A 57,671-nucleotide genomic window follows, 5' to 3' on the forward strand; every position below is an offset into this window, starting at 1 on the left:
AAGATCGACTACCTGGGCGCCACGCTCATCGCCGCCGGGGTGAGCCTGCTGCTGGTCTGGATCTCGTTCGTGGACGACTCGTTCGCGTGGCTCTCGTGGCAGAGCGCGGCCATGGTCGGCGGCTCGCTGGTGATCCTCGCGGCGGCCGTGCGGGTGGAGGCGCGGGCGGCGGAACCGGTGGTGCCGTTGGAGATCGTGAAGCGGCGCACGACCGCGTTGGCGATCCTGGCCAGCCTCGCCGTGGGCATGGCGATGTTCGGCGGCGCGGTGTTCCTGGGCCAGTACTTCCAGATCGGCCGGGGCTACACGCCCACCGAGGCCGGCCTGCTGACCATCCCGATGATGGCCGGCGTGCTCGGCGCGTCCATCGTGTCCGGCCGGATGATCACGAAGTCGGGCAACGTCAAGCCCTACCTGGTCGTGGGCACGATCGCGCTGGTGCCCGGGTTCGCCGCGCTGGGCACGATCGACCACGAGACGTCGCTGGTGCTGGTCGGCGGCGCGATGCTGCTGGTGGGCGTCGGGGTCGGCATGAGCATGCAGAACCTGGTGCTGGCCGTGCAGAACACGGTGCCGCTGCGCGACATCGGCGCGGCGTCGTCGACGATCGCGTTCTTCCGCTCGCTGGGCGGCACGATCGGCGTCTCGGTGCTCGGCGCGGTGCTGGCCCGCCGGGTGGCCGACCGGATCCACCACGACCTGGCGGCGGCCGGGTTCCCGACGTCGGGTGGCGGCAGCGCGGGCAGCCTCGACCTGAGCGCGTTGCCCGAGGCCGTGCAGCACATCGTGCGGGCCGCGTACGGCGACGCCACCGGCCACATCTTCGTGATCTCGGCGGGGATCGCGGTGGTCGGCGTGCTGGCCTCGCTCGCGTTCAAGCCGATCCGGCTCCGGTCCAGTCTGGACCTCACGGCCGACCGCTCCTGAGCCGGGAACCGGGGGCGGCGACCAACCGCCCCCGAAACCCTTACCGGGACAGCAGGGCCGTCCACGCCTCCACCGTCGGGTTCTCGGCCAGGTCGACGAACGCGACCTCGGCGCCGCCCGCCCGCCAGCCCTCGACCAACGACATCACCCGCACCGAGTCGAGCCCGTGGTCGAGCAGGTTGTCGTCGTCGGCGATGTCGGACGCGGGCACGTCCAGTACCGCCGCGATGCCCGCCCGCACGTCGTCCGTGGTCATGCCGTCTCCAGTTCCGCGATCAGTCGTGAGGTCGTCGTGGTCACCGCGCACCGGCCGGCCGCGTAGTGGACCGCCATGCGGTGGTCGTCGGGCGAGAAGTCCGCGACCGCGTCGGCCACGAAGAACGCCTGGATGTCCTGCATGAACGCGTCGGCCGCGGTCATCAGGCACCCGATGTGCGCGTAGATCCCGGTCACCACCAACTGGTCGCGGCCCTGGGCGTCGAGCATCTCCCGCAGACCGGTGCGGTGGAACGCGTTGTAGCGCCACTTGGTCATCAGCACGTCCGACGCGTCGGGCTCGACGGCCGGGAAGATGCCCGCGTCGGCCGGGTCGGCGATGCCCATCCCCCACATGTCCAACTGGAGCCCGCGCTGGTCCTCGCTCTGCCCGCCCGGCTGCGCCGAGTAGACGACCGGGATGCCCAGCGCGCGGGCCGTGGCCGTCAGCGCCCGGATGTTCTCGACCAGTTCGACCACGGGCGAGGAGTCCGAGCGGAACGCGCGCAGGAAGTGGTTCTGCATGTCGTGCACGAGCAACACCGCGCGCGCCGGCACGCAGGTCCAGTCCACCCGGTTGGCCGGCAGGTCCGCCTCGGTCGGCATCGGGTACGGCTCGATGGTCGGCAACCCCATCTCAACGCGCCTTTCTGAGCGTGTCGGCCAACGCGCGCCGCAGGTCGCGACGACTCGTCTTGCCGACACCGGTGTGCGGGAACGCCTCGACCGTCTCGACCCGGTCGGGGATCTTGTAGGCGGCCAGGCCGCGGTTGCGCAGGAACGCGCGCAACGCGGGCGCGGCCACGGGTTCCGTGGTGATCACGAACGCGCACGTCCGCTCGCCCAGGAACTCGTCCGGGATCGCGACCACGGCCGCGTCGTGCACGGCCGGGTGCGCCAGCAGGTGGTTCTCGATCTCCTCGGCCGCGATCTTCTCGCCGCCCCGGTTGATCTGGTCCTTGGCCCGGCCCTCGACCACGAGGTGCCCGGACGGCAGCACGCGCACCAGGTCGCCGGTCCGGTAGAACCCGTCGGCCGTGAACGCGACCGCGTTGTGCTCGACGGCCCGGTAGTAGCCCCGGATCGTGTACGGGCCACGCGTGAGCAGTTCCCCCACCTCGCCCGGCGCCACCTCGACGTCGTCCTCGGCCACGACGCGGATCTCGTCGTGCGGCGAGATCGGCCGGCCCTGGCTGCCGATCACGACGTCCTCGGGGTCGTCGGACCGGGTGTAGTTGACCAGGCCCTCGGCCATGCCGAAGACCTGCTGCAACTCGCAGCCCAGTTCCGGTCGTACGCGCGCGGCGGCCTCGGGCACGAACTTGGCACCGCCGACCTGGAGGACCTTCAACGACGACAGGTCGTGCGCGGCACGGGCGGGCGAGGCCATCCACTGCAACGCCAACGGCGGCACGACGCCGGTGAGCGTCACGCGTTCGCGTTCGATCAACGGGAACACCACGTCCGGACTGGGCGCCGATGCCATCACGACCCGCCCGCCCGCGTGCAGCACGCCCAGGATTCCGGGCGAGGACATCGGGAAGTTGTGCGCGGCGGGCAACGCCACCAGGTACACCGTCTCCGGGGTCAGCCCGCAGATCGCCGCGCTCTCCCGGACGCTGTACAGGTAGTCGTCGTGCGTGCGCGGGATCAGCTTCGGCACGCCCGTGCTGCCGCCGGACAGTTGGAGGAACGCCACCGCGGACGCGTCGACCTCGGGTAGCGGCCCACCCGCCGGCAGCTCCGCGAGGTCCGCGGCGATCAGCACGTGCCGCACCGACGGCACGGCGGCGACCACCTCGTCCGCCAACGCCCGGGAGCTGTCGGCGATCACGTACCCGACCGCGCCGGAGATCGAGCAGAACGCGGAGATCTCGGCGAACCGGTGCGACGGCAGCGCGAACACCGGCAGCGCGCCCGCCCGGAACAGTCCGAACACGACGGCCACGAACTCGGCCACGTTCGGCAGGTGCACCACGACCCGGTCGCCCGGCGCGATCCCCAGGCCGACGAACGACGCCGCGATCCGCGTCGCCCGCTCGTCGAGTTCCCGGTAGCTCCACCGGACCTCGGAGTCGACGACCGCGACCCGCTCGCCGAACGCCGCGGCTTTCGCGGCGAGGAAGTCGCCGAACGTCTCCCCGGTCCAGTACCCGAGTTCGCGGTAGCGCGCGGCGAACTCGTCGGGGAACGGAACCCAGGGGAATGGAACCCAGGGGAATGGAAGCCGGTCGCTCACGCCGACTCCTTCAGCCCGAGCGCGCCGAGGAACGTGCGGAACTTGGCGCTGGTCTCGGCCAATTCGGCGGCCGGGGTCGAGCCGGGCACGACGCCCGCGCCCGCGTACAGCCGCAGCGTGCGGTCGGCGACCTCGCCGCAGCGGATCGCCACGACCCACTCGCCGTCCCCCCGGTCGTCGGTCCAGCCGACGACGCCGGTGTAGTAGCCCCGGTCGAACGGCTCGACCTCGCCGATCAGCGACCGCGCGGCCTCCACCGGCACGCCGCACACGGCCGGTGTGGGGTGCAGTGCCGAGGCCAGGTCCAGCGACGTGGTCTCCCCCGACCGCAGCTCGCCGGTGACGCGGGTGGACAGGTGCCACATGGTGCGCGTGGGCAGCAGTTCCGGCGTCGAGGGGACGTCGAGGCGGCGGCAGAACGGCGCCAGCCCGTCGGCGATGGCCTGCACGACCAGGGCGTGCTCGCGCTGGTCCTTGGTCGAGACGAGCAGTTCGGTGGCGTTGCGGCCGTCCTGCTCCGGATCGGTGCTGCGGGGTCGCGACCCGGCGAGCGGGTTCGACACCACGGCCGTCCCGGTGCGCCGGACCAGCAGTTCGGGGCTGGTGCCGATCAGGGTCGAGCCGCCCAGGTCGGTGGCGAACGTGTAGCCGTGCGGGTCGCGGGCGGCCAACGCGGCCAGCACCTGCCGCACGTCGATGGGTTCGGCGGCGGTCAGGTCCAGCGCACGGGCGAGCACGACCTTGTTCAGGTCGCCGTCGGCCATGTGCCGCAACGCCCGCGCGACGCCGTCGGTGTAGGCGGTGGCGTCGGTGCGCTGGTCCAGCCACCGGCCGCCGGGTGTCGGCGACGCGGGCAGGGCGACGGTGTGCAGCGCCGCACCGCGCCGGACGAGGGCCGGCACGGTCAGCCGCGCGGGGCGGTCGGGGCGGAACGGGAGCGCGCCCACGAGCACCGATCCCGGTGCGAGCCGCTCGGGCGCGGGCGTGCCGGCGTCCTCGGCGACGAGCACGCCGGTGGGCGAGGCGAAGAAGAAGCCGCCCTCCCGGTAGGTGTCGAGATCGGACAGGGCGCTGGGGGTGTCGGCGGCGAGCACCGGTCACTTCCGTTTCTGGGGGAGGCTGAAAGTCGGTTCAGGCGCGCAGGGTCGCGCCGCCGTCGACGAACAGGTTCTGCATCGTGATGTGCCTGGCCCGGTCCGAGGCCAGGAAGAGGACCGCGTCGGCGACGTCCGCCGGGTCGGCGATCCGGCGCAGCGGGATGCCGACCCGGTACGTCGACGGGTCGCCCGCGATCACGCGGCGCGGCCCCTCGTCGTCGGTCCACAAAGCACGCTGCATGTCGGTGTCGGTCGACCCCGGCGACACCACGTTGCACCGGACGCCGAACTCGGCCAGTTCCAGGCCGAGGCAGCGGGTGAACATCGTCGTGGCGGCCTTGGACGCGGCGTACGCGCCCATGTCCGTGCGGGGCACGCCCGACGCGTTCGACCCGACCGTCACGATCGCGCCCCGGCGGCGTGGTGCCATCCGCCGGGCGACCGCGCGCGACACGTGGAACACGCCGTCGGTGTTGACTGCGAACGTCGTGCGCCAGTCGTCGTCGGTCACGTCGAGGATGCGGCCGGTCCGCAGCACGCCCGCGACGTTGACCAGGATGTCGATGGGCCCGACCGAGCCCTCCACGTGCGCCACGGCGTCCTCGACCGCGTCCACGTCGGACACGTCGACCACGAGGTCTCCGTCGAGCACGTCCAGTCCGACGACCTTGACCCCTTCGTCGGCGAGCGCGTCGGCGACGGCGGCACCGATGCCGCGTCCCGCACCGGTGACCAGCGCCACCCTGCCCGCGATCCCGTGATCGGCCATGCTGTCACTCCTGGTAGATGCCCAAAACCGAGGATCACTCTCAAGGGTGATTTAGGCAAGGCTAACCTACCTGGACGGGCGGTCTCAACCCCGTCCCGAACGCCATTCCCGCAGCAGGAGCCACCCGAGGTACACGCCGCCGACGGCACCGGTGATCACGCCGACCGGCAGCTCGCCCGGCGAGGTGAGCCGCTGGGCGACGAGATCGCTGATCAGCAGCAGTGCTCCGCCGAGGAGTCCGGCGGGCAGCAGACCCGGTCCGCCCGACCCGGTGAGCCGACGCGAGACCTGGGGTGCGACCAACGCCACGAACGCGACGGGTCCCGCGCACGCCGTCGCGACGGCCGTCAACGCCACCGCGACCACGATCAAGGCCAACCGCGACCGTTCCACCCGGACACCGAGCCCCTTCGCCCCCTCGTCGCCGATGTCCAGGATGGACAGTGCACGACCGAGGATCAGCGTCACGGGAACCAGAATCAGCACGGTGAAGAACATCAGCGTGGCCTCGGGCCACCGCCGCTCGAACAGGCTGCCGACGATCCACACGGTCGCCGCGCGCGCGTCGTTCAGGTCCGCCCGCGTCACGAGGTAGTTGTTGAACGCGATCAGCATCGAACTGACCCCGATGCCGACGAGCACGAGCCGGTAGCCGTGCGCGCCCCGCTTGAGCGCCAACAGGTACACCACGGCCGCCGACACCAGACCACCGGCGAACGCGCCCAGCGCGGTCTGCGTGGTGCCACCGCTGAAAACCAGCAGCACCAACACCGCGCCGGTGGACGCGCCCTGCCCGAAACCCACGATGTCGGGGCTGCCCAGAGGATTGCGGGTCAGCGACTGGAACACCGCGCCGGACACGCCCAGCGCGATGCCGACCAGGATCGCGGTCAGCGCCCGGGGCAGGCGGCGGCGGTCCACGAACAGCTCGGCCAGGCGGCTGCCCTCGCCGAACACCGACGTGATCGCATCCGCCACGGTGATCGGGTACTCGCCCATGACCAGCGCGGCGAGCAGGGCACCGGCCGTGACGACCAGCAGGACCAGGCACACCCAGAGGGATCTGGCGTGCAGGCGGAAAGACACCCGTCCGGACGCGAGCCGGACGGTGGTCGGACGGGTCACGCTCACAGCTGCACCACCCGGCGGCGCCGCACCAGCATGATGAACACGGGCGCGCCGAGGAACGCGGTCACCAGACCGGCTTCGAGTTCGCTCGGCGGCACGACGACCCGGCCCAGCACGTCCGCGCCCAGCAGTAGGCACGGCGCCAGCAGCGCCGAGTACGGCAGCACCCACCGCTGGTCGGCGCCCACGAGCGAACGCGCGATGTGCGGCACGGTCAGGCCGATGAAGGAGAACGGTCCGGCGGCGGCCGTGGCCGCGCCGCACAGCAGGGTGATCGACGCGGCGGCGGTCAGCCGGACCCGGCCGAGGTTCGCGCCGAGCGCGCGGCCGGTCTCGTCGCCCAGCGCCACGACATTGAGCGGCCTGGCCAGCAGCAGCCCGACCACCAGGCCCACGGCCAGGAACGGCCCGACGCGCGTCAGGATGTCCAGGTCGCGCCCGGCCAGGCCGCCCACGATCCAGAACCTGAACTGGTCGAGCGCCTTGTCGTCGGCGAGCTGCACCGCGTAGGTGTAGGCGACGAGCACGGCGCTGATCGCGGTGCCCGCGAGCGCGAGCCGGACCGGTCCGGCCGCGCGGCCCGACGAGCCGAGCAGGTAGACGACCACGGCGGCGACCGCGGCACCCACGAACGCGAACCAGACGTACTCCAGCGGGCTGGTCAGACCCAGGAAGCTGATCGCGGACACGACGGCCGCCGCCGCGCCGCTGTTGACGCCGAGCAGACCGGGGTCGGCGAGCGGGTTGCGGGTCAGCGACTGCATCAGCGCGCCCGCGAGCCCGAGCGCGGCGCCGACCAGGATGCCCAGGATCGTGCGCGGAACCCGTTGGCCCACCACGACGAGCGCGTCATAGGACCCGTCCGGGTCGAACAGCACGTCGACCACTGTGGACAGTGGGACGGAGCGCGCGCCGACGGCGATGCTCAGCAACGCGAACAGGACCAGCACGCCGGTGCACAGCACCAGGCCGGTCACGCGCAGGCCGGTCAGCACGTCGACAGCTCCGCGAACTCGGTGAACAGCTCCGCGCAGACCGCGTGGTCGAACGCGTGCCAGCGGTCCGTCCACGGGTGCGAACCCGGCACGTCAACCCCCTCGTCGAACACCAGTAACAGGTCGACGTCCGGCCGCGTACCCAGCGGGACGCGCCGCGGCGGTGCGAGCCGGACGCCCAGTCGCCCCAGCGTCACCAACCACGGGTACAGCCGGGGGTCGACCACGGTCAGCCACCCGCGACGGGCGAACGCGAACCCGACCGTCCGGTCGCCGGAGGCGGTGCGCACCAGGCGTTTCGCGTCCTCGAACCGGGCGACCGCGTCCGCCGGTACCGGCGGGCAGCCCAGTGCCGACGCGAGCGCGCCGGCTTCGGCGAACACGTCCTCCAGCGACTGGCCGGGCGCTTTGAGCGTCAGGCCGACGGCCGGGAGGGCGGTGTCGCCGAGCAGCATCAGGTCCCGGCCGTGCGTGCGGTCGACCACGAGGTCGACGTCGCGCAGCAGGGCGGGGTCGGGCGTGGGGTCGTCCGGGGTGTCCAGCCGGGTCACGGTGTCGGGTCGCAACCCCACCGCGGTCAGGCACTCGTCGGACGGGTCGTCGCCGAGCGCGGCGGCGACCGGGCGGACGCCGGCGGCCCAGAGCGTGGAGGTGGCCAGGAGGTCGACCACCGCCACCCGCTCCGGCCGACGGGGCAGGGTCAGCTCGACCCCGCGCCCGTCGGTGTACCGCCACACATCCGCTCCCCGAAGTGGATCAGGCCGAGCCCAGCGCCTTGCGGATGTCGTCCAGGACGACGCCCGCGGCGATGGGGCCGCCGCGCGAGGTCCACGGCACGCCGTCCACGGTGACCACGTGCTTGGCGCCGACGGCCTTGAGCTTGGTCCACGTCGGGTTCTGCTCGGCCTGGGCCAGCGCCGCGGCGCCGTCGGAGTTGAGCGTGCCCAGGAAGATCCAGTCGGCGTCGAGGACGTCGAGCTTCTCCAGGCTGACCGCCTCGGACGGGCCGGTGCCGTCGGTCTGCTGCACCTGCGGGCGCTTGAGGCCCAGCTCGCTCACGACCGTGCTGGCGAAGTGCTGCTTCTGCAGGTACGACGGGCCCTGCGGGTTCCAGCGGACGAGGCTGACCTCGGCGGAGGCGTTGGCGCCCAACGCCTTCTTGGTCTCCTCGACCTTCTTGTCGTAGTCCTTGAGGACCTCGTCGGCCTTGGCCGACAGGTTCAGCGCGTTCGCGACGCCCTTGAGGCTGGTCTTCCAGTCGTCGGACACGATGCTCGTGACGACGGTGGGCGCGATGGCGTTGAGGTCGGCGAGCTGCGCCGGGTCCGGCTCGATGAAGTGGCCGTACAGGATGACGTCCGGCTTCGGGTCGAGCGCGGCGATGGCCTCGATGTCGGGCTCGACGATCTCGCCGACGAGCTTGACGTTCGGCACCTTCGCCGAGAGGTAGCCCGCGACGCTGTCGCCCTGGCGGGACTTGCTCGCGCCGATCGGGGTGACGCCGAGCGCGATCGCGGCGTCGAGGTCGGTCTCGGCGAGCGCGACGACGTTCTTCGGGTTGGCCGGCACGGTCACCTTGGCGCCGGTGGCGTCGGTGATGGTGCGGGGGCCGGTGTCCTGCGCGGCCGACGACGGCGCGGAGGAGGACGTGGTGGTCTCGCCGCCGGAGCCGCAGGCGGTCAGGGCGAGAGCGCCGATCAACGCGGCACCGAGCAGGCGCGCGGTTCTACTGCTGGACATCGTTCTCCCAGGGGAAAGCGGGTGGCGGAAGCGGTTGCACCCTACCTTGTGTTTAGGCGAGGCTAACCTAAATAGCCGCATAACTTTTCGGCATCGTCGGGCCGAGGTCGGCGGCGGTCGCCACGACGGTCGCTTCCGTCGGGCCGTACGTGTTGATCAGGCGCACACCTTGCGCGATGGATCGCCACTGGTCAACCCGGGTGCCGAGGGCGGCTTCCCCGCCGATCACGACAGTCCGCAACGCGCGCGGCACTTCCCCTTGCGCGGCAAGGGTGTGCACCACCTCGTGCCAGAACGCGGTCGGCAGGTCCAGCAGCGTGATGTGGGCTTTGTCGCACGCCCGCAGGAAACCGTCCACCGACGCGGTCATCTCGGCCGTCCTCAACACGAGGGTCGCGCCCGCGCACAGCGTGACGAAGACCTCCTCCACGCTGGCGTCGAAGTGCAGCGCGGCGAACTGGAGCACGCGGTCGTCCGAGGTCACGCCGTAACGCTCGGTCGCGGCGGCCACAAAGGACGCCAGCGCCTTGCGGGACACCAGGACGCCGTTGGGACGCCCGGTCGAACCGGACGTGTGGATCACGTACGCGAGGTGGTCGGGCAGCACCTGTCCCGTCCCGGCGGCGTGTCCTTCGAGGACGAGACCGGGACCGACGGTGATCGGCGCGTTGGCCAGCATCGGCCCGGTGCGCTCGACGGGCGCGTCCGGGTCGACCGGCAGGTAGGCCGCGCCCGCGAACAGGACGCCGAGCACCGCGACGATCGTGTCCGGGTCGCGGCGCAGCGGCAGTCCCACCGGCACGTCCGGGCCCGCGCCACGCGCCCGCAGCGCCTCCGCGAACCGGTCGGCCCGCGCGGCGAGTTCGGCGTAGGTGTAGCGGACCTCGCCCTGTTCCAACGCCACGGCGTCAGGGCGTTCGGCGACCCGGGCGCGGATCAGCTCGACGACGTCCGGTGCCGGCGGGTGCGGCGGGCGGACGCGGATCGCGGTGTCCGCCAGGGGCAGTCGGCCGAGCGGGCGGTCGGGCGCGGCGAGTCCTTCGGCGAGCAGGCGCAGCAACCGGTCCCGGTGCCGGTCCAGCTCGTCCTGCGCGTACAGCGCGGGGTTGCCGTCCAGTTCGACGCTCAGCCCGGCGCCGTCGGAGAAGTCCCGCACGCCGACCGCCAGGTCCTCCACCGGACCGGCCGCGATGTTGCGCATCCGGCCGGGGTTCCCGGCGAAGCGCAGGTCGTTGTCGAACGGCATCACGTTGACCACCGGGCCGAACAGCTTCCGGGTGCCGCCGACCAGGTTCAGGTCGCGGCGGATCTGCTCGTGCCGGTAGCGGTGGTGCGGCCGGGTGCGCTTGATCTGCGCGGCGACCTCGCGGGCCACCGCGGGCAGCGTGTCGCCGGACCCGACCGCGATCCGCAGCGGCACGATGTTCATCACGATGCCGGGCACGCGCAGCAGCGGCGTGCCGAGCCGGCCCATCACCGGCAGGCCCAGCACGACCTCCTCGGCGCCGGTGGCCCGGTGCAGGTACGCGGCGATGGCCGCGGTGACCAGGTCGGGCCAGGACACGCCCTCGGCCTTGGCGAGCGCCCGCAGGTCCTCGGTCGGAATCCGCGCGGTGGACCGGATCGTGTGGTCGCCGATGCCCGCGAGCCGGTCGACCAGCCCCGGCGGCTCGGGCAGGCCGTCGAGGTACTCGCGCCAGAATTCGGCGTCCTTGGCCGACTTCCCGGAGTCCACATAGGACTCTTCGACGTCGAGCACCTTGGCGAACGGACCGAACGGCGTGCCGCCGCCGTCGGTGTACAGGTCGGCCACGCGCCGGGCGAGCAGCGAGAACGCGAACCCGTCCACGGCGATGTGGTGCACGCGCTGGTGCCACACCCACCGCTCGTCGCCGATCCGCAGCAGCGCCTGCCCGAACAGCGGGCCGAGCGCCAGGTCGACCGGCGTGCGCACGTCCGCGCCCATCCACGCCAGCGCGGCGTGCTCGGGGTCGTCCTCGCCGCGCAGGTCGAGTACCGGGAAGTCCCACTCGTCCGGGGCGATCACCTGGCGCGGCACGTCGCCGTCCAGGAAGAACCGGGCGTGCAGCGACTCGGCCTCGCCGACCGCCGCGCGCACCGCCTCCTCGAACCGGACCGGGTCGACCGGTCCGTCGATCAGCACGTGGTCGGCGGTGTTGTAGACCGGGTTGTCCGGGTCCAGTTGCTGGCCGAACCAGATCGAGGTCTGCGCGGCGGACAGCGGAAGCGAGGCGGTCATGCCCGGAACTCCTGGTTCAGCAGCGGCCCGATCACCGCGAGGGCGTCGGGGTCGGTCATCTCGTCGTGCGCGACATCCACGCCGACCACCCGGACCCGGCCGGTCACGTACTCGTGCCAGCGGTCGGGCGTGGACATCTCCTCGGGTTCTTCGCCGTCTGCGGTGAACAGCAGCAGGTCGCCGTCCACCACGTCGAGCGAGGCACCCGCGACCTGGTCGGCGGAGGCGAGCAGGTTCGCCACCACGGCCTCCAAGGCTTCGCGCCCCAGGCCCAGGGAACCGTCGCGCAGCACGGCTTCCACCGCGTCGTCGGGCTCCCCGTCGATGCCCGCCATGGCCAGCAGGAACCGGTGCGCGTCGGCCACGTCGGTCCGCTCGGGACCGCCCGGCGGGTAGGCGTCGAGCATGGCCAGCAGCGCCACCTCTTCACCCTGGGCCCGCAGCAGGCTCGCGATCCGGTGCGCGACCAGGCCGCCCAGCGAGAAGCCGAGCAGGTGGTACGGCCCCTCGGGCTGGACCTCGCGGATCAGGCCCAGGTAGTCACGCGCCATCTCCTCGACGCTCGGCGGCGTCAGACCGGGCGTGGACAGCGTGCGGGCCTGGAGCGCGTACACCGGCCGGTCCGGCAGGTGCCGGGCCAGTCCCGCGAACGACCAGCCGAGCCCGGCGGCGGGCGGCAGGCAGAACAGCGGCACGCCACTCCCCCGCGCCCGCAACGCCAGCAGCGGCGCGACGGCCGCGTCCGGGTCGGGTTCGCCGTCCACGAGCGCGGCCAGCGCGGCGGGCGTCGGGGACGCGATCAGGTCCGGCAGCGCGACCGTACGGCCCAGCGCCGAGCCGAGCACGGCCTGCAGCCGCACCACCAGCAGCGAGTGGCCGCCCAGGGCGAAGAAGTCGTCGTGCGGACCGACTTCGGGCAGGCCGAGCACGTCCGCGTACGCGCCGCACAGCAGGCGCTCGGTGGGCGTGCGCGGTCGGCCGCCGCGGGCGGTGAACTCCGGCGCGGGCAGGGCCTTGCGGTCGAGCTTCGCGTTGGGTGTCAACGGGAACGCGTCGAGCACCACGACCGCGGCGGGCACCAGGTGCTCGGGCAGCACCTTCGCCACCTCGGCCCGCACCTGGTCGCCGTCGACGTCGCCGACCACGTAGCCGACGAGCCGCTTGATCCGGTCGTCGCGCGGCACCACGGCCGCCTGCCGCACGCCCGGCACCGCAGCCAGGACGTTCTCCACCTCGCCCGGTTCGACCCGGAAGCCGCGGAGCTGGACCTGGTCGTCGGTGCGGCCGTGGAAGTCGATGTCGCCGGTCTCGCGCAGGCTGACCAGGTCGCCCGTGCGGTAGAGCCGCGACCCGGGCGGCCCGAACGGGTCCGCGACGAACCGCAGCGCGGACAGCGCGAACCGGCCGTGGTAGCCCCGGGCCAGGCCCGGTCCGCCTAGGTACAACTCGCCCGGAACCCCTACCGGGACCGGTCGCAACGCCGCGTCCAGCACGTACGCGCGGGTGCCGGGGTCGGGCACGCCGATCGGCACCTTGGCGCCGTCCCACCCCTCGTAGTGCGCCCAGAGCGTGGAGTTGACCGTGGCCTCCGTCGGCCCGTAGGCGTCGTGGAACCGCACGACCGAACCCCAGCGGTGCACCAGGTCCGGCGTCACGGCCTCGGTGCCGCAGAGCAGGACCGCGCCTTGCGGCAACGTGCAGTCCTCGGCCAACGCGCCCAGCACGGCGGGCGGCAACGCCATGTGCGTCACCCCGTGCTCGGCGATGTAGTCGGTCAGCTCACGCGACGCCACGCGGCGGTGCGTGGGCACGACGACGGCCGTGCCGCCGGTCAGCACGCCCATCGCCCACTCGAAGAAGGCCAGGTCGAAGCTGATCGACGCGAACAGCAGCACCTTCGACTCGGCCGTCACGCCCAACGACCGGGTGGCCGTGGCGACCAGCGCGGGCACGCCCTCGTGCGTCACGACGACGCCCTTGGGCAGGCCGGTCGACCCGGACGTGTAGATCACGTAGGCCGGGTTGGTCGGCACGAGCCCGTGATCGGGTTCGACGGCCGACGCCGCGTCCCACCGTGCCCGGAACTCCGGGTCGTCCAACAACAACGCACCGTCGACCGGCGATGAGTCCTTTGTGGACACGAACACGACGGGTGCCGAGTCGGTCAGCAGGTGCTCGATCCGGGCCTTCGGGTAGGTCGGGTCGACCGGCACGTAGGCCGCACCGGACCGCAGCACGGCCAGCACCGCGACGACCATCTCGGCCGTGCGGGGCAGGGCGAGCGCGACCGTGGTCTCGGGCCGGGCACCGTGCTCGACCAGGACGTTGGCCAGCTTCGCCGAGCGCTCGTCGAGTTCGGCATAGGTGAGCGTGACGTCCTCGCACACCACGGCGATCGCGTCCGGCCGGGTCCGGGCGTGTTCGGCGAACATCTCCGGCACGGTCCGCACGAGGTCGTCGATGTCGGTGTCGTTGAAGTCGACGAGCACCTGGCGGCGTTCGGCGGGCGTGACCAGGTCGATCCGGCCGACCGGCAGGTCCGGTGCCGCGACGACCTGTGCCACCACGGCGTGCAGCCGGGCGGCCAGCGCCTCGACGGCGGGCGCGGTGAACACGTCCGACCGGTAGCCGAGCTGGAACACCAGGTTCTCGCCGGGCAGCACGGACAGGCTCAGCGGGTAGTGCGTGGCGTCCTGGTCGACCGCGCCGGTGACCCGGACGCCGCCGAACGTCTCGGCCGCCGCGTCCGGGTCGTACGGGTAGTTCTCGTAGACCGCGAGCGTGTCGAACAGTTCGCCGATCTCGGCCAGGCCGACGTGCTGGTGGTCCAGCAGCGCGGACTGCTCGCGCTGGACGCGCACGGCCAGGTCGGCGACGGATTCGGCGAGGTCGAGCCGCACCCGGACCGGGACGGTGTTGATGAACAGGCCGACCATGTCCTCCACGCCGGGCAACTGCGGCGGCCGACCGGAGACCGTCGTGCCGAACACGACGTCGGTGCGCCCGGTGAGACCGCCGAGCACCAGCGACCACACGACCTGCACCACGGTGTTCGACGTGACGCCGGTCGTGCGCGCCCACCTGTCCAGGCGTGCGCTCAGGTCCGTCGACAGCTCCACCGAGACCTGGTCGGGCCGCAGTGGTTCGCGGTCTCCCGGCGGGGCCACCAGCGTCGGTCCGTCCACATCGGACAGAGCGGTGCGCCACGCGGTCAACGCCGCGTCGTGGTCCTGGCCGACGAGCCACCGCAGGTAGTCCTTGAACGGCGTGCGCCGCGCGATCCCCTGCCCCGCGTACCGGGCGAACAGCTCGCGCACCACCAGCGGCGTGGACCAGCCGTCGAGCAGCAGGTGGTGGTTGGTGACCAGCAGCCGGAACCGCTCGTGGCCCAGGCGCACCAGGGTGATCCGCAGCAGCGGCGGGTCGGCCAGGTCGAACCGGGCCCTGTCCTCCTCGGCCGCGTCCGGCGAGTCGGTGACCCGCCACCAGCCGTCGACCTCGCGGTGGACCACGGAGACGACCCGGCCGCTCGGCGCGGTCCGGAACCCGGCCCGCAGGTTCGGGTGGTCGCGCAGCAGGCCGCGCGCGGCCTCGTGCAGCCGGTGTTCGTCCACGGGTCCGGCCAGGTCGAGCGCGAGCTGGACGGTGTAGACGTCCGGCCCCTCGTCCTCCAGCAGGGCGTGGAAGTACAGGCCCTCCTGGAGCGGGGTCGCGGGCCAGACGTCGTCGACGTCCTTGTCCGCCAACACGTCCACGTCGTGCTGGGTGAGCCGCACGAGCGGGAAGTCGGACGGCGTGTGCCCGCCCCGCGTGTCGGCCGCCAGGACCCGGACCTGCTCGACCCAGCGCTCGGCGATCGCGCGGACCTCGTCCTCGTCGATCACGAGCGCGGGCCACGACCAGGTCGCGGCCAGCTCGCCGCCGACGTCCTCGACGTTGATCTCCAGCACGTGGGTGGCGGGCATGTCCGCGTCCGCGCCGCCCGCCAGGTCCGCGCTCTCCGGCGCCGGGGACCAGTCGGCTGCCGGCGCGGCGGTGGCGCGGCCCAGGTAGTTGAACGCGATCCGCGCGGGCGAGTCGCCGAGCCGGTCGCGCAGCAGGCCGAAGCCGAGCGCGGACGGCGTGGCGCGCACCTGTTCCTTCACGGCCTTGAGCCCCTGGCGACCCGGTTCGAGCCGGACGGGGTGGACCGCGGTGAACCAGCCGACCGTGCGGGACGTGTCGAGCCCGATGTCCGCGCGGCCGTGGCCTTCGAGGTCGACGAGCACCGGTCCGCCGTCCGGCCGCACGGCCAGGGCGAGCGCGGTGAGCAGCACGTCGTCGACCCGGGCGTGGTAGGCGTTGGCGGCCTCGACCGGCGGCACGCCGGCGGAGACCTTGAGGTGGGCCATCGTCGCGGACGTGTCGCGCGCCGGGTCCAGTTCCCTTACGCCCAAAGCGCCCCCGGCCGCGACGACCCGTTCCCAGTGCGGGAGTTCGGCCGTGACGTCCAGCTCGCGCAGGCGACGGGCCCACGTGCGGAACGACGTGCCCTCGGCCGCGACCTCGCCGCCCGCGCACGCGGTGGCCAGGTCCGGCACGATGATCCGCCACGACACCTCGTCCACGACGAGGTGGTGCACGACCAGCAACAACCGGCCGGGCGCCGCCACGGCACGCACCATCACGCCGGTACACGGGTCGAGTTCGCCCTGGGCGCGGACCGCCTCGGCGGCCCAGTCCGGCTCGTCGACCCAGCGCACCCCGACCGGCGACGACTCGGCGTCCACCACGACGGCGTCGCCGTCGAGGCGTGCACGCAGCATCGGATGTGCGTCCACGACGCGAGCCAGCCCGACGGCGAGTTCCCTCTCCCCCAACGCTTCCGGCGTGCGGAGCAGGACGGCCTGACTGAAGCCCTTCGTCCCGGCCGGGAGGTCGAGTAGCCAGCGCATGATCGGCGTGGTCGGCAGCGTGCCCCACGCGTCCTCGGCGCGCTCGGCCGCGACCGGCCCGGTGGCGACGGCGGCCAGCGCGGCGGGCGTGCGGTGGTCGAACACCTGGCGGGGCGTGATCACCACGCCGTCCGCACGGGCCCGGCTGACGAGCTGGATCGACACGATGCTGTCGCCGCCGAGGTCGAAGAACCCGTCGTCGACCCCGATCCGGTCCACGCCGAGCAGGTCGGCGAACAACCGGCACAGCACGGCTTCGCTCTCCGTGCGCGGCGCCCGGTAGGTCCCGGTGGCGGCCCGGTCCGGCGCGGGCAGCGCGGCCCGGTCGACCTTGCCGTTGGGCAGCGTCGGCAACGCGTCCAGCACCACGACGGCGCTGGGCACCATGTGGTCGGGCAGCAGTCGGGCGGCGTGGGCCCGCGCGGAGTCCGCGGTCGCCCCGGTGGACTCGACGTACCCGACGAGTCGACCGTCGCGCACCACGACCACGGCCTGGCGCACACCGTCGTGCGTCTCCAGCACGGCCGCGACCTCGCCCGGCTCGATCCGGAAGCCGCGCACCTTGACCTGGTCGTCGGCTCGGCCACGCAGGTCCAGCCCGATGTCGGTGCGCCGGGCCAGGTCGCCCGTGCGGTACAGCCGTGAACCCGGCTCGCCGAACGGGTTCGCGACGAACCGCTCGGCGGTCGCGCCGGGCCGCCCGAGGTAGCCCCGGGCCAGACCCGGTCCGGCCAGGTACAGCTCGCCCGTGACACCGGTGGGCACGGGCCGCAACGCCGCGTCGAGCACGTGCAGGGCGGTGCCGGCGATCGGTGTCACCGAGCCGTCCACGTGCCGCACGTACGCGTCGACCGTGTACTCGGTCGGCCCGTACAGGTCGTGCACCTCGACGTCGGCCGCGCCGAGCGCCTGCCACAGGCCCTCCGGCACCGCCTCGCCGCCCACGCACAGCACGGCCGGCGGGTGCTCCAGCAGACCCCGGTCGACGAGCTGTGCCAGGTAGGACGGCGTGAAGTCCAGGTGGTCGAGGCCGCGCGCGGCCACCAGCGCGAGCACCTGGTCCGGATCGCGGTAGGTGTCGCCGGCGAGCACGTGCAGCTCGTTGCCGGCGAGCATCCACAGGATCGGGTCCCAGGAGGCGTCGAACGAGAACGACGACGTGTGCGTGACCTTGAGACGACGGTCCCCGAAGACCTGCTTCCGGTGCGACGCCAGCAGGTTCGCCAACGCCGAGTGCGGCACGACCACGCCCTTCGGCCGCCCGGTCGACCCGGACGTGTGGATCGCGTACGCGGCCGAACCCGGCTCGATCACCACGTCCACGCGTCCGTCGGGCAGCTCGGGCAGCGCGTCGAGCCGCAGCACGGGCTGCGCGTCGTCGAGCACCAGCGCGATCCGGTCGGCCGGGTAGTCCGGGTCGACCGGCAGCACGGCCGCACCCGACTTGAGCACGCCGAAGATCGCCACGAGCGCGTCGGCCGTGCGCGGCAACGCCAACGCCACGAACCGCTCGGCCCCCGCACCCCGCTCGACCAGCCACGCGGCCAGTCGGTCGGACTCGGCGTCGAGCGCGGCGAACGTCAGCGTCCGGTCGGCGACGACCGCGACCGCGTCCGGCGTCCGCAGTGCCTGTGCCCGCAGGACTTCGGTGACCAAAGGCGCCTCCGGCACCGCCGGAGACGAGATCCGGTCGGACTCGCCGGGCAGCAGCGCGGTGGTCGAGCCGAGCGTGCGGTCGGGCTCGCGCACGATCACGTCGAGCAGCGCGGCCAGGCGGTCGCCGATCGTCGCCACCTCGGCGGCGTCGCGCAGGTCGGTCCGGTACTCCAGCAGCAGCCGCAGCCGTTCGCCCGGCAGCACGGACAGCGCGAGCGGGTAGTGCGTGGTGTCCCGGCCGCCGACACCGGTGATCGTGACGCCGCCGACCTCGTGCGCGGCCCGATCCGGGTCGAACGGGAAATTCTCGAAGACCACGAGCGTGTCGAACAACGCGCCGAGACCCATGGTCCGCTGGATGTCCGACAAGCCCACGTGGTGGTGCTCGCCGAGCGCGGCCTGCTCGTGCTGCACGGCGTCGAGCAGCGCCCGGAACGTGGTGTCCGGCCGGACCCTTACGCGAACCGGAACGGTGTTGATGAACAGGCCGACCATCGAGCCGACGTCCGCGATCTCGGCCGGACGACCGGACACGGTGGCACCGAACACGACGTCGTCGCGTCCGGTCAGGTGGCCGAGCAGCACGGCCCACGCCACCTGGACCACGGTGTTGGTCGTGACGCCGAGGTCGCGGGCGAACGCGTTCAAAGCACCGGTCGAGGACGCGGACAGCTCCGTGCCGACCTCGGCCGGGTCGACCGCGTCCTTCGACGCGCCGGGGCTGACCAGCGTGGGCTCGGCCAGGCCCGCCAACGCCGCGCGCCACACCGACAGCGAGTCCGGCCGGGTGGCCAGCCACTCCAGGTAGCGGCGGAACGAGGGCACGGCCGGCGGGCGCTGCCCGGCGTAGTGCGCGAACAGCTCCTGGATCAGCAACGGCGTGGACCAGCCGTCCAGCAGCAGGTGGTGGCTGGTGAGCACGAACCGGTACCTGCTCTCGCCCAGGTCGAGCAGCGCGCACCGGATCAGCGGCGCGCTCTCCAGGTCGAAGCGTTCACGCTGGTCCTGCGCCAGGAACTTGTCCGGGTCGACGCCCGCGAGTTCCACCCACGGCACCTCGACGCGACCGTGCACGTGCGCGCGACCGTCGTGCACGCTCACCCGCAGGTTGTCGTGCCGGTCGAGCAACGCGGTCACGGCCGCGCGCAGCCGGTCCGCGTCGAGCGCGCCGCGCAGGTCGAGCGTGAGCTGGGTGAGGTAGAGGTCCGGTCCCTCGTCGTCGAGCAGCGCGTGGAACGCCATGCCCTGCTGCAACGGCGTCAACGGCCACACGTCGAGCACGTCGTCACCCAGACCATCCACTTCGGACTGGGTCAGCGCGGCGAGCGGGAAGTCCGACGGCGTGCGGCCGGTGTCGGCCACCTCGTCGAGCGCGGCCAGCCACCGCCGGGCCAGCTCCTCCACCGACTCTGCCGACAGCACGCCGTCCGCCCAGGAGAACACCGCCGACAGGTCGTCGCCGACCGCCTCGGCGTTGATCTCCAACGGGTAGGCGGCGGGCAGCCGGTCGGCGCCGCCGCGCAGCCCGGCCGGGACCGGCTGCCACGGGCCGTCGCCCGGCGTGGTCACGCGGCCCAGGTAGTTGAAGCAGATCGACCCGCCGGACAGGCCGCCGAGGAGCCCGAACCCGAGGCCGTGGTCGGGCACCGCGCGCAGGGTCTCCTTGGTGTCCTTGAGCGCACCCGACCCCAGGCGCACCGGGTACAGGCAGGTGAACCAGCCGATCGCCCGGGACAGGTCGAGGTCGCCGTCACGGCCGTGGCCCTCGATGTCGACCAGCGTCGAGGACACCTCGCCGTAGCCGTAGTCGCTGCGCCACTGGGGCACGACCCGCGCGAGCGCCGCGAGCAGCACGTCCTGCACGGTGCCGTTGACCGCCGCCGGGATCGTGGTGAGCAGTTCCCCGGCGGGCCGGGAGACGGTGAGCCTGCCCGTGGTGGCGGCGGTGTCGTCGTGGGTCAGCGGGCGGGTGCCGAGGACCGGTTCGGTCTCGGCGAGCAGCGTCCGCCAGTACTCCTCGGCCGGGTCCCGGTCGGCCAGCGACCGCGCCCACGTGCGGTAGGACACCGGCACGGGGTCGAGGTCGCGGCCCGCGCAGGCGGCTTCCAGGTCGCCCAGCAGCACCGACCACGAGACCGCGTCCACCACGAGGTGGTGCGCGACCAACAACAGCCGGTCGCCCAGGCGCACGGCGCGGAACATCACGCCGTTCGTCGGGTCCAGGTCGGCCTGGGCTCGACGCAGCGCCACCGACACCTCGGCGTCCGCCACCGTGAAGTCGAACTCGACGGCGGTGGGCACCTCCAGGCGCCACGGCTCGTCGGCGATCAGGCGCGCGGCCAACACGGGGTGGCGGCGCACCACGGCACGCAGGCCGTCGCGCAGTTCGGCGTCGGTGAGCGTGCCCGGCAGGCGGACGAGGACCTCCTGGCTGTACGCGGCCATCCGGTCGAGGTCCGGGCCGACCAGGCGGGACAGCCACCGGGTGATCGGCGGCGCGGGCAGCTCGCCGGACGCCGCGTGCGCGGGTTCGGTGCCGCCGTCGGCGACCGGGGTGGCCACGGCCGCGATCCGGGCCGGGGTGCGTTCGGTGAACACCTGGCGGGCGGTCACCGCGTACCCGGCCGCCCGGACGCGGGCAACCAGTTGCAGCGACACGATGCTGTCGCCGCCGAGCGCGAAGAACCCGTCGTCGACACCGACCTCCTCGACGCCGAGCAGGTCCGCGAACGCCTCGCACAGCACACGTTCCGCGTCGGTGCGCGCCCCGACCACGGTCCGGCCGGTGCGCACGGGCGCGGGCAGGGCGGCGCGGTCGAGCTTGCCGTTGACCGTGACCGGCAACGCGTCCAGCGCCACGACCACGGCCGGGACCAGGTGCGCGGGCATCGTCGCGGCCAGCAGGTCCCGGATGCCGTCGGCGGTCTCCGCGACGACGTAGCCGATCAACCGGTTGTCGCGCACGGCGACGGCCGCCGCGTGCACGCCGTCGAGCGCGGACAGCGCCGTCTCGACCTCGCCGGGTTCGACCCGGTAGCCGCGCAGCTTGACCTGGTCGTCGGCGCGGCCCAGGAAGCGCAGCTCGCCCTTGTCCGACAAGGTCGCCAGGTCGCCCGTGCGGTACATGAGCGTGCCGGGCGTGCCGTACGGGTCGGCCACGAACCGCCACGCGGTCAGGCCGGGGTTGCGCAGGTAGCCGCGCGCCAGGCCGGGACCGCTCAGGTACAGCTCGCCGGGCACACCCGGCGGCACGGGCCGCAACGCCGCGTCGAGCACGCGCGTGGCCGTGCCCGCGACCGGCGCTTCACGGCCGTCGTCGTGCCGCAGGTAACCGTCCACTGTGTACTCGGTGGGGCCGTAGAGGTCGACCGCGTGCACTCCGGCCGCGATCAGCTTGTCCCACAACGACTCCGGCACGGCCTCGCCGCCCACGCACACGACGCTCGGCCGGTGCGCGCCGGTGAGCAGGCCCCGGTCGACGAGCTGGGCGAGGAACGTCGGCGTGAAGTCGACGACGTCGATCCGCTCGCGGCGGACCAGATCCAGGTAGGCGTCCGGGTCGCGGTAGACGTCCTCGGGCACGACGTGCAGCTCGTGCCCGCCGACCAGCCACAGGATCGGGTCCCACGACGCGTCGAACGACAGGGAAGCGGTGTGTGCGACCCTCTTGCGCCCATCGCCGAACAGGTCACGCCGGTGCGCGGCCAGCAGGTTGGCCAACGCGGCGTGCTCCACGACGACCCCCTTGGGCCGCCCGGTCGAGCCGGACGTGAAGATGATGTACGCCGCCCCACTCGGCCACCCCGGCAGCTCACCGTCCACTGTGGATGGAAGCTCGTCCAGGACGAACACCGGCCGCGCGTCCTCGACCATCATCGCCAGGCGTTCGGTCGGGTAGTCCCGGTCCAGCGGCAACGCCACCGCGCCGGCGCGCAGCACGGCCAGCAACGCCACGATCGCGTCCGCACCGCGCGGCAGGGACAACCCGACCACGCGTTCCGGACCCGCGCCCATCGCCACCAGCCGGGCCGCCACCAGGTCGACCTCGGCGGCCAGTTCGGCGAACGTGCGCGTACCCCTGCCGTCGACCAACGCGACGGCGTCCGGCGTCCGGCACGCCTGTTCGGCGAGCGCCTCCGGGATCGGGACGGCGTCGGCGACGGCGGGTCCGACCGGCGCCGCCACCCCGGCCAGGGTGGCGATCCGGCCGACCGGCAGGTCCGCGTCCCCGGCGATCAGGTCCAGGACGTGCCGCAGTTGGTCGAGCACAGGCCGGGCGTCGAGCACGTCCGGCCTGTGCTCCAGGTCGACGCGGAGCGTCTCGCCCGGCGTGACGGTCACGCCGAGCGGGAACGGGGTCGCGTCGCGGCCGGGCACCGCCGACACCTTGAGGCCGGGAACGGGTTCCGCGGCCTTGTCCGGGTCGAACGGGTAGTTCTCGAAGACGGCGAGCGTGTCGAACAGCTCGCCGGTGCCGCGCTGGAGGTCGGACAGGCCGACGTGCTGGTGGTCCAGCAGCGCGGCCTGCTCGTCCTGCACGCGGCGCAGCAGGTCGCCGACGGGCTCGGCCGGGTCGAGCGCGACCCGGACCGGCACGGTGTTGATGAACAGGCCCACGACCCGCTCGATGCCCGCCACCTGCGGCGGGCGGCCCGACACCGTCGTGCCGAAGACGACGTCGCGGCGGCCGGTCAGCGCGGAGAGCACCAACGCCCACGCGGCCTGCACGACCGTGTTGAGCGTGACGCCCTCGGCCCGCGCCCGGTCGGCGAGCGCCGTGCCCGCCAGGTGCGTGGTCAGGGTCTCCGGCAGCGCGGGCGCCCGGTCGGCGGACGGTCCGCCGACGAGCGTGGGGGTCACGTCGCCGAGCGCGGTCTTCCAGGCGGCCAGGGACGCCTCGGTGTCCTGGTCGGCGAGCCACCGCAGGTAGTCGTGCGGTCCGACGACCGGACGCGGCTCGATCCCCTGGTACAGGGTGAAGAGGTCGTCCAGCAGCAGCGGCGTGGACCAGCCGTCCAGCAGGACGTGGTGGTTGGAGATCAGCAGCCGGTGCGCGTCGGGTCCGGTGCGCACGAGCGTGAACCGGATCAGCGGCCCGGCGGCCAGGTCGAAGCGGACGTCCGCGTCCTCGCGCGTGATCCGGTCCAGCGCGGCGGCCGTGTCCTGGCCCGTGACGTCCAGGTCGCGCCAGCGCACCGACGTGTGGGCGGGCACGATCGCGTGCCGGACGTCCGGGAACGTCGCGCGCAGCGTGGCGTGCCGGTCGAGCAGGCGCTGGGCGGCGTCGCGCAGGCGTCCGGCGTCGAGCGGTCCGCGCAGATCGAGGGCGAGCTGCCCCAGGTAGACGTCGGGGCCGTCCTGGTCGAACGCGGACTGGAAGACCATGCCCTGCCGCAACGGGGTCAGCGGCCACACGTCGACCACGTCGTCCGCGAGTGAGTCCACTTCGGACTGGGTCAGCGCGGCGAGCGGGAAGTCCGAGGGCGTGCGCACGTCGGTCAGCTCGCCCAAGGCGACGACCCACGCGTCCGCCAGCGCGCGGACCTCGGCCTCGGTCAGCACGTGCGCGGGCCACGCCCACGTCGCGGTCAGCTCGCCGTCGTGGCTCGCCGAGTCGATCTCCAGGGCGTGCACGGCGGGCATGCGCGGGTCGACGCCGCCGACCAGTTCGGCGTTCTCCGCGGCCACCGTGAAGTCGTCCTCGCACGGCGCGCGCAGGCGGCCGAGGTGGTTGAACAGGACGTGCGCCCCGGAATCGAGACCGAGCGCACCGAAACCGCGGCCGTCGGGCAGCGCGCGGAGCTGCTCCTTGACCGCCTTGAGCGCGTCGGTGGACGTGCCGTCGCCGGGCGTGAGCCGCAGCGGGTGCACAGCGGTGAACCAGCCGACCGTGCGGGACACGTCCAGGTCGCCGTCGCGGCCGTGGGCCTCGCGGTCGACGAGCAGGCTGTCGATGCCCCGAACCCGCCGGAAGGCCAGGGCGAGCGCCGTGAGCAGCGCGTCGTCGGGGCGGGCGAAGGCGGGTTCGGGCGCGGTCACGGTGATCCGCCGGACCGTGGCCTCGGTGTCGCGCGCCGGGTCCAGCGGGGCGCCGATCGGGGTGTTCCCGGCGCCGACGATCTCCGTCCAGCGGTCGAGGTCGGCCGAGAAGTCGGGGGTCCGCCCGGCCCACGTGCGGAAGGAAGCGCCGGTGCGCGGGAGTTCCTTGCCCGCGTAGGCGTCCTCCAGGTCCGACAGCAGCACGCGCCACGAGACCGCGTCCACGACCAGGTGGTGGACGGTCAGCAGCAGGCGGTCCCGCTCCGGGAACCAGACGGCCTGGACCATCACGCCGTTGTCCGGGTCGAGCCGGTCACGGGCGTCGGCCGACTCGGTGGCGATGTCGTGCGTGGCCGTCGTGAACACGTCCGGGCGTTCAGTCGGCACGTGCAGGGACCACGGCGTGGAGCGGACGAGGCGGGCGCGCAGCAGGTCGTGCCGGTCGAGCAGGGCGTCCACGGCCCGCTTCAGCCGCGTCCCGTCGTGCGGCACGCGGATCAGCAGCGCCTGGTGGTAGCCGTCGATCGGGGCGTCGAGCGAACCCAGCCACGCGGTCATCGGCGTGGTGGGCACGGCGCCGAGCGCGTCGGCGGCCGTCTCCTGTTCATCCACTTCGGACAGAACGGTCGCGACGGCGGCCAGGGCGCGCACGGTCTTGTGCGTGAACACGTCGCGTGCGGTCAGCGCGTACCCGGCGGCACGGGCGCGGCTGACGAGCTGGATCGACACGATGCTGTCGCCACCGAGGTCGAAGAACCCGTCCGTCGGCGCGACCTCGTCGAGCCGCAGCACCTCGGCGACCAACGCGCAGAGCACGCGTTCGGCTTCGGTGGCCGGCTTCGCGTCGCCCGTCGCGAACACGGGGGCGGGCAGGGCGGCGTGGTCGAGCTTGTCGTTGTCCGTGCGCGGGAAGGAGTCCAGCGCGACCACGGCGGCGGGCACCATGTAATCCGGCAGCACGTCGGTCGCGTGCCGGCGGACGGCCTCGACGTCCGCGCCGACGGGCGTCACGTAGCCGACCAGACGCCCGTCCCGCAGCACCACGGCGGCTTGTTCGACGTCCGGGTGCGTGGCCAGCGCGGCGGCCACCTCGCCCGGCTCGATCCGGAAACCGCGCACCTTGACCTGGTCGTCGGCCCGGCCCAGCACGACCAGCCCGGTCGCCGTCCGCCGCGCCAGGTCGCCCGTGCGGTAGAGCCGGGAGCCGGGCGTGCCGAACGGGTCGGCCACGAACCGCTCGGCGGTGGCGGCCGGGTTGCCCAGGTAGCCGCGCGACACCGCGGCACCCGAGATGTACAGCTCCCCGACGACGCCCCGGGGCGCCGGGCGCAGCCCGGCGTCCAGCACGAGCGCCCGGCTGCCCCGGACGTCGTGGCCGCCCGCGCGGTCCCACCAGTACGAGTCGACGGTCGCCTCGGTCGGGCCGTACAGGTCGAGCGCCCGCACGCCCTCGGCCGCGTTCAGGTCGTGCCACAGCTTCTCGGGCACGGCCTCGCCGCCGACCGCGACGACGGCCGGGGTGTGCGCGCCCTCGAACAGGCCCGCGTCCACGAGTTCACGCAGGTAGGACGGCGTGAAGTCGACGTAGTCCAGGCGTTCGCGGGTGATCAGGTCGAGCATCGCGGCCGGGTCGCGGTAGACCTCGGCCGGAACCACGCGCAGCTCGTGGCCGCCGAGCATCCACAGCACCGGGTCCCACGAGGCGTCGAACGAGAACGACGCGGTGTGCGCGATCCGCAGCCTTCCGCCCTCGAACAGGTCGGCGCGGTGCGCGGCCAGCAGGGCGGCGATGTTGGCGTGCGTGACGACGACGCCCTTGGGCCGCCCGGTCGAACCGGACGTGTAGAGCAGGTACGCGGCCGAGGCCGGGTCGACGCTCCACGTGATCTGCTCGGGACCGGTGACCGGCAGTTCCTCCAGCACCAGCACGGGCCGCGCGTCGGCCTCCATCGCGGCGAGCCGCGCGGCCGGGTAGTCGCGGTCCAGGGTCAGGGCGGTCGCGCCGGACGCGAGCACGCCGAGCAGCGCCACGACCGAGTCGACACCCCGGGGCACCTTGATCGCGACGACGCGTTCCGGTCCGGCGCCGTTCTCCCGCAGCCAGTGCGCCAGGCCGCACACCCGGCCCCACAGCGCGACCCGGCTCAGGGTCGTGACGCCGTCGGCCACGGCCGCCGCCTCGGGGTCGTCGACCACGAGTTCGGCCAGCACGTCCACCAGCAGCGGTGCCGCGACCGGCTCGGCGGACTCGACGCGCTCGGCCGGGAGCAGGACGTCCAGCGCGCCGACCCGCGTGTCCGGCCGCGCGCAGACCTGACCCAGCAGCGCGACGAGCCGCCGCCCCAATTCGTCCACAGTGGACTGCTCGAACAGGTCCGTGCGGTACTCCACGAACCCGGCCATGCCCGACCGGGACTCCTGGACGCTGAACGTCAGGTCGAACTTGGCGGTGGCCCGCGGCGCGGGCACGGGCTCGACGGCGAGCCCGTCCAGCGCGGGCACCTTCCCGGCGCCCGCCTGGTGGCTGACCATGACCTGGAACAACGGGTGGTGCGCGGCCGTGCGGACCGGGTTCACCGCCTCCACCACGCGGTCGAACGGCAGGTCGGCGTGGTCGAACGCGGCCAGGTCGACCGTGCGCACGCGGTCGAGCAGCTCGGCGAACGTGGGGTCGCCGGCCACGTCGACGCGCAGCACGAGCGTGTTGACGAAGAAGCCGACGAGCCGGTCCAGCGCGGGGTCGGGACGGCCTTCCACCGGCACGCCGAGCGGGATGTCCGTGCCCGCGCCCAACCTCGACAGCAACGCGGCGACGGCGGCCTGGACGATCATGAACACACTGGTGCCGGTCGTGCGGGCCAGCTCGCGCACGGCGGTGTGCAGGTCGGCGTCGACCGTGAACGCGCTCAGGGCGCCACCCTGCCCGGCGACCGCCGGGTACGGGTGGTCGGTGGGCAGCGCGAGCCGGTCGGGCAGGCCGTCGAGCGCGGTCCGCCAGTGGTCGAGCTGCGTGTCCTCCAGACGTGCCGACAGGTCCGTGTGCCACAGCGTGTAGTCCGCGTACTGCACGGGCAGGGGTGCCCACTCCGGCTCCTGCCCGTTTCTTCGGGCCCGGTAGGCGATCGCGAGGTCGTCGGTCAGCGGTCCCGCCGACGCCTCGTCGCCCGCGATGTGGTGCAGCAACAGCATGAGCCGGTGCACGTCCGGCCCGTCCCCCACGAGGGTCGCCCGCAACGGCGGCTCGGTCGCGAGGTCGAACACGTGGTCCGGGTCGAGCCGGTCGGCCCGGTGCAGGACCGGGGCCTCGGCCAGGACGACCTGGCGCGGCTGCCCGTCGACCTCGGGGAAGACCGTGCGCAGGGCTTCGTGCCGGTCGACCACGTCGGCCAGCGCGGCGGCGAGCGCGGCGTCGTCCAGCGGCCCGGTCAGCCGCAGCACGAGCGGCAGGTTGTAGGTGGAGTTCGGCCCTTCGAGCCGGTCCAGGAACCACAGCCGGCGCTGGGCGGCCGACAGTGGCAGCACGTCGGGACGTCCGGCGGCGACCAGGGGCGGCCGGGCCGGGCCGCCCGCGTCGGCCAGCAGCGCCAACGCGGCGGGTGTGGGCGCGGCGAACAGCGACCGCAGCGGCAGGTCCAGTCCGAGGTCGGCGCGGACCCGGCCGACCAGGCGGGTGGCGAGCAGCGAGTGCCCGCCCAGCGCGAAGAAGTCGTCGTCCGCGCCCACGCCCTCGACGCCGAGCACGTCCTCGAACACGCGGCACAGCGCCCGTTCCCGGGCGGTCTCGGGCGCACGCCCGGCGGCCGTGGCGACGACCGGCGCGGGCAGGGCCCGGCGGTCGAGCTTCCCGTTGGCGGACAACGGGAGTTCGTCGAGCGTCACGAAAGCCGACGGCACCATGTAGTCGGGCAGCACGGTGGCCGCCGACCGGCGCACCTCGGCCATGTCGACGTCGCCGACCAGATAGCCGACCAACGCGGGCTCGCCGCCGACGCCGTCCCGCAGCACCACGGCGGCACCCCGCACACCGGGGGCGGCGGCCAGCGCGGACTCGACCTCGCCGAGTTCGATCCGGAAGCCGCGCAGCTTCACCTGGTGGTCGACCCGGCCCAGGTACTCGACCACCCCGTCGGCCGTCCACCGGGCCAGGTCCCCGGTCCGGTACATCCGGTCGCCCGCGTCACCGTAGGGGTCGGCGACGAACCGTTCGGACGTGAGACCGGGGCGTCCGAGATACCCGCGCGCGAGCTGCACGCCGGTCAGGTACAGCTCGCCGGGGACCCGCGGCGGCACCGGCCGCAGGTTCGCGTCCAGGACCCGCAGGCCGGTGTTCCAGACCGGGCGGCCGATCGGCACGGTCGTCACGTCGGCGGCGGCGACCTGCCACGAGGTCACGTCCACGGCGGCCTCGGTCGGCCCGTAGAGGTTGTGCAGCTCGGCGGGCAGGGTCTCCCGGAACCGCCGGGCCAGGTCGGCGGGCAGCGCCTCGCCCGAGCAGATCACCCGGGCCAGGCTCGTGCAGTCGGCGGCGGCGGGCTCGTCCAGGAAGGCGCGCAGCATCGAGGGCACGAAGTGGGCGGTGGTGATCCGCCGTTCCCGGATCAGGGCGGCGAGGTAGGCCGGATCACGGTGCCCGTCGGGCCGCGCGACGACCAGCGTCGCCCCGACGATCAGCGGCCAGAAGAATTCCCAGACGGAGACGTCGAAGGTGGCGGGCGTCTTCTGCACGACCCGTTCACCGGGCGCGAGGTGGTACCGGTCCTGCTTCCACAGCAACCGGTTCACGATCGCCCGGTGGGAGACCACGACACCCTTGGGCCGCCCGGTGGAGCCGGACGTGAAGATCACGTAGGCCGCGTCGTCCGGCGAGATCCCGGGCAGCACCACGTCGGGCGGGCCGGGCGGCTCCTCGTCCACCCGCACCACGGCCGGACCGGCGTTCCCTTCGTCCCGACCGGGCGTCCCCGCCGCGAACTCGTGGGCCGCGATCACCGCCACCGGCGCGGCATCGGCGAGCACACCGGCGATCCGGTCCGCCGGGTGGTCGAGATCGATCGGCAGGTAGGCGGCACCCGCGCGCTGCACCGCGTGCAGCGCCACGACCAGCTCCACCGACCGGGGCAGGGCGACCGCCACGATCCGGTCCGGCCCGGCGCCGTGCGCGACCAGCACCCGGGCCAGCCGCTCCACCCGCGCGTCGAAGTCCGCGTAGGTGACCTCCTCGTCCTCGAACAGGACCGCGCACGCGTCGGGCGTCCGCTCGACCTGACGCCTGAGCAGCTCCGGCAGCGTGGTCGGCCGCACGGTCCGCGCGGTCGCGTTCCAGTGGTCGAGGATCTGCTTCGTCTCGCGCCCCGACAGCAGGTCCACGTCGTCGATCGGCCGGTCGGGCGCGTGCGTCACGGCGGTCAGCAGGCGCACGAACCGCTCGCCGAGCACGCGCGCGGTCGACGAGTCGAACAGGTCGGTGCGGTACTCGACGCTGCCGGTCATCGCCGAACCGGTGTCCACGACGCCGAACGTCAGGTCGAACTTGGCCGTACCGACACCCGTGACGTCCACAGTGGACTTCAACCCCGGCAGGTCGAGCCGGTCCGTCAACCCGGCGCGGTGCACGAGCAGCACCTGGAACAGCGGCGAGTACGCGAGCGACCGGGGCGGGTTCAGCTCCTCCACGACGCGGTCGAACGGCAGGTCGGCGTGGTCGAACGCGGCCAGGTCGACCGTGCGCACGCGGTCGAGCAGCTCGGTGAACGTGCGCACGTCCTCGGTGTCCACGCGCAACGCCACGGTGTTGACGAAGAACCCGACCAACCGGTCGAGCGCCGCGTCGCCACGCCCGGCGACCGGCGTGCCGATCGTGATGTCCCGCCCCGCGCCGACCCGGCGCAGCAACGCGGTCAGGCAGGCGTGCAGCACCATGAACACGCTCACGCCGGTCTCGGCCGCCAACCGGCGCACGGCGTGCGCGGTGCCGGGCGGCACGGTGAACGGCACGGTGTCGCCGGCCGTGCCCGCGACCGCCGGACGCGGCCGGTCCGCGGGCAGTTCCAGCACGTCCGGCACGCCGGCCAGGGCGGTGCGCCAGTGCGCGAGCTGCGCCTCGCCGGACACGTCGAGCAGGTCGCGCTGCCACAGCGCGTAGTCGGCATAGCGGACGGGCAGCTCGTCGAACGCGGGCACGTCGCCGACCAGCCGCGCGCGGTAGGCGGCGGTGAGGTCGCCGACCAGCGGGCCCATCGACCACTCGTCGGCCGCGATGTGGTGCAGCAGCAACACGAGCACGCTGCGCGTGTCGTCGCGCGCCAGGGTCGCGCGGACCGGCGGCCGGGTCGTCAGGTCGAACGGGCGGCGGATCTCGCGGCGGGCGAAGGACTCCGGGTCCGGCGTCTCCACGATCTCCAGCGGCACGCCCTCGTCGAGCACGACCGCGTGCGGCTCGCCGTCGGGCCCCTCGGGGAACACGGTCCGCAGGGCTTCGTGCCGCGCGGTCACGTCGACCAGCGCGGCCGTCAGCGCGGGCACGTCCAGCGGCCCGGTCAGCCGGATCACCAGGGGCAGGTTGTAGGTGACGTCGTCGGGGTCGAGCCGGTGCAGGAACCACAGCCGGCGCTGGGCGGACGACAGCGGCACGCGCGCGGGCAGCTCGCGGCGCACGGGCACCGGGCGGCCCAGCTCGGTGAGCGCGGTGGCGACACCGGCCGGGGTCGCGTCCTGGAACAGGGCGCGCAGCGAGAGGTCACGACCGAGCGCACCCCGGATCGCACCGATCAGCCGGGTGGCGAGCAGCGAATGCCCGCCCAGGGCGAAGAAGTCGTCGTCCGCGCCGACCTCGGCCACGCCGAGCACGTCGGCGAACAGCGCGCACAGCCGGGCCTCCAACGCGGTCGCGGGCGCGCGGCCGGTCGTGCGGACCTCGGGCACGGGCAGCGCGCGGCGGTCGACCTTGCCGTTGGCGGTCAGCGGGATCCGGTCGACGACCACGATCGCGGCGGGCACCAGGTAGTCGGGCAGCGTGCGGGCCAACGCGGCACGCACCTCATCCGGGTCCGACGTCGCACCCGCAGACGTCGAGTCCCGCGCCGCGCCCACCCGCGCCGAGTCCCGCGCCGCACCCACTCGCGCCGAGTCCCGCGCCGCACCCACCCGACCGGCGGCCTCCGGCACGACGTAGCCGACCAGGCGCAACGAGCCGCCGACGTCGGGCAGCGCCAGCACGGCGGCGCCGGCGACACCGGGCAGCGCGGTGAGCGCGGCGGTGACCTCGCGCGGCTCGACCCGGAACCCGCGGATCTTGACCTGTTCGTCCGCCCGGCCCACGTACTCCAGCTCGCCGTCGGGACGTTCACGGACGAGATCGCCGGTCCGGTACATCCGAGTGCCGGCCGGTCCGTGCGGGTCGGCGACGAACCGGGCGGCGGTGAGCACGGGCGCGCCCAGGTAGCCCCGGGCGAGGCCGTCGCCGGTCAGGTACAGCTCGCCGACGAGTCCCCGCGGGACCGGGAACAGGCCGGAATCCAGGACGTATGCTCCCGTGTTGGCGAGCGGCCGTCCGATGGCGACGGCGTGCGGGGGCGGCGCGGTGTCCGGCATGTCGGGCTGCTCCAAGGTCCACGCGATCGGGTGACAAGTTAAGGTGAGGCTAACCTAATGCAGGGTGGCCTTACCGTCCCCCGATCGGCTTTGTGACCTTGCTCCAAGGAGACCTCATGCGGCTCGGCGATCTGGTCGTCGACGTGACACCCCTGCGCGAGAGCCGGGAGTTCCGCTTCCTGTTCGCCGCGCGCCTGGTGTCGCTCCTGGGCTTCGGCCTGACCACCGTGGCCATCCCGGTGCAGATCTACGGCCTGACGGGCTCGTCGCTCCAGGTGTCGCTGGTCAGCGTCGTGATCATGGTCCCGATGTTGGTCGGCACGCTCGCGGGCGGCATCCTGGCCGATCGGATGGACCGCCGGAAGCTGATCGTGCCGGCCCGCGGCAGCGCGGTGGCCGTGTTCGCACTGCTGGCGGTCAACACGACCTTCGAGCACCCGCAGCTCTGGCTGATCTACCTGTGCGCCGCGGTGAACAGCGTGCTCAACGGCCTGAGCGCCACCGCGCTGATGGCCGCCACCCCCGCGATCGTCGGCCGGGCCCGGTTGGCCGCCGCGGGTGCGCTGATGGCGATCACCGCCGAGCTGGGCGCGATCATCGGCCCGTCGCTGGGCGGCGTGCTGACGGCCGGGCTGGGGCTCGCCTGGAACTACGGCCTGACGGCGGTGGCGACGTTGCTCACCACGCTCCTGGTCTCCCGGATCCGTTCCCTGCCGCCGACCGGGCAGCCGGAGGAGAGCCCGTTGCGTTCGGTGGTCGAAGGGCTGCGGTTCGTCGGCCGCAGCCGGGTGATCGCCGGGTTGCTCCTGATCGACTTCTGCGTCGCGTTGTTCACGGTCCCGTTCGCCCTGTTCCCCGAGCTGGCGGAACGGGTCTTCGCGGGCGGGCCGGGCATCGTCGGCGTCCTCTACGCGGCACCGGCGGTCGGCGCGATGATCGCCGCGGCGGCCAGCGGGTGGACGGACCGCGTCAAGCACACCGGTCGGTACCTGGTCGCCGCCACGATCGCGTGCGGCGTCGCCGTCGGCGGCTTCGGCCTCAGCGGCGGGGTCCTCTGGTCGGCGCTGGTCTGGTTGGCGCTGCTGGGCGCGGCCGACACCATCTCGGAGATCCTGCGGCGGGCGTTGTTGCAGCACAACACGCCCGACCATCTCCAGGGTCGGATCAGCGCCCTGTGGCTGGCGCAGACCAACGTCGCCCCGGCGTTGGGCAGCGTGGAGGCAGGCGTGCTGGCCCGCCTGCTCGGACCCGTGACCGCCATCGCCGTCGGCGGCGCGTTGTGCGTCGTGACCAGCGCGGGCGTGGGCGCGGCCATGCCCGCGCTGCGCGAGTCCAGCCTCCAGGACCCGTCGGCCGACGAACTCGCCGAACAGTCCTGACCCCGGACCGCCCCACTACCTTGTGATACCGTGTACTAGTACTCGGTGATAACGAGTACTGGCGCGGTCGGGAGGACCGGGGTGGACGACCTGACGGAGATGTTGAAGGGCACGCTCGAGGGCTGCGTCCTCGAGATCATCGGCGGCGAGGAGACCTACGGGTACGCCATCACGCGTCGGCTGAACGAACTCGGCTTCGCCGACGTCGTGGAGGGGACGGTCTACACCATCCTGCTGCGACTGGAGAAGAACGGGCTCGTCCAGGTGACGAGACGACCCTCCGGACTCGGCCCGCCGCGCAAGTTCTACGCGCTCAACGACGCGGGCCGCGAACGACTCGCGGCGTTCTGGGCGAAATGGGAGTACGTCACGTCACGGATCGACAAGCTCAGGGAGGATGGGAGATGACCTTCTGGGAGACCGTCACAGGCAGCGACATCACCAGGGAGTGGAACGCGTTCGAAGCCCGAGCCGAGGCGTTGCCGACCGACCACCGGACGGCGTGGGAAGAGATCAAGGACCACCTTTCCACCTACTCGGACTTCACCGGTCGCAACCTGACGCCGATCCTCGACGCCGCCCTGACGCTGCTGGAGGAGACGGCCGCCGACGGGCAGGGCATCCACGAGGTGCTGGGGGACGACGTCAAGGGCTTCTGCGCCGCACTCGCCGGCGGAGAACGGAGCCGGGACTACCGCGACCGGTGGCGCGAGCAGTTGAACAGGAACGTCGCCCGGAAACTGGGCCGGTTGGGAGGCTGACGTGGGCATCCAGGACATCATCGACGGAAAGCGGCAGTGGCGGGCGCACATGGCACGGGTCAAGGCGCTCCCACCGGACTACCGGATCGTCTACCGGGAAATGCAGGGGTACCTCTTCAAGGTCGGACCGGTCGACCTGCTCGACGGGCCCGTGCTCTCGGGGATCGTCGACTTCTTCGAGGAGGGCGCCGCCGAGGGCAAGGGCGTCCTGGAACTCGTCGGTGACGACGTCGCCGCCTTCTGCGACGGCTTGATCGAGGCCTCGCCCGCCCACCGGGAGTCCGTCGGCGAGAAGTAGCGACCGCCGGGACCTCACCGCTCCTCACCGGCGGCGCGGTCGGCGTTGGCGACGATCGCGTCGTGCACGTACCGCGACAGTCCCGGTGCGACGTCGTCGAAGTTCAGGCCGATGCGCTCGTCGTCCCGGCAGGCCGCGGCGAGTCGGCGGTGGGTCTCGTGGTCGCGGTCGTGGAACCAGTGTTCCAGGTGCTGCCGGTGCCGTTCGGCCAGGCTCGTCACCGCAGGGTCGGACGGCGCGGTGCCGGTGCCCGTGGCGGCGACCGTGCCGGGGTCGAAGTCCGACTCCCGGTAGAACAGCCGGTTCGGCGACGGTGCCGACGGTGCACTCGTCCATGCCCGACACCATGGCGCCTCACGCCACGTCGGGGTCAAGCCGGCGGGGAGGGGCGGTCCTCCCCGCCGTAAGTCCTCAGTCCTCCTGGGGACCGTGGTGGTCGAAGTTCTCCTCGCCGCGCTTCCAGTAGCCGTCGACGTCCATCGCGTCGCGGTGCAGGCCGCGGTCGCGCAGCAGGCGGCGGATCGGCTTGAGGGTGTTCGCCTCGCCCGCGATCCACACGAAACCCGTGCCCTCGGGCAGTTCCCACGCCGCGATGGCGTCGTGCAGGAGCGTCGTCGTGCCCGGCGCGGCGCCGTCGCGGTACAGCCACGTCAGCTCCACGTCGCCCTTGGACGCGATCTCCTGGCGTTCGGCCTCGTCGGCGACCTCGGCGAACGCGAACACCCGCTCGCCCTCGGACGCCTGCTCCAGCCAGCGGGCGACGGCCGGCAGCGCGGTCTCGTCCCCGGCGACCAGGTACCAGTCCAGTCCCTTCGGGACGAGCACCGAGCCACGCGGCCCGAGGACGCCGACGGTGTCGCCTTCCCGGGCCTGGGCGCCCCACGTCGAGCCGGGGCCGTCGCCGTGCAGCACGACGTCGACGTCCAGTTCGCCCGGCTCGGCCCGGTATTCGCGGACCGTGTAGTCGCGGAACGTCGGCCGCGGGCCGTTCGGGTCGCGTTCCAGTCCTTCCGGACCGAGCTTGGGCATCGCCGGCCGGCCGCCGCGCTCGGTCGGGAAGAACAGCTTGACGTGGTCGGCGGGCGCGGCCTCCCGGAAGCCGGCCAGGTCCTCGCCCGCCAACGTCACACGGACCATGCGCGGCGTCAGCCGGCGCACGGCGCGCACCCGCAGGACGCGCGGCACCAGGTCGTACTGCACGACCTCGACGTTCGGAACAGCCACCACGAACTCCTCTGCTCATACGGTTAGGCTCACCTTACTTCGAGCCCCGCAGAGGCCGGCGACTACCAGACGATGTCGTCCAACGACTCCAACGGCGGACGCACCTCGGACTCCGGCACCACGAACGTGTCCGCGTCACGCACGGGGGCCGGGAACGCGAACCCGCACCGGCGCTCGATCTCGCCGAGCGCCACCTGGAACACCCGGAACTCGTCGAGGTCCAGCGACTCCAACCGGTCCAGGTTCTGGCTCAGCACGAAGGCACGCGCGACGAGGGCGCCCTCCCGGACGAACACGATCACCTTCCAGTACTCCCGGGGCAGCTTCACCCCGCGGAACACCCGGTCGTCGTCGGCGAACACCGGACCGCCGTACACGCTCAACCGCAGCCGGTCGGCCTCGGCGCCGTCCAGCACCGCGTCCTCAAGGCGCCCCCACAACCCCTTGCGCGCGCTCTGGTTGAAGTCGTCCATCTGCGGCGTGATGTTGGTGAAGAAGAACGAGTCCCGGTTGGCCTTCTCGGCTTCCTTCTTCGGACCCCACACCAGGTCGGCCCGCCGGGCGAGGTGCCCGCGGTCGAGCCTGTTGTCCCGGTACAGCTCGTCGCCGACCTGGAACTTCGCCGGTATCCGCCGGTCGAGCACGAACGGGATGCCGGTGCGGGGCAGGTTCAGCAGCGCGGCACCGTCGACGTTCCACGCCACGTAGATCGCGAACCGCCGCGTGCCGTGCAACGCCAGCGAGAAGTGCGTGTAGTCGACGACGGTGCGCCCGGACACCTCGACGGCGTCGGAATCCTCACCCAGTTCGGGCAGACCCGCCGCCACCCCGAGGAAGTCGGGGTCGAACCCGGTGCCGACGGCCTCGACCACGGCCGGCGGCTTCACGGCGACGTCGAGCTTCTCGAACACCGACGACGGCAGGCACGCCAACGCGTGCTCGTCCGGGTCGTCGCCCGCCTCGCCGGCGAAGTGCAGCCCGGCCAGCACGCGCGACGTGCGCCCGTTGGCCGACTTGAACACCCACGCCGACCCCGAGTCGCCGCCCTGGCTGATCTCGCCGCCGGGTCCCGGCCGGGCCGGGTCGGGCGCGATCTCGAAGCACCCGATCCGCTGCTCGCCGACGTCGCCCCGGTAGTCGATCTTCACCACGACGTCGACCCGCCGCACGATCCCGTGCGTCACGCCGCTGGTGCGCCCGCTCTTCACGACCTTGTCGCCCAGTTCGGGCTCGCCGATCTCGTCCACGGTCACGCCGAGCCCGAGGATCTCGGTGCCCGCGGCCCGGTCCTCGACCGTGGCGATCGCGCAGTCGCCGGCCGCGCCGAGGTGCGACCGCGCCAGCACGCCGAGCCGGTTGCGCTCCACCCGGTTGTCGTCGTGCGGTCCGGGCTGCACGACGTCCTGGCCGATCCGCCCGGACGTCCCGTGCAGCACGTGCCAGTTGCTGAGCACGTAAGGGGTTCCGTCGTCGCGGTCGTAGACCACGAGCCCGACGGTCCCGGCCGATCCGCCCGGCACGCCCACGCTCACCCCGGGCACCACCGGGTCGACCCGGCTCTTGCGCTCGGGCTTGTCGGCGGCCTCGACGACCCGGAACTGCGTGCGGTAGTCCCGCTGGACCACGTCGGTGGGCACCTCGACGCCGCCGACCTGGATCGTGGCCGGCAGCAACGCCGTGCCCAACGCCTCCAGCCGCTCGGGTTCCGCCTTGCGCCGCACGGTGAACTGGATGGCCACCCGGTCGGTCGGCCGACCGCCCTCGATCTTGTGGCCGACGCCGATCGAGGACACGTTCGGGTCGTCGAGGTAGTCCCCGCCGCGGGTGCGCACGAACTCCCGTAACGCCGCTGACAACTGCCCGGTCTTCTTGGCCATCGGTCCCCCTCTGTCACGCGTTCCGGTGGCCTGGCTGTCGACCCGGTCACGGGCCGTGTTAGCCAACCCCCACGGCTCTCACTCGATCAGCCCAGCCTTCCGAGAACAGGTGACCACACGGTGACCGAAACCCCAACGGTCGACCAACGCCGGTGATCACGTCAGCACGGGGACACCCCGGTCTCCACACCACCCGTCCACGCGCCGACGGACACCGTCTCCCGCCCGTCGACCAGGCAGAAGTAGTAGGTCGGCTCACCTTCGAAGACCGCCGGGTGGCGCACGGCGACGGCGTCGAACGCGCCGTCGATCCCGGCGTCGCGCAACCGGACGACCGCGTCCCACTGCGTGAGGTCGAGCTGCCCCAGCGGTCCGACGCCGGACGCCGGCCGTTCCCACGCCCGTGCTTCGACGAACGTGCCGTCGGGCGCATAGGCGTAGGCGAAGTCGCCGCCCTCGCCGTCGGTGCCGAACCCGATCAGCCACTCCGTCGCCTCGCCCGGATCGGACGTCGGTGCCGCGAACGTCCCGTAGGCGCCGTAGACCTCCGATCCGGGATGTTCCCCGGCGGCCAGTGCCACGGCCTCGGCGATGATCACCGGCAACCCGACGGGTTCACCCGACCGGGCAACGGCGACCGGCGCGAGGCCGACCATGGCCAGGACCACCGCGACGACGACTTTCACGACCCGCATGACTTCCTCCTGACGACGTGCCCCCACCCGATTTCCGCCCCTGGCCCCGCCGGCCGCCGGACGGGTGCCGGTTTTCGCCCGTTCAGGGGTGGGTAAGGGAGCGGGGAAGGAGTTGATCCGCCACGATGCGGGCGGGTCGAAGGGAGGGCAAACCGATGTCCACTCCGGAACAGCACGGCACCGGTGCCGTCGTGGTCGGGTTCGACGCGTCCAAGCGGGCGTGGGACGCGGTGCGCTGGGCCGCTGCCGAGGCACGCGGCCGGAACCTGAAGCTGGTCGTCGTGTACGCGGTGCGCAACGGTCTGCCCGAGGTGGCGTTCACCCCTACCCCGGCACCGCTGCCCCAGCTCATCGGCGACGAGGTCGTCCACGACTACGCGCGCGACAAGCTGGCCGAGGTCACCGCCGAGTTCCCCGACGCGGAACCGCTGCTGCTCGACGGCCACCCGGCCGACCTGATCGAGCAGGTCGCCGAGGAGGGCGAACTGCTCGTCGTCGGCGCGTCCGGCGCCACGGGCCTGGCCCGCGTGGTCACCGGTTCCGTCGCCGCGCACGCCGTGCACCACGCCCGCACGCCCGTGGTGGTCGTGCGCGAGGGCGGCGTCCAGGACGGCCCGGTGGTCGTCGGCGTCGACGGTTCGCCGACGGGCGCCCGCGCGGTGGAGTTCGCCCGTGACCACGCCGCGCGCCACGGCCTCGACCTGGTCGCCGTGCACGCCCTGACCACACAGCCGTTCGAGGTCCTCGGCCCGACGCAGGGCTGGGAGTACGACCCGGCCGTGGCGCAGTCGGGCGCCGAGGCGCTGTTGGCCGAGTCGGTGCCCGACGGCCGGGTGCCGGTGACCCGGGTGGTCGCGGCGAACCGGCCCGCCGAAGCGTTGATCGAGTGGAGCGAGCGGGCGTCGTTGGTGGTCGTGGGCACGCACGGGCGGGGCGCGGTGCGCCGGGCGCTGCTCGGTTCGGTCAGCCACGCGCTGCTGCACCACGCGGTGTGCCCGCTGGCCGTGGTGCGGGCGCCGGAGGACTGAACACGGACTAGAGCAGTCCCCGGTCACGGGCGTAGAGCGCGGCCTGGGTGCGGTCGCGCAGCGACAACCGGGTGAGGATCCGCGACACGTGGTTCTTCACCGTGCCCTCGCTCAGGTGCAGCCGCCGTCCGACCTCCCGGTTGGTGCACCCGGCCGCGACCAGCCGCAGCACGTCCACCTCCCGCCCGGTCAGGTCGTGGTCCCCGACGACCGGCGGCCGGTTCCCGTCCAGGGCCTCGGCCAGCCGCGCGACGGCCGCCGGGTCGAACTGCGCCACGCCCGACGCCGCGAGCCGCACGGCGGCGGCGAGTTCGGCGGCGGGCCGGTCCTTGAGCAGGTAACCGACGGCACCCGCCCGCAGCGCCCGCACGACGTAGTCCTCGTCGTCGAACGTGGTGAGCATGACGACGTGCGCCTTGCCGCGCAGCAGCGTCGACGCGTCGAGCCCATCGAGCACCGGCATCCGCACGTCCATGAGCACGACGTCGGGTGCCAGGACCTCGACCGCCTCGATCGCGGCCCGCCCGTCGCCGGCCGTGCCGACCACGGTCACCCCGTCCTGGAGGTCGAGCAGCGCCGCGATGCTCTCCCGGATCAGCCGCTGGTCGTCCACGACCAGCACGCGCACGTCGCTCACCGGGCCCGCCGGGGGATCGTGACGGTCAGCCGGGTGCCCAGGTTGGGCGCCCCGGTGACGTCGAGCCGGCCGCCGACCTGGGCCACGCGTTCCCGCATGCCCAGCAGCCCGTAGCCCTCGGGCCCCTGGAAGCCCTTGCCGTCGTCGGACACCACGAGCGAGGCGACCGACGCGCCGCAGTACACGGCGACCGACACCGAGCCCGCCTCGGCGTGGCGCAACGCGTTGGTGACGCCTTCCTGCGCGGCCCGGTACAGGGCGAGCTTCTCCCCCGGCCCGTAGAGGTCCTCGTCGCCCTCGCAGGTCGTGGTCACCGCCAACCCCCGGGTCAGGTCCTGCAACGCCGCCGCGAGCCGGAACGGTTCGCGCAGCGTCCGCACGGACCGGCGCACGTCCTCCAACGCGCGCCGGGCCGACTCACGGGCGTCGCGCAACGCGCCGTCCACGACGTCGGGGTCGCGGTCGCGGAACGCCTCGGCCTTCTCCAGCAGCACGGCCACGGCGGTGAGGTGGTGCCCCAGCCCGTCGTGGATGTCGCGCGCGACCCGGTTGCGTTCCGCCGAGGCCGCCAACGCCACGACGCCGCGTTGCTCCTCGACCGCGACCGCCGCCATGGCCAGCGTGAGCACCAGGCCGATCGTGAACATCACCAGGTCCGATACCTGTTCGACGTGGTGCGCCCAGCCCGGGACCGTCAGGTGCAGGGTGGCCACGACGAACACCAGGCACGCCACCCCGACGGCCAGGGCCACCCTTCTGCCGAACGCGAAGTACGCGGTGAAGGGCAGCAACAGGAACAGGACCCGCGCCATGCCGGCGCCGTCGCCCCACGCGACCAGCAGGAACAGCAGGCAGCGCGCCGGGAACAGCACGGTCTCGGGTAACCGGCGGGCCGGGAGCAGGTCGAGCACGACGAGCGCGACCAGCCCGCCGACGAACGGCACCGGACGCGTGTCGCCGAGACCGGCGAGGCCCGCATACCCGCCGGCCAGGAGCACCACGCCGTACAGGAGCGGCGGGAGCCAGGGAACGGGACGCATCCGCGCAGGCTACAACGGTTCAGCAACAATGCGTCAGATGCGGGTTGTCAGGTGCCGATCGGCACGGGCGGTGTGGCCGTCCGGCACTGCTCCGACGGGGGCTCGCATTTCTAGCGTGTGGCGCCATGACGTTCCTGCGACACTTCGGCGCGGTCTGCGGCGCCCTGTCCGGCCTCCTCATCGCCGTTCCCGGCGCCGTCGAGGCGTTCACCTCGGAGACCGCGCCGACCAGCCTGCTGCTGGGCCATTCCGCCGCGTTCGCCGCGCCCCTGATCACCGCCCTGTACCTGACCCAACCCCGGACGACCTTCACCCGCGTGGCCTACGCGGTGAACGTGATCGGTCTTGCCCTGTTCGGCGCAGCCGCCTACACCCTGAACGTGGTGATCTTCTTCCTCCCGCCGGACGTGGTCGCCGGGACGACCCGGATCGCGTTGTCCACGGCCGCGTTCACGTTCATCGCGGGCACGATCCTGTTCGGCGTCGCCATGCTCCGCGCCCGCACCCACCCCCGTCCGGCCGTGTGGCTGTACCTGACCGCCCTGCCGGTCTTCACGTTGGCCGCCCGCCTACCCGACACCGTATGGACGAGCGGACTGCACGTGGTGGTCGGCGCTTCGTTGGTGTGGCTGGCGTTCTCGGCCTACCGCACCCCCACGGTGGCGTAGAACGCCACTACGCTGGCCCCGGAAGGGGAAGCCCATGCCGAACGTGTACGCCGCTCCCGGCCGCGTCAACCTGATCGGGGAGCACACGGACTACAGCGACGGGTTCGTGTTGCCCGTCGCGATCCCCCAGGTCGTCGAGGTGTCGGCCGTGCACCGCGACGATCGGGCGGTGCGCGTCTCGTCGGCGCAGCGGCCCGATGTCGTCGAGGTCCACGACCTCGTGCCCGGCGCGGTGACGGGGTGGGCGGCCTACGTGGTGTGCGTCGTATGGGCGCTGCGGGAAGCCGGGTACGACATCGGGGGTTTCGACCTCCACGTGGACGGCCGGGTGCCGCAAGGCGCCGGCCTCTCGTCCTCGGCCGCCCTGGAGTGCGCCGCGGCGCTCGCCGTCACCGATCTGTCCGGAGTGGACGTTTCACGCCCGGAGCTGGCGAAGATCGCCCGCCGGGCCGAGAACGTCTTCGTCGGCGTGCCCTGCGGGATCATGGACCAGTCGATCTCCCTTCTCGCGCGGGAAGGTCACGCGCTCCTGCTCGACACGCGGTCCCTGCGGTACCGGCACGTCCCGTTCGACCCGGACCGGGCCGGGCTGGACCTGCTCGTCGTCGACACCGACGCGCCGCACCGCCTGGTGGACGGCGAGTACGCCGACCGCAAGGACGCGTGCGACAAGGCCGCCGCGCTGCTGGGCGTGCCCGCGCTGCGCGACGTCACCCACCCGCCGGACCGGCTGCCCGGCGACCTGAACCGCCGGGTCCGGCACGTGGTCACGGAGAACCGCCGGGTGCGCGAGGTCGTCCGACTGCTCGACGCCGGCGACATCCGCCGGATCGGACCGCTGCTCACCGCCTCCCACGAGTCGCTGCGCGTGGACTACGAGGTGACGGTCCCCGAACTCGACGTCGCGGTGGACGAACTCCTCGGCGCCGGCGCGCTGGGCGCGCGGATGACCGGCGGCGGGTTCGGCGGCTGCGTGATCGCCTTGTGCGCCAAGGACAGAACGGACAACGCCGTGGCACGGGTGACCAAGGCGTTCCACAGTCGAGGATTCCGCACACCCACCGCTTGGACCACGCGGGCCTCCGAAGGCGCGCGGCGGATCGGGTGACATCGCACCCGATGTACACGTCGCCATCGGCGCGATGTCACCTTCACCGTGTACGCATGCAGGAATGCGCCGAGTAGTCGCCACCGCGGTCGTCACCACAGTCGTCACCTCCCTGCTGCTGCCGTCGCCCGCCGTCGCGGCACCGGCGCTCACCCGTGATCCCGTGGACGTCATCTACGCCCGCGACCACGCGTTGCACGTGCTCAACAACGGCGCCACGGACGACGAACTCACCCTCCGCACCGAGAAGCTCGCCGGGGACGCGTGGTCGTTCTTCCGGGGCACGTCCCCGCTCTACTACCGCGACCTGGGCGAACTGCCCGCCTCGGCCTACGCGTCCGGCACCGCGTGGCTGACGGGCGACGCCCACCTGGAGAACACCGGCGCCGACCGCGGCTCGGACGGCACCGAGCAGTACCAGCTCACCGACACCGACGACGCGTGGCCCGGCTCGTGGACGTGGGAGCTGCGCCGCGAGGCCGTGTCGATCGTGCTCGCGGGCCGCGCGAACGGCCGCACCCCGAGCCAGATCGCCACCGACGTGGACACGTTCGTCGCCGAGTACGCCCAGTGGATCGACAAGTTCCACGGCACGAACGACGAGGCGACCTACCGCCTCACCAAGTCGAACACCTCGAACCTGTCCGAGGACCTGATCGACAAGTCCGACGACGACACCCGCGCGGACCTGCTGGCCAAGTGGACGTCGGGCGGGCAGTTCAAGTCCCACCCGGAACTGCTGCCGGTGACCGCGTCCACGCGAGCGAGCGTCGTCAGTGCCGTCGCCGCCTACCGCACCACGGCCACCACGCCGCTGTCCGCGAGCAGGGCCACCGTCAAGGACGTGCGCCGCCGGATCGGCGCGGGCACCGGCAGCCTGGGCCGGTCCCGCTGGTACGTGCTCGTCGAGGGCGACACGACGAGCGCCTCCGACGACCGCATCCTCGAACTCAAGCAGACCGTCGACCCCGCGCCCAAGCCGCTCGCGCCCGGCGCGTCCACGCTGACCGGCGGCGAACGCCCGGCCAAGGCGTTGCGCTGGCTGGTGAACCGGTCCGACCCGTTGGCCGGGTGGGCGTCGGTGGGCTCGGTTCCCGTGCTGGTCAAGGAGAAGTCGCCGTACGCCGAGGACCTGGAGATCGGCGACCTCGACTCGTCGACGGTCTGGGACGACACCGTGCGCGACGTCGCCCGCCTGCTCGCCGCCGCGCACTCGCGGGCCGACCAGGACATCGCGGGCACGGGCCTGACCTACTCCGTCGACGCCGCGATCGACGCCGCCATCACGTCCGTGTCCGGACTCCAGTCCGAGACGCGGACGTTCGCCTTCTCCTACGCCGACCAGGTCACGACCGACTGGCAGGCCTACGTCGTGGCCAAGAACTCCGGACGACCGCTCTTCTGAAGGAGAAACCCTTGTCACCGCTGTCCCGACGGACCCTCATCGCCGCCGGCCTGGTCGGCGCGGGTGCCACCGTGCTCACCGCGACGTCCGCGCAGGCCGTCGCGTACCCGTTCACGCTGGGCGTCGCGTCCGGCGAACCCGCCGCCGACGGGTTCGTGATCTGGACCCGCCTCGCGCCCAACCCGTTGGCGGCCAACGGGTTGGGCGGCATGTCCTCCGCGTCCGTGGCCGTCGAGTGGCAGGTCGCGGAGGACGACCGGTTCACCACGATCACGCGCACGGGCACGTTCACGGCCGTGCAGGCCGCCGCGCACAGCGTGCATGTGGAACTGTCCGGCCTCCAGCCGGGCCGGGAGTACTTCTACCGGTTCCGCGCGCAGGGCCACATCTCGCCGGTCGGCCGCGCGCTCACCACGCCGACCACGGGCTCGTCGCTGACCATGCTGTTCGCGTCGTGCTCGCACTACGAGGCCGGGTACTTCACCGCGTACCGGCGGATGGCCGAGGAGCACCCGCACCTGATCCTGCACCTGGGCGACTACATCTACGAGGGCGCGGCGTCGTCCACACAGGTCCGCAGGCACGCGCCGACCGTGGAGATCGACGACCTGGCCGACTACCGGGTGCGGCACGCCCAGTACAAGACGGACCCGGACCTCCAGGCCGCGCACGCGATCGCGCCCTGGGCCGTCGTCTGGGACGATCATGAAGTAGAGAACAACTACGCCAACCTGGTCCGCAACGACTCGTCGCCGGCCGGGGACTTCCGCGCCCGCCGGGCGGCGGCGTACAAGGCGTACTGGGAGCACATGCCGCTGCGTAGCGCGCAGGCGCCCGTGGCCGAGAACATGCAGCTCTACCGCCGGGTCCGCTGGGGCAACCTCGCCACGTTCCACCTGCTCGACACCCGGCAGTACCGCGACGACCAGGCGTGCGGCGACGGCACCAAGGTGTGCCCGGAGGCGGACAGCCCGACCCGCACGCTGACCGGCGCCGCGCAGGAGGCGTGGCTGCTCGACGGTCTGCGGCAGAAGCTCGGCACGTGGGACTTCCTGGGCCAGCAGGTGTTCTTCGCGCAGAAGCTCGCGTCGGCCGACGGTGCCAAGTCGATGGACTCGTGGGACGGCTACACCGCCAACCGCGACCGCCTCCAGCGCGGCTGGGACGCGGCCGGGCTGCGCAACACCGTCGTGCTGACCGGCGACGTGCACCGGTCGTGGGCGAGCAATCTGATGCTGGACTACGACGCCCAGGACCGGATCGTCGGCACCGAACTGGTGACCACCTCGGTGACCTCCGGCGGCGACGGCAACGCGGCCGACACCGGCACGTCGCCGCTGAACCCGCACGTCAAGTTCCACAAGAACCTGCGCGGCTACGTCCGTACCGTCACGACGCCCGCGCAGGTCTCCGTGGACTTCCGGTGCGTCGACAAGGTGACCGTGCGCGACTATCCCGTCAAGACCGTCCAGAGTTACGCCATCGAGGCGGGCAACCCCGGATTGCAGGCGCCGTGAAGAAGATCATGACCCTCGCCGCCACCGCCGCGCTGCTGCTGCCGGGCACGGTCGCCTACGCGGCCGACGTGGTGTGGACGACCGTGAACACCGACTCGACCGGCGACCAGGACAACGCCTCCGTGTCGTCCGTGCGCACCGGCTACACGGCCGTGGTGTGGGAGGACGACCGCGATTCCTCGGCACCGGGCGATCCCGCGCACAGCGACGTGTGGATCAGGCTGTACCTCGACGGCGTGTCGCAGTACGAGAAGAAGCTGTCCGCGGGCGGCACCGGCACCTGGCGCCACGTCCAGCCGGACGTGGCGTTGCACGAGGACGGCAGCGCGGTCGTCGTGTGGTCGGAGGACCCGGACGGCAACGGCTTCTACAACATCGCCCTGCGCACGGTGTCGCCGTCCGGCGTCGTCGCGGGCTCGGGCACCGCGAACGCCTCCGCGACCGGACAGCAGTACTACCCGGCCGTGGCGGCGGACCCGGACTCGCCCGGCTTCGCCGTGACCTGGGAGGACAAGCAGGACACCACGAACCCGACCGTGCGCGTGGCCGGGTTCGCGTCGCTGACGTCGAAGTCCTACGAAGCGCAGGTCAACGGCGCGGGCGGCACGCACCAGCGGCCGGACGTCGCCGTGGGCGCGGCCGGGAACGCGATCGTGGTGTGGGACGAGGACGGCGACGCGAACGGCGCGTTCAACGTGGCCCGCAAGATCCTCACCCCGGCGGGCGGGGTGAAGCTGGCCCAGGGCGTGGTGAACGCGACGACAGGTGGTCAGCAGCGGCACGCGTCGGTGGCCGCGAACTTCAACGGCGACTTCGCGGTGGCGTGGGAGACGGGGGCCCAGGTGGGCGTTCGCTCCTTCACCTACCTCGGCGCCGCTTCGTCCACTGTGGATACTGTCCTGCCCGGCGCGGACCCGCAGGTCGGCATCGACGACCAGCGGAACGCGGTGGTCACGTCGGTCGAGACCGGTGATGTCGTCACGCAGGGCCTCAACGCCGACGGCACCACGGCGGGCCGCCTACCGAGACAGACGACCGTCCGCACCGCCGCCGACCGTCAGGACGAGCCCGCGTTGGGCGTGGACGGCTGGGGTCTGATCACCGTGGTCTACACGGACGACAACGACGGCAACCAGTTCGACCAGGTGTACCTGGGCAGCGGGTGGGTCAACAGCACCTGGTGACACCCCTGCTGTTGCATCCGACCCCGGCCGTGCGATGTAGTCCACGGACGACGACGGACGGGGTCGAAGTGGCTTTCAGCGCGGTCACGGACGAACACCGGCTGGGCGGCTTCTGGCGCCGCCTGGCCGCGACGGAACGCGTCGCCGTGGCCGCGGTGGCCCGCTACCGGCGCTACCGGTCCGGCGCCCGCCTGCTCAGCGCAGGTGAGCAGGGCGGGTGGGCCGCCGTCCTGCACCGGGGCCGGGTGCGGATCGTCGACGACGGCCGGGTGCTGGGCACGAGGTGCGCGGGCGACATCATCGGCGAGCACGCGTTGGTGGACGACGGAAAACGGCCACGTACGGTCGTCGCCCACACGCCGATCCAGGCGTTGGTCATCGGCCGCGAGGACTTCAACCGCGTGGTCGACAGACATCCCCACGTCCTATGGGTGGTGTCGTCCATCGCGTTGGAACGCTTACCCGATCCGGGAACCGCCACCGACGACGCGTTCACCAAGGTCGTGCGCTTCCTGGTCCGGGAGGCCGAGGGCGCGCGGACGGCCGCCGTCCGCTTCTCGTCCCAGGAGGAACTCGCCCGGATGCTGGCCGTGTCCCGGGCGTCGGTCGTCCGGGCCATGAGCAGCCTGCGGGCGGCCGGGATCGTCGAGACCGGCAAGGGCGGCGTGACCGTGCGGGACGTGGCGGCCCTACGAGCCCGCTGCGGCCTGGTCTGACTCCCACTGCCTGAGGAGCTTCTTGGGCGCCCGCCCGACCCACGCGTCGGTGATCAACTCTTCGAGATCGTCGACCCCGATGTTCTCCAGCCGCACCAACACGATCGCCGACCGGTCGAAGTGCGGGGTCGTGAAGTAGACGTCCGGGCTGTCCGCCAGCAGCGCTTCCTTGATCCCGAAGTCCGCCACCCGCGCCGCGAGCACCGGCCCGTCGGGCGCGTCGTCCCCGAGTGCTTCCAGGTCGCCACGGCGCAGCGGCCGGTCCCAGACCAGCAGCTTGTCCGCGACCCGCCACGCGGTCATGTCGTCCATCGTCGGACGTTCCGTCGTCCCCGGCAACGCGAACACCAGGTCACGCACATCATTCCAAGTGGCCACGACCGGACCCTAGTCGGTTCCGGACTCATCGGCAGCGAGCATCACTCCCGCCAAGTTCCGCAGGTGGCGCAGGTGCGGGATCAGTCGTGCCGACCACACGCTCACCCAGCCTTCCAGCAGCGGCGCGTCCGCGAGTACCTCGATGGCGTAAGTCTCCGGATCGAAGTAGTCCCAGGCGGTGATCAATTCGGTCTGGACACCGACCCTCGGGTCTCGTGCGTAGCCGGCCAGTCGGACGATCGCCTCGGCATCGCCCGTCTGCCAGGCAGTGCGCACCGTCGCCTGGGCGGCATTCTCGCTCAACCCGGTCAGGTTCGGCGGAAGGTAGCGCAGAACCCGATGTCCGATACCGCTCAACGACCTCGTCTCCCGCAGACTCCGGGGCGGGACGAGCTTCGTCCGGATCATCGTCTCGATCCCGGCCAGCAGCACGGGGTCGATCTCGGTCACCGTCTCCAGGCACGCCGCCGTCAGCAGGCGCAGTCGTCGGGCGTACCGCGGTTCCCGCTCCGCACGTTCCAACAGCTCCGACAACAACTCGCGCAACTGCGGCCGTTTCGCGTGACCGCAGGCCATCACGATGGTCTCCCACCAGGAATCCCGGTGGGCGTTGGCCACCAGGGTGTGCACCTGGTGGTCCTCCATCGCCTCCTCGGCCGCGAGGAATTCCTGGAACGTCCGGTGCACGAAGTCGACCCGGCCAGGAGTCGGCTCGCGGAGCACACCGCTGCGTGCCAGCAGAAGCCCGGCCACCTCGTCGGCATCGAGATCGACGTTCGGCATTCCCGGAAGCTTGTGCCCCAGGTACTCCAGCATCGTCGACGTCGCCATCTCGGCCCGGTTGCCGGTGGTCAACCGCCAGGCAAGGTCCCGCAGCAAGGCGGTCTTCTCGGCCGTGTCCAGGGGACTGTCGATGCCGCGTTCGCTGTCCCGCAGGTGCAGCAGCATGTCCAGAGCCTTGCGGTACAGGTCGATCCTGTTGCGCGGCAACTCGGCCGTCCGCTCCAGGTTCAACGCACACAGCATCGCGCACAGCAACGGGTTGGTCGCCAGCATCCGCAGGTGCGGCCGAGCCGACAACTGGCGTCGCAATCGCTCCTTGGCCGCGGGCAGTTCGGAGATGTCGCACGGCAGGGAACGCGCATCGGCCGCCGCAGCGTGCCACCGATCCACGAACACCTGGATGTCCGGCGAAGACATCCGGTCGAGCGTCACCGAGGAGAAATCCTCGTCGGCCAACCACAGCCGATCAGCGGCGGCCGGCCGCGAGGTCACCACATACGTGGCCTCCGGATACGCCGAGCACAGCTCTCGCAGCCATTCCCGGACGACCCGTCGTCTCGTCGGCGGGACCTCGTCGACGCCGTCGGCCAAGACCAGCGCGTCACCAGTGCGCAAGCGTTCGCGCACCCATCCCTCAGGCTGTTCGGCCGCGAGCAGGTCGAACACGAAGTCCTCCGGCGCTGGCAACGTCGCATTCGGGAAGCGTGCCAGCGTTACGAGGAACGGAACGCGACCGTTCCATCGGACCAGTTCACCGGAGAATCCGGACCGCGCGGCGGTCACCGCGATCCAGTGGAGCAACGTTGTCTTACCTGACCCGGCATCCCCCAGCACCAGCACTCGGGAAGAGGCTGACAGGGCCCTCTCCACCCGTGTGGTGCCGTGGTCCCGTCGAGCCGTGGCGAACCAGTCCTTGATCAGGTCGGTCCTGGCACGCCGCCGTTCCTCCGAGTTCACGCTCAAGCTCAGGTACGCCATGCTCAATGCGAGCCGGGGTCGGTTGCGCATCGACAGGCCGAGCAGGTCGAGCCGGTCCAGCGTCGACGCCACGAACGCCAGGTAGTCGTCCCGGAACCGCTCCCCCGCAGCCGGTGCGGGCAGCCGGTCCAGCAGCACGTCCAGCTTGGAAGAGATCGAAGTCAACCGCCGCAACGACGCCACCGCCGACACACCCTGGAACTCCGGCAACTCCCGGGCCAGGTGCGCCAACGCCACACACGCCCGCCGCAACGCCGCGTCGTACAGCTCGGCCGCCCGGGGCTCCGGTCCCGCCCGCCGCACGGCCAACGGCTGACCACGCCGGATCTCCTGGTACAGCGCCACCGGATCGAGGTCGACCCCGACCAACGCCTCGTCGGACAGGTCGGCGTCCGCCAACGTGTCCGTCACCGCGTCGAGCGCCGCCGTGACCTCATTCTCCGGCAACCCGTGCGCCAACCGCGCACAGGCGGGCGCGAGCTTGGCCGTCACCTGGTCCTCGACCTGCCACAACGCCGACAGCACGTCCCGCTCGTCCCGAGGCAGCGGAAACCGCGCCCGGATCAACGAGGTCAGATCGCGCCCACGCCGACTGTCGGCCTTGCGCTCGCGGAACCAACTCGCTGCAAGCTGCTTGACCAACGCCTGGCAGATCCGACCGACCGCGGCCTCGACTCCGGTGATGGCGACCTCCCTCGACGTGCGAGGGAGGTTACCGTCAGCCGAAGCGCCCGTTCACGTAGTCCGCCGTCCGCGGGTCGACCGGATCGGAGAAGACCGTCGAAGTGCGGCCCTGCTCCACGATGTGGCCCGGGGTCCCGTCCTCGGCGAGGAAGAACGCGCAGTGCTGCGACACGCGTGCCGCCTGCTGCATGTTGTGGGTGACGATCACGATCGTCACCTCGGTCCGCAGGTCCGCGATGGTCTCCTCGACCCGCCGCGTGGACGTCGGGTCCAGCGCCGAGCAGGGCTCGTCCATCAGCAGCACGTCCGGCCGCACGGCCAACGACCGGGCGATGCACAACCGCTGCTGCTGCCCGCCCGACAACGCACCGCCGGGCTGCCGCAGCCGGTCGCGGACCTCCTTCCACAACCCGGCCCGGGTGAGGCACTCCTCGACCAGCGACTCGCGCTCGGCGCGCGACACCGACGTCCCCGTCAGCTTCAGCCCCGCCGTCACGTTGTCCGCGATCGACATCGCCGGGAACGGGTTGGGCTTCTGGAAGACCATGCCGATGCGACGGCGGGTCTCGGTGATCCGGCGGCCCGGTTCGTAGATGTCCTGGCCGTCCAACAGGACCGAGCCCGCCAGGGACGCCGCCGGCACCAGCTCGTGCATCCGGTTGAGGATGCGCAGGAACGTCGACTTGCCGCAGCCCGAGGGTCCGATCAACGCGGTCACCTCGCCCGCGCCCATGGTCAGCGAAACCCGGTCCAGCACCTTGCGCTGACCGAACCACGCCGACACGTCCACGGCCGCCAACGTCGCGCCCAGCGTCAGTTCCAGGTCCACTTCGGTCTGCACGAGCGCGAGCCTAAAGCACCCGACGGCACCCGAAAGCGAACAGCGAGTTCACCACGCATGACCGGAAAACGGGTTGGCTGCGCGTTCACCACGCGGGCGTGGTGCGAAAGCGCAACCTTTCCCGGCCGGTGGTGGTCCACGCGACCTGACGTGAGGCACCGTTCACATCGCAGCAGGAAACCGTTGAGGGACAAGGAGAAACTCCCGATGCGCTCCACCCTGACCAAGGCCGCCGTGCTCGTCGCCGGCCTCGCGACCTTCGTCACGCTCGGCGGCACCGCGCAGGCCGACCCCGGCGCGGGCGTCACCCCGGCCACCACCGACCTGGTCGGCGTCGGCTCGGACACGACGCAGGGTCTGCTCAACACCCTGGGCAACCTGTACAACACCAAGACCCCCGCCCCGGCCAACAAGGTCTACTCCTGGGACGCCACGGGTTCGGCCACCATCACGCCGAAGTCCGGTGCGCCGACGATCACCCGCCCGAACGGCTCCGGCGCCGGTGTCGCGGCCCTGATCGCCGACGGCACCACGCACAACCTCGACTTCGCCCGTTCCTCCAGCGGCCCGAAGACCGACGGCAGCCAGGCCAACTACGCGTTCATCGAGTTCGCCCGCGACACGGTCACCTACGCGACCGCGACCACCTCCAGCGTCCCCACCACGCTGACCACGCTGGCGCTGAACAAGCTGTACGGCTCGGCCGCGGGCAGCGTGGACTGCAACCGCAACGCCTACCTGCCGCAGGCCGGTTCCGGCACGCGGTCGTTCTTCCTCGCGAGCATCGGCCTGACCACGCCGGGCACCTGCGCCAAGGACACCTTCGCCGGTGCCCCGGTGCAGGAGCACAGCGCGGCCCCGCTCGTCGGTGACCCGAACGCCGTCGCGCCGTTCTCGGTCGGCCGTGCGATCGGCCTGGCCGGCATCAAGGTCAACACGATCGACGACTCGGTCCGCCCGACCGGCAAGGCGCCCGCCGTCACCGCGCGCGTCAGCCCGACCACCGGCCAGACCGTGACCTCCGGCGGCGTCGTCGCGTACGACCGCCCGCTGTTCAACGTGATCCGCAAGGCGGACAAGACCGTCGCCAAGTTCTCGGGCTTCTTCGGCTCGCTGGGCTACATCTGCACGAACGCCAACGCCAAGGCGGCCATCGACGCGGCCGGCTTCCGCCGCGCCCCGGGCTGCGGCACCGACCGCAACTGACGCCCCACCTCCTCCCGAGCCCGGCGGCCCGACAGGGTCGCCGGGCTCACCCGAATCCCGAATCCGCCGCTGTGAAAGGAAAGTCATGCGTTCCCTCGCCGTCCTCGGCATCACCGCCGTCCTGATCGCCGTCCCCACGACGACCGCCCAGGCCGCGCCCGCCCCGATCACCGTCCCCGGCTACGAGTTCAGCCTGATCGGCGAGTACGGCCTCGCCGGTCTGACCAGATACCAGGGCACGGTGGTCGGCGGTATCACCGGCGCCGACTACGACCAGGCCACGGGCGAGTTCCGCCTGCTGTCGGGCGACCGCGACAACGCCCGGTTCTACACCGGTTCGCTGAGCCTGTCCGGCGCGTGCCCGAAGCCGAAGATCACCGGCGTCTCCCGCCTGCGCGGCACGTCCGCCGGCGTCGACCCGCAGGCACTGCGCTACGACACCGCGACCGGCAACGTCCTGTGGGCCGACGCCGGTTCCGTGACGAAGAAGCTCGACCCGTCGGTCCGCGAGGCCGACAAGAAGGGCAACGCCGTCGCCCGCTTCGCCACGCCCGACGTGCAGAAGGTCGGTGTGCAGAAAGGCTTGTCGCTCAGCGGCCTGGCCCTCACGGTCGACGGCGTCGCGGTCCTGACCACGACCCGCGGCCCGCTGGCGCAGGACGGCACCCTGATCCGCTTCACGCTGCACGACCGCGCGTCGGGCGACCCGCTGGTGCAGTTCGCGTACGGGTCCGACACGGGCGCCGAGGTCACCGAACTGCTGGCCGTCACCGAGACCCGCTTCCTGGTGCTGGAGCGCACCGGCCGGGACGCGAAGCTCTACGAGGTCGACTTCGCCAACGGTGCCACGAACATCGCGGACGTCCCGGCCCTGGCCGGCGAGCAGGTCGACACCCTGTCCAAGCGCCTCGTGCTGGACGTCTCGCGGCTCGGCGTGCGGACCGACGAGCTGGAGGCCCTCACGTGGGGCCCGGTGCGGGCCGACGGTGCCCGCAGCCTGATCTTCGTGTCGGACAACCACCTGAAGGCGACCAAGCGCACCCAGCTGATCGCCGTGAAGGCCGTCGTGAGCTGAAGACTCTCCCTCAGAGGGCTCCCCGACGACCAGCGGGGAGCCCTTTGCCGTCACGTAGCCCGATCGGGGTGATCTGCGGCGAAGTCCCCGTCCCGGAGGAACCCGGCGGGAGTGCACCGCTCAGCCTTCGCTCGAAGGCCCGTCCGAAGGGCTCTGCGGAATCAGCTTCGCGAGTTCCGGGTCACGTGCCAACATCGAAAGAATGAGAGTCACCCCGCGATGGGTCTCCTCGACCTGCGCGACCAACTTCTCGACCTGAATCTGCTGAATCCCCTCGACCTGCTTGAGGCGGGTCTCCAGAGCCCTGATACGGGCGTCCAGATTGCGACCGTTCACGACGCTCATGGACCGATGATACCGGCCACCTCTTCGGCTTCGCCTGGCCGAGAAGTGGCAAAGCCCCCGGAATCCGCCGGGGGCTTTGTCACACGAATAGATCAGAGCAGGTTAGGCATCACGACCACGGCCACGTGCTCGTACACCTGCCAGGAAGCCCCCAACAACACGGGAAACCCGACCAGCCAGGTCTCCCAACGCCCCCAGCGCACGGCCGCCCACGCGACACCCACCACGGCCGCCAACAACACCTGCAACCACAACACCAGCGGCACCAGGCCGGACGAGTCGTGCGCCAACACGTCCTCCTCCTTGCCCACCAACGAAGGCCGCGGCCCGGCCGGCACCGGGACATCCAACAAGGTGGCGTCCACGTACACCGACCGCTCGGCCCGCAACGGCAACCCCAGCACGTCACCCCCCTCGGCGGTCACGAGCACCAACCGCCCGACCCCCTTCCCCGGCGACGGCGGCACCGGATCACCGGACCGCCGCACCCCGTCGACCCGGTAGGTGAACCGCCCCTGCCCGGTCGTCGCCACGATCTCGTCCCCGGCCCGCAACGCCGTCACATCCCGAAAAGGCGCCCCGAACGTCACCGCCCGCCCCATCAACACCGACACCCCGGCCTGCCCCGGCAACGGACTGGTCCGCCGATGCCCCGGCCCGTCCAGCAACTGCGCACCGGCCGTGCCCTCCACCACCACCTGGGTGATCCGCAACCCCGGGACCGACAGCACCGCCACCGGCCGACCGGGTTCGATCGCGCCACTGAACGGCATTTCGATCCCGGCCAACTCCTCACGGGCCTGCGCGTACAGCACGTCCTGGGCCCGCTCGTACCGCACAGGCCCCACCAGCAGCAGGTAGGCGGCGAAGTTCAACAGCAGCAACGAAAGCGACAGCAGCACGACCGTCACAGGGGATCTCATCGCCGGAACAGCCCGCCGAAGAACCGCCGCACCGGGTGGCCGGGCGTCGCGACGACCGTCGCCAACGGCGCCATCACCCCGGCCAACACCCCGAGCCCCAACAACCCCGGCAGCAACCACCGCCCGGCGGACGAGGACTCGACGCGCGTGGCCGCGCTCGTCACCGGACGCGCCGACGACGTCACCACACTGGGCTGGGCCGACACCGAAGTGGTCGCGACGGGTGCCGCCGGAGCGACCGCCGGCCGGGCAGCGGCGGCGACCGCGGACCCCCGCCCGGACGGGTTCGACACGACGCTCTGCGGCGCGGGCGGCACGTCGCCCTTCTGCTCCCGCACCGCACGCGCCACCACCCGCGCCTGCTCCCGCAACGGCTCGGGCAACGGCAGGTACCCCACGGGCAACTGCCCCACGCCCACACCGGCCTGCTGACCCGCCCCGGCGGCGTACTCCAGGAACGCCGCGTACCGCTCCCCCTCGCCGGCGGGCAGCCCGCGAGTCGGCACGGCCGCGTACACCAGCACCGTCCCCGGGTAGGCCCGCCCGTCGGTGCGGGTGTGGTCGATCGTCAGCACGCCCGTCCGCTCGTCCAGCACGGTCGTCGCCACGCCGAACGTCAACGACTCGGGCGTGGGCACGACGAACTCCCCGGTCCGCGATCGCAATGCCGCCGAGGGCAGCCCGAACACCAGGCTGTCGCCCAGATCCGTGATCGCCAGCAACGCCCGGTTGCCGGTCTGCTGCCGTTCGGGCCGCTTGTAGACCAGCTTGCCGTTGTCGATCGTCTCGTTCGTGGTCGCGGTGGGCCGGGCCTGGACCAGCGCCACGGCCGCGCCCACCACCGACGCCACCTGGTTGGCCACCAGGTTGAACCAGAGCTGTTCCTTGTAGGTCGGCGAGTTCGCCGGGACCCTCCAGTCGTCCCGCAGCTCGAACCGGTCGTAGGGCAGCACCTGGGCCGCGAACTTGGGGTTGATCTTCATGCCCCACCGGTCCGGCGTGCCGCCCAGGAACGCCAACGCCTCGGCGTCACTGGCGATGTAGGCGGTCAACGCCCAGGTCAGGTCCATGTCACCCTGCACGGCCACGGGGTAGGCCGACGGCGCCACGTTGATGTCGCGCAGCCGCAGCCCCCCGTTGACCTCCACCAGCTCGGGGTCGTTGCCCCACCAGGTGGGGTTGCCCGAGATCGCCGGGTGGGTCTCGATGCCCGGCGCCGCGCCCGTGTAGGACTGGGTCAGCATCTTCAGCAACAACCTGGGTGTCAGCTTGAGGTCGAGAACCTCGCGCCCGTCCGCGTCGTCGAGCACGAAGCTCACCGAGAACCCGGACACCGCGACCGGCGCGTGCCCGACCGGCGCCCCTTCGACCGCGGCCACGGGTCGCGACGTGAGCACGGCGTTCACGCCGTCGGCCCGCCGTTCCCGCAGGTTCGCGGTGAACTGGCGACGCGCGTCACCTTCACCCAACGACGTGTACCCGAGCTTGAACAGGTTGCCGTCCAGGCAGAACTTGGGCCGCCACGACGCCATCAACTGGCCCAGGTAGGGCGAGCCGGTCAACGTCGTCTCCGACCGGTCGTCCGCCGTGCACACCTGCGGGCTCTTGCGGAACGACAGCGGGAACGCGAACCGCCGACCCCAGTTCGTCGGCGTCTTCCACGTGGACGCGTCGCGCATCGACGAGTAGTCGGTGGCGTGCGGCAGGCAGCCCGCCTTCCACTCGTCGAGCAGGATCTGGTCCTCGGGCACGCAGTTCGGATCGCCGACCGGCACGACCACCAGCGAGCACGCGTTCACGTCCGAGCACCCGACGCTGGGCATCTGGTCGGCGGTCAGCAGTTCGATGTCCGCGGATCCGGTGCCGTCGGCTCGGGTCTCGCCGATCAACGTCGGCGGCAGCACGAAGTTGTACGTGTCCTGCGACAGGTCCGGCGGCGGGCCGGGCAGCACGCTGCCGTCGGGCCACGCCACCGGGTGCCCGGTGGCCGGGTCGACCTCGACCTGGTCCCACGAGTAGCGCTTGCCGTCGCGCGCGGTGAACGACATGACCGTGTACAGGTTCAGGCCGATGTCGCCGAAGTCGCCGAACAGCACCGGATCGTAGGGCTGCGCGTCGTTGAACGTGGCGGGCTCCATGCCGCGCCCGGCCGCCCAGCAGTTCTCGCGCTTGACGTCGGCCGGGGCGCCCCAGCACTGCATCACGACGACCGGGTAGCTCGCGCCGACGCCGGACCCGGCCGTGGGCCGCAGTCCCGACCACGACACCTTCACCCGCTGGCGCACCAGGTCGGCGGTCTGCGACACGGTCACCGACCCCTCGGCCGGGCCGCCGGAGTTGTAGTGCTCGTCGAACGTCTGCGTGGCCGTGACCGGTTCACCGCTGCCCGCCCCGGGCACGACCACCTCGGCGGCGGCGGGCGCGGAGAGCCCGACCAGCACGAAAACCAGTCCCAACAGGACAGTCCTGCGCATCTCATCCCCCCTGGGAGCGCCGACGCATGACCGCGCGGGCGACGAACGTGGGCACCACCAGCACGAGCACCAACTCCACGGCCGCGAGCACGGTCAGCGCCCGGTCGCCCGCGTCCGACCGGGAGGCGGCCAGCTCCACCGCGTTCCCGGTGGCCGAGGACGTCCCGTCCTGGCCCTGCTGCCCGACCGCGAGACCGGTCACCGGGTCGACGCCCGCGTCGGGCTGCCCGTCGCCGTCGAGGTCCCGCGCCGGGGTCTGGCCGTTCGCGGACGCCTGCCCCTCGGTGCCGGCCTGGCCGTTGGACGAGGACTGCCCGTTGCCCTGCGGCCCCGAGGTGCCGCACGGCCCGGCGCCGACCTTGTCGCACGGCTCGGGCATGGGCGCGGTCTTGGCGAGCTTGTTGCTGTTCGGGTCCGCGGGGTCGAAGGTCGGGTTGTCGCAGCCCTCTGGCCGCAGGTCGGTCTGCTCCGCGCCCGGGACCCGTTTGACCTGCTCGAACCCGGCCTGCACCAGGTTCAACGGCAACGGCGAGTACCCCAGCGCGCCCATCTTCTTCTGCCCGCCGCACAGGAAGTACCGCGCGAACGCCGACAGCGTCCGCCCCGAGTCGCGGGTGGTCTTCCCGTCCTCGGACGTCGGCAGGATCATGTACGAGTAGGAGGACAGCGGGTAGGTGCGCGCGTCCGGGCTGCGGTACACGTCGTCGAGGATCTGCGTCAGGTAGGTCTCCTTCGAGGAGTCCCGTTCGATCCGCGCCGACTGGAGCGCGACCGCCACGTTGTAGTCGGTCGGCTCGACGAAGTAGTCCGCCGCGTTG

General features: G+C 72.5%; 37 protein-coding genes and 1 pseudogene (2 of these 38 cut by a window edge). 14 read left to right on the forward strand and 24 right to left on the reverse strand.

Annotation, left to right across the window (positions count from 1 at the left end; genetic code table 11):
• Positions 1-927, forward strand: partial view of an MDR family MFS transporter gene (locus tag F4559_RS21590; RefSeq protein ID WP_184671371.1) — the 3' portion only. Its footprint begins 612 nt before the window's first position; the window shows 927 of its 1,539 coding nt (coding positions 613-1,539); its start codon lies off the left edge, out of view; it ends in the stop codon at positions 925-927.
• 40 nt (positions 928-967) lie between these two features.
• Here the strand turns inward: F4559_RS21590 and F4559_RS21595 are convergent, their stop codons facing one another.
• The 11 genes and pseudogenes from F4559_RS21595 to F4559_RS21645 form a co-directional block, all read right to left on the reverse strand.
• A complete protein-coding gene (locus F4559_RS21595) occupies positions 968-1,183 on the reverse strand; it encodes a phosphopantetheine-binding protein (RefSeq protein WP_184671374.1) in 216 nt (71 codons plus the stop codon).
• On the reverse strand, positions 1,180-1,818 hold the full coding sequence (locus F4559_RS21600; RefSeq protein ID WP_184671376.1) for an isochorismatase family protein: 639 nt from the start codon (positions 1,816-1,818) through the stop codon (positions 1,180-1,182). Before F4559_RS21600 ends, F4559_RS21595 begins: the two co-directional genes overlap by 4 nt.
• Before the next feature lies 1 nt (position 1,819).
• Positions 1,820-3,421, reverse strand: coding sequence for a (2,3-dihydroxybenzoyl)adenylate synthase (locus F4559_RS21605; protein WP_184671378.1), 1,602 nt, complete (start codon positions 3,419-3,421; stop codon positions 1,820-1,822).
• Positions 3,418-4,515: an isochorismate synthase gene (locus tag F4559_RS21610; protein WP_184671380.1), complete on the reverse strand. Its 1,098-nt coding sequence runs from the start codon at positions 4,513-4,515 to the stop codon at positions 3,418-3,420. The genes F4559_RS21605 and F4559_RS21610 overlap by 4 nt, the downstream gene beginning before the upstream one ends.
• A gap of 37 nt (positions 4,516-4,552) precedes the next feature.
• Positions 4,553-5,287, reverse strand: a complete 735-nt coding sequence (locus F4559_RS21615) for a 2,3-dihydro-2,3-dihydroxybenzoate dehydrogenase (RefSeq protein WP_184671382.1) — start codon at positions 5,285-5,287, stop codon at positions 4,553-4,555.
• An 84-nt stretch (positions 5,288-5,371) separates the two neighbouring features.
• Complete coding sequence (locus tag F4559_RS21620; protein WP_184671384.1) at positions 5,372-6,418, reverse strand: FecCD family ABC transporter permease; 1,047 nt, start codon at positions 6,416-6,418, stop codon at positions 5,372-5,374.
• Positions 6,415-7,410, reverse strand: coding sequence for a FecCD family ABC transporter permease (locus tag F4559_RS21625; protein WP_184671386.1), 996 nt, complete (start codon positions 7,408-7,410; stop codon positions 6,415-6,417). Before F4559_RS21625 ends, F4559_RS21620 begins: the two co-directional genes overlap by 4 nt.
• Entirely contained in the window at positions 7,404-8,147 is a 744-nt protein-coding gene (locus F4559_RS21630; RefSeq protein WP_184671388.1) for a hypothetical protein, read from the reverse strand. Before F4559_RS21630 ends, F4559_RS21625 begins: the two co-directional genes overlap by 7 nt.
• A gap of 19 nt (positions 8,148-8,166) precedes the next feature.
• Positions 8,167-9,150 carry an ABC transporter substrate-binding protein gene (locus tag F4559_RS21635; RefSeq protein WP_184671390.1) on the reverse strand — a complete coding sequence of 328 codons (984 nt, stop codon included), beginning with the start codon at positions 9,148-9,150 and terminating at the stop codon, positions 8,167-8,169.
• Between the two features lie 67 nt (positions 9,151-9,217).
• Positions 9,218-11,410, reverse strand: a complete 2,193-nt coding sequence (locus F4559_RS21640; RefSeq protein WP_184671392.1) for a condensation domain-containing protein — start codon at positions 11,408-11,410, stop codon at positions 9,218-9,220.
• Positions 11,407-31,599, reverse strand: a pseudogene (locus F4559_RS21645) (non-ribosomal peptide synthase/polyketide synthase); the annotation flags it as partial. The gene F4559_RS21640 and the pseudogene F4559_RS21645, both read right to left, overlap by 4 nt.
• A 146-nt stretch (positions 31,600-31,745) precedes the next feature.
• On the opposite strand from F4559_RS21645, the gene entS reads away from it, so the two are divergent.
• The 4 genes from entS to F4559_RS21665 all read left to right on the forward strand — a co-directional run bounded on the left by entS (position 31,746) and on the right by F4559_RS21665 (position 34,067).
• Complete coding sequence (gene entS, locus F4559_RS21650; protein ID WP_184671396.1) at positions 31,746-33,008, forward strand: enterobactin transporter EntS; 1,263 nt, start codon at positions 31,746-31,748, stop codon at positions 33,006-33,008.
• 81 nt (positions 33,009-33,089) lie between these two features.
• On the forward strand, positions 33,090-33,416 hold the full coding sequence (locus F4559_RS21655; protein ID WP_184671398.1) for a PadR family transcriptional regulator: 327 nt from the start codon (positions 33,090-33,092) through the stop codon (positions 33,414-33,416).
• Complete coding sequence (locus tag F4559_RS21660) at positions 33,413-33,769, forward strand: DUF1048 domain-containing protein (protein ID WP_184671400.1); 357 nt, start codon at positions 33,413-33,415, stop codon at positions 33,767-33,769. The genes F4559_RS21655 and F4559_RS21660 overlap by 4 nt, the downstream gene beginning before the upstream one ends.
• 1 nt (position 33,770) lies before the next feature.
• Positions 33,771-34,067, forward strand: coding sequence for a DUF1048 domain-containing protein (locus F4559_RS21665; RefSeq protein ID WP_184671401.1), 297 nt, complete (start codon positions 33,771-33,773; stop codon positions 34,065-34,067).
• A gap of 14 nt (positions 34,068-34,081) precedes the next feature.
• Here the strand turns inward: F4559_RS21665 and F4559_RS21670 are convergent, their stop codons facing one another.
• The 4 genes from F4559_RS21670 to F4559_RS21685 all read right to left on the reverse strand — a co-directional run bounded on the left by F4559_RS21670 (position 34,082) and on the right by F4559_RS21685 (position 37,863).
• Complete coding sequence (locus tag F4559_RS21670; protein WP_184671403.1) at positions 34,082-34,441, reverse strand: TipAS antibiotic-recognition domain-containing protein; 360 nt, start codon at positions 34,439-34,441, stop codon at positions 34,082-34,084.
• A 37-nt stretch (positions 34,442-34,478) separates the two neighbouring features.
• Positions 34,479-35,291, reverse strand: a complete 813-nt coding sequence (locus F4559_RS21675; protein WP_312865758.1) for a siderophore-interacting protein — start codon at positions 35,289-35,291, stop codon at positions 34,479-34,481.
• A gap of 62 nt (positions 35,292-35,353) precedes the next feature.
• Positions 35,354-37,168: a DNA/RNA non-specific endonuclease gene (locus F4559_RS21680; RefSeq protein ID WP_184671405.1), complete on the reverse strand. Its 1,815-nt coding sequence runs from the start codon at positions 37,166-37,168 to the stop codon at positions 35,354-35,356.
• 161 nt (positions 37,169-37,329) lie between these two features.
• Complete coding sequence (locus F4559_RS21685) at positions 37,330-37,863, reverse strand: hypothetical protein (protein ID WP_184671407.1); 534 nt, start codon at positions 37,861-37,863, stop codon at positions 37,330-37,332.
• Between the two features lie 155 nt (positions 37,864-38,018).
• On the opposite strand from F4559_RS21685, the gene F4559_RS21690 reads away from it, so the two are divergent.
• Positions 38,019-38,891, forward strand: coding sequence for a universal stress protein (locus tag F4559_RS21690; protein WP_184671409.1), 873 nt, complete (start codon positions 38,019-38,021; stop codon positions 38,889-38,891).
• A gap of 7 nt (positions 38,892-38,898) precedes the next feature.
• Here the strand turns inward: F4559_RS21690 and F4559_RS21695 are convergent, their stop codons facing one another.
• Positions 38,899-39,528 (reverse strand): response regulator, encoded by a 630-nt coding sequence (locus F4559_RS21695; protein ID WP_184671411.1) that lies wholly within the window; start codon positions 39,526-39,528, stop codon positions 38,899-38,901.
• A complete protein-coding gene (locus F4559_RS21700; protein WP_184671413.1) occupies positions 39,525-40,568 on the reverse strand; it encodes a sensor histidine kinase in 1,044 nt (347 codons plus the stop codon). Before F4559_RS21700 ends, F4559_RS21695 begins: the two co-directional genes overlap by 4 nt.
• A gap of 125 nt (positions 40,569-40,693) precedes the next feature.
• Here F4559_RS21700 and F4559_RS21705 point away from each other — a divergent pair, with 125 nt between their 5' ends.
• From F4559_RS21705 to F4559_RS21730, 6 genes are all read left to right on the forward strand, one after another.
• The gene (locus tag F4559_RS21705; protein WP_184671415.1) at positions 40,694-41,236 is read left to right on the forward strand and encodes a hypothetical protein; all 543 of its coding nucleotides are present in this window, start codon (positions 40,694-40,696) and stop codon (positions 41,234-41,236) included.
• A 34-nt stretch (positions 41,237-41,270) separates the two neighbouring features.
• Entirely contained in the window at positions 41,271-42,344 is a 1,074-nt protein-coding gene (gene galK, locus F4559_RS21710) for a galactokinase (protein ID WP_184671418.1), read from the forward strand.
• Positions 42,345-42,408: 64 nt separating this feature from the next.
• Complete coding sequence (locus tag F4559_RS21715; RefSeq protein WP_184671420.1) at positions 42,409-43,749, forward strand: DUF2252 domain-containing protein; 1,341 nt, start codon at positions 42,409-42,411, stop codon at positions 43,747-43,749.
• Positions 43,750-43,760: 11 nt separating this feature from the next.
• A complete protein-coding gene (locus F4559_RS21720; RefSeq protein WP_184671422.1) occupies positions 43,761-45,266 on the forward strand; it encodes an alkaline phosphatase D family protein in 1,506 nt (501 codons plus the stop codon).
• Positions 45,263-46,450, forward strand: a complete 1,188-nt coding sequence (locus F4559_RS21725; RefSeq protein ID WP_184671424.1) for a hypothetical protein — start codon at positions 45,263-45,265, stop codon at positions 46,448-46,450. Before F4559_RS21720 ends, F4559_RS21725 begins: the two co-directional genes overlap by 4 nt.
• 68 nt (positions 46,451-46,518) lie before the next feature.
• Complete coding sequence (locus F4559_RS21730) at positions 46,519-47,166, forward strand: Crp/Fnr family transcriptional regulator (protein ID WP_184671426.1); 648 nt, start codon at positions 46,519-46,521, stop codon at positions 47,164-47,166.
• Here the strand turns inward: F4559_RS21730 and F4559_RS21735 are convergent.
• From F4559_RS21735 to F4559_RS21745, 3 genes are read right to left on the reverse strand one after another with little or no spacing between them, the layout of a single operon-like run.
• A complete protein-coding gene (locus F4559_RS21735) occupies positions 47,140-47,544 on the reverse strand; it encodes an MmcQ/YjbR family DNA-binding protein (protein WP_184671428.1) in 405 nt (134 codons plus the stop codon). The two genes, F4559_RS21730 and F4559_RS21735, sit on opposite strands and share 27 nt — an antisense overlap.
• 9 nt (positions 47,545-47,553) lie before the next feature.
• Positions 47,554-49,989 (reverse strand): NACHT domain-containing protein, encoded by a 2,436-nt coding sequence (locus F4559_RS21740; RefSeq protein WP_376774721.1) that lies wholly within the window; start codon positions 49,987-49,989, stop codon positions 47,554-47,556.
• A gap of 34 nt (positions 49,990-50,023) precedes the next feature.
• Complete coding sequence (locus F4559_RS21745; RefSeq protein ID WP_221448243.1) at positions 50,024-50,800, reverse strand: phosphate ABC transporter ATP-binding protein; 777 nt, start codon at positions 50,798-50,800, stop codon at positions 50,024-50,026.
• Positions 50,801-51,037: 237 nt separating this feature from the next.
• Between F4559_RS21745 and F4559_RS21750 the strand changes: the two genes are divergently transcribed.
• Positions 51,038-52,036, forward strand: coding sequence for a type 2 periplasmic-binding domain-containing protein (locus F4559_RS21750; protein ID WP_184671434.1), 999 nt, complete (start codon positions 51,038-51,040; stop codon positions 52,034-52,036).
• Positions 52,037-52,121: 85 nt separating this feature from the next.
• On the forward strand, positions 52,122-53,111 hold the full coding sequence (locus F4559_RS21755; protein WP_184671436.1) for an esterase-like activity of phytase family protein: 990 nt from the start codon (positions 52,122-52,124) through the stop codon (positions 53,109-53,111).
• 120 nt (positions 53,112-53,231) lie between these two features.
• Here F4559_RS21755 and F4559_RS21760 read toward each other — a convergent pair whose 3' ends face one another.
• The 4 genes from F4559_RS21760 to F4559_RS21775 form a co-directional block, all read right to left on the reverse strand.
• Positions 53,232-53,456, reverse strand: coding sequence for a hypothetical protein (locus F4559_RS21760; RefSeq protein ID WP_184671438.1), 225 nt, complete (start codon positions 53,454-53,456; stop codon positions 53,232-53,234).
• Positions 53,457-53,548: 92 nt separating this feature from the next.
• Positions 53,549-54,379 carry a sortase domain-containing protein gene (locus F4559_RS21765; RefSeq protein ID WP_184671440.1) on the reverse strand — a complete coding sequence of 277 codons (831 nt, stop codon included), beginning with the start codon at positions 54,377-54,379 and terminating at the stop codon, positions 53,549-53,551.
• Positions 54,376-56,853 (reverse strand): type 2 periplasmic-binding domain-containing protein, encoded by a 2,478-nt coding sequence (locus F4559_RS21770; RefSeq protein WP_184671442.1) that lies wholly within the window; start codon positions 56,851-56,853, stop codon positions 54,376-54,378. The genes F4559_RS21765 and F4559_RS21770 overlap by 4 nt, the downstream gene beginning before the upstream one ends.
• A gap of 1 nt (position 56,854) precedes the next feature.
• Positions 56,855-57,671, reverse strand: partial view of a phosphate ABC transporter substrate-binding protein PstS gene (locus F4559_RS21775; protein ID WP_184671444.1) — the 3' portion only. Its footprint extends 767 nt past the window's final position; only the last 817 of its 1,584 coding nucleotides appear in the window; the start codon falls outside the window, past its right edge — the gene reads right to left on this strand; it ends in the stop codon at positions 56,855-56,857.

The sequence above is a fragment of the Saccharothrix violaceirubra genome (genome assembly GCF_014203755.1).
In the GTDB taxonomy this organism is placed as follows: domain Bacteria; phylum Actinomycetota; class Actinomycetes; order Mycobacteriales; family Pseudonocardiaceae; genus Actinosynnema; species Actinosynnema violaceirubrum.

Coding starts and splice junctions, on each gene's coding strand:
- F4559_RS21595 (WP_184671374.1), bottom strand. CDS start 1,183: ATGACCACGGACGACGTGCGGGCGGGCATCGCGGCGGTACTGGACGTG.
- F4559_RS21600 (WP_184671376.1), bottom strand. CDS start 1,818: ATGGGGTTGCCGACCATCGAGCCGTACCCGATGCCGACCGAGGCGGAC.
- F4559_RS21615 (WP_184671382.1), bottom strand. CDS start 5,287: ATGGCCGATCACGGGATCGCGGGCAGGGTGGCGCTGGTCACCGGTGCG.
- F4559_RS21635 (WP_184671390.1), bottom strand. CDS start 9,150: ATGTCCAGCAGTAGAACCGCGCGCCTGCTCGGTGCCGCGTTGATCGGC.
- F4559_RS21640 (WP_184671392.1), bottom strand. CDS start 11,410: ATGACCGCCTCGCTTCCGCTGTCCGCCGCGCAGACCTCGATCTGGTTC.
- entS (WP_184671396.1), top strand. CDS start 31,746: ATGCGGCTCGGCGATCTGGTCGTCGACGTGACACCCCTGCGCGAGAGC.
- F4559_RS21660 (WP_184671400.1), top strand. CDS start 33,413: ATGACCTTCTGGGAGACCGTCACAGGCAGCGACATCACCAGGGAGTGG.
- F4559_RS21680 (WP_184671405.1), bottom strand. CDS start 37,168: ATGGCCAAGAAGACCGGGCAGTTGTCAGCGGCGTTACGGGAGTTCGTG.
- F4559_RS21685 (WP_184671407.1), bottom strand. CDS start 37,863: ATGCGGGTCGTGAAAGTCGTCGTCGCGGTGGTCCTGGCCATGGTCGGC.
- F4559_RS21690 (WP_184671409.1), top strand. CDS start 38,019: ATGTCCACTCCGGAACAGCACGGCACCGGTGCCGTCGTGGTCGGGTTC.
- F4559_RS21700 (WP_184671413.1), bottom strand. CDS start 40,568: ATGCGTCCCGTTCCCTGGCTCCCGCCGCTCCTGTACGGCGTGGTGCTC.
- F4559_RS21705 (WP_184671415.1), top strand. CDS start 40,694: ATGACGTTCCTGCGACACTTCGGCGCGGTCTGCGGCGCCCTGTCCGGC.
- galK (WP_184671418.1), top strand. CDS start 41,271: ATGCCGAACGTGTACGCCGCTCCCGGCCGCGTCAACCTGATCGGGGAG.
- F4559_RS21715 (WP_184671420.1), top strand. CDS start 42,409: ATGCGCCGAGTAGTCGCCACCGCGGTCGTCACCACAGTCGTCACCTCC.
- F4559_RS21750 (WP_184671434.1), top strand. CDS start 51,038: ATGCGCTCCACCCTGACCAAGGCCGCCGTGCTCGTCGCCGGCCTCGCG.
- F4559_RS21755 (WP_184671436.1), top strand. CDS start 52,122: ATGCGTTCCCTCGCCGTCCTCGGCATCACCGCCGTCCTGATCGCCGTC.
- F4559_RS21760 (WP_184671438.1), bottom strand. CDS start 53,456: ATGAGCGTCGTGAACGGTCGCAATCTGGACGCCCGTATCAGGGCTCTG.
- F4559_RS21765 (WP_184671440.1), bottom strand. CDS start 54,379: ATGAGATCCCCTGTGACGGTCGTGCTGCTGTCGCTTTCGTTGCTGCTG.
- F4559_RS21770 (WP_184671442.1), bottom strand. CDS start 56,853: ATGCGCAGGACTGTCCTGTTGGGACTGGTTTTCGTGCTGGTCGGGCTC.